The following is a 56,850-nucleotide window of genomic DNA, read 5'->3' as shown; positions in this document are numbered from 1 at the left end:
TGCCGCGTCGCCGCGGTCGAGCCATCGCTCCAAGCATCGCCCCGCTCCTACGCTTCGACGCGGTCCGCAGCCAGGATGGCCAGACGCTCCATCAGCTGGCGCAGGCTGTCGACTGCATTGGTCAGCTCCTTGTCGAACGAGACCAGGTTGCGGTCGAGCACAGCGACGGTCCTGTCGCCGAAGGTGCCGACGGCTTCCGCCATCTTGTCCGTGACGAGACCAGAGAACTGCTTGAACTCCTCGGCTGCTTCCCGGCTGCGCAGCATCGCCGCCTGTACCTCGCGCAGCGAGGCATCGCGGGCATCCGCCTCGGATGCCATCGACCCCGAGACGAGCTCGATCTGCGCCGATGCCTTGGCGAGCGAGCCGGACGAGGCGGCGACGGTGTCGCTGCTCCGGCGCAGCAGCTCGGACGCGTCGCGGATCTGCCCGACAAGCCCTGCCGCCTGCTGCTGGACTCCGGCGAGCGAACTGCCGGACTGCCCCAGCCGCGCCGCTGCCCCATCCAGGGCAGCCAGCATGTCCGCAATCCTCGCTGCGCCGGATTCCAACTGACCGATCGCGCCGAGCGTCGTCTCCCCCATCTCCGTCGCAAGCTGTACCGCCCGGGCAGCAGCCTGGTCGCTCGCGCGCTGCGCTTCGGCAGCGGCGGCGGAGATGCGGTCGGAGGCCTCGGCCGCCGCCGAATTGACGCGGCTGGACGTGCTCTCCTGTGCAGCCGCCATCTTTTCCGTGGCCGCCTGGATCTGCGCGAGCATCTGCACCTGGGCATTGCCGACAGCCTCGCTCTGCTGACGCTCATGGCTCGCCAGCGAGGTCATGAGTTCGGCCATCGCCGCCTGGACGCCTTCGGACGACGACTGCGATGCGCGCTGCATGTCCCCGACCAGCGTGCGCAGACTCGCCTCCACCTGGGTCACCGCTTCCGCGCTCTGCCGCATCATCGCGCTGAGCTCGCCCATCTGCCCGCCCATGGTGTCGCGCATCTGCGCCATGAAGGCCGTCATCAGGTTCTCGATCATGCGACCCGCCGATTCGGACTGATCGCGGCTCGCCACGTTGACGGTGTCGGCGATCTTCCTGAGCGGCTCCTGCAGGCTCGATTCAAGGTTCGAGCCGATGTCCATGGAGAGCTGGCGCGTCGCCTGGATCTGCTGCTCGGTGAGGTTGGTCAGGAGCGCCTTCAGGTCCTCGACCAGGCTTTCCTTGAGCTGCTTCGTCTGCGCCGTACCCTCCGTCGAGGAAGCGACCAGCCGCGAGAGGTATTCCTCGCCGACACCCGCCTTGAACAGCCCGTCCAGCTCAGCGGCGATGCCTGCCGTCTGGTGGAGCGTCGAGGCGTAGACCAGCTTCTCGATGATGGTGCAGATCATCGCCAGGGCGATGGCCACGGCGGACAGCATGAAGGCGTTCCACACATGTCCGAAGAGACCGCCAAGGCTCTGCTTGAGCGCCTCCGGATCGATGGCCGTGACGTCGAAGCTCTGCAGGCCCGCGATCAGGCCACTGAAGGTGGCGATGATGCCAAGGCCGGTGAAGATCCCGGGCAGGTGCTTGAAGAACTCGGTATGCAGGCGGGCGTCGACGATGAGTTCGCCGTTGAAGAAGGATTCCGCGGGCACGGTGGCCCGGACCGCCTGCACGGACCGCTCTATGTCCGTTTCGGACCTCTGCGCATGCAGGGTTTCCTCGTACTCGCGCCAGAGGCCGATGTAGCGGCGTCCAGCGAACACCTGCGCAAGTTGCGGCCGCGGATCCGGCTGGGGCTGTGCAGCGACCCGCTTCAGAGCGCCTCTCGCTCGTCGCAGCGAACACCACAGCCAGATGCCCTGCACCACGACGAACCACAGGAAGGCGAGAGACAACGCGGCAACCAGTGCCCCGATGCCCATGTGCAAGGCATCGCCCGTGAGAGCGGCCCAGAAAACATCCATGCTGAATCCCCTGTTCTACTTCTTGTCCTGCTCCGAGCACCCGCTGGCTTCCCAGCGCACGCCGGTCACGATGCCCCAGTTCCCCTGCGCGTTGGGACGGCGCCAGCGTGGAGCATCCATCCTGCGCAGTTCGGCCAGCGCATCCAGATAGTCGCGCACGACCACTTCCTCACCCTTTCGCCCGATGGTGAAGCCTCCAGCCCGACGGAGCGCAGGAATGAAGCGGCTGCCATCGCGGGCGACCGGCACCATCCGCAGGCGGTCGATGCCTTCCGTCGGAGTATCGGCAGGAGTCGGGCGCTTCTTTAGGCTCGCCGCCTGCGGATCGGTCGGTGGCGCAACCGTGGACCTTTGCGACGTGCCGTGAGCGACATCCATCCGTGCGACGACATCGTCGGACAGGGCCACCCAGACGACGGCGCCAGACGGATGTTCGTACGGAACCGGTTGGCGCAGGGCACGCACCGACTCCAGCACCCAGGCCACGTTCCAGCGCGATGCGTCCTTCTCGAGCTCCAGCGGAATTCTGTGCCTGGCGCGATGGGCCCGCCACGCGATGGCATCCAAAGGGCCGATCGAGTCCACGACATCGGCAATGCCCACGACCAGGCCTGTGCCCTTCCTGATAAGTCCGATGCGGCCGCGCATGGTCGTATGCCGCGACCGCATCTCCCAGGTCTTCTCGCCACGCAAAAGCAACGAGATCCATGGCTCATCGATGACGAGTCCCTTCAAATCTCCAACCCCCCTGATCCAGACAGCTCTTGCTTCATGGTGCGGCCCCACAGCTGGACCTCTGCGAGCGTCATGGCTCCCAGGTCCACGTCGTGGAAGGCGCCTGCGCATCCTCCTGGCGGCCGGACGCGCGTTTGCGGGTCTGCCGCTGTTGCCTGAGCTGGGCGACGGGACTCGCGGTAGGTTCGGGCACCAGCTGGTCGAGGCGATCCTGCAGCCCGAGCACCCGACAGACGCGAAGGAAGGTCGACAGCTGGCTGGCGGTGGCGCCGGCCTCGAGGCGCTCCACGGTCCGCTTGGACACCCCGGCCTGCTCGGCGACCTCGGCCTGGGTCAGGTTCTGTGCCAGGCGCAGCGCTGCGAGCCGGTCGCCCAGCTGGCGGAGGACTGTTGAGTCAGAGACGTATCGGCCGCCCATATTCGACTAATATGGCGAATAGAGGCCGTCCGGTCAAACAAATCGACAGTTGTGTCGATTTGTTGCGAACGTGCTTTGGCCTCCGGTTGGACAAGGCCCGGCACGCTACCGCTCCACTAAAGCGGGAGGCGTCACGCCGCAAGGGATCCGAACGCCCCGCATGCTCGCCCCGCATGCCGTTCGCGATTCGCGAACAGCGAATACCGCCTCCCCCTGGCGTGGCGCCAAGCGCGTTCCCCCTACTCCCACTCAATCGTCGCCGGCGGCTTCCCCGAGATGTCGTAGACCACCCGCGACACGCCGCGCAGTTCGTTGATGATGCGGTTCGACACCCGGCCGAGGAACTCGTACGGCAGGTGCGCCCAGTGGGCGGTCATGAAGTCGACGGTCTCCACCGCGCGCAGGGCGATCACCCACTCGTAGGCGCGGGCGTCGCCGACGACGCCGACGGACTTCACCGGCAGGAACACTGCGAACGCCTGGCTCACCTTGTCGTACAGGCCGGCGGTGCGCAGCTCGTTGATGAAGATGTCGTCGGCCTTGGCCAGCAGGTCGGCGTATTCGGGTTTCACCTCGCCGAGGATGCGCACGCCCAGGCCGGGGCCCGGGAACGGGTGGCGGTAGACCATGGCCGGCGGCAGGCCGAGCTCGACGCCGACGCGGCGCACCTCGTCCTTGAACAGCTCGCGCAGCGGCTCGACCAGGCCGAGCTTCATGTGCTCCGGCAGGCCGCCGACGTTGTGGTGGCTCTTGATGACGTGGGCCTTGCCGGTCTTGCTGCCGGCGGATTCGATCACGTCCGGGTAGATGGTGCCCTGGGCCAGCCACTTCACCTGCGGGCCGGCCTCGCCGGTGGCGAGCTTGCCGGCCTCCTCGTCGAAGATCTCCACGAACAGGCGGCCGATGATCTTGCGCTTGGCCTCGGGGTCGGCCTCGCCGGCGAGCGCGGTGAAGAAGCGCTCGCGCGCGTCGACGCGGATGACGGTGACGCCCAGGTGCTCGGCGAAGGTCGCCATGACCTGGTCGCCCTCCTTCCAGCGCAGCAGGCCGGTATCGACGAACACGCAGGTGAGCTGGTCGCCGATGGCCTGGTGCAGGAGCGCGGCGACGACGGAGGAATCCACGCCGCCGGAGAGGCCGAGCAGGACGTGGTCGCCGCCGACCTTCTCGCGCACCTGGCGGACCTGGTCCTCGATGATCTTGTCGGCGGTCCACAGGGTCTGGCAGCCGCAGATGTCGACGATGAAGCGGCGCAGCAGCGCCTGGCCCTGCTTCGTATGCGTGACCTCGGGATGGAACTGCACGCCGTACCAGCGGCGGGCGTCGTCGGCCATGGCGGCGATCGGCACGCGGTCGGTGCGAGCGGTGACGGTGAAGCCGGGCGGTGCCTTGGTGACGTGGTCGCCGTGGCTCATCCACACGTCCAGGCGCGGCGGCGAGCCGGGGTGGTCCTTCAGGCCCTCGAACAGGCGGTCTTGGGCGACGAGCTCGACCTCGGCGTGGCCGTACTCGCGGGCGTCGGCGGATTCGGTGTCGCCGCCGAGCTGCTTGGCGAGCGTCTGCATGCCGTAGCAGATGCCGAGGATCGGCAGGCCGGAATCGAACACCTGCTGCGGGGCCTGCGGCGCGCCGTGCTCGGTGGTGGATTCCGGGCCGCCGGAGAGGACGATGCCGCGCGGGGCGAACTTCGCGATCTCCTCGGGATCGTGGTCCCACGCCCAGATCTCGCAGTACACCCCGAGCTCGCGGATGCGGCGGGCGATCAGCTGCGTGTACTGCGCGCCGAAGTCGAGGATGAGGATCTTGTCGGAATGCAGGTCGGTCATGGGTGGGGTCGGTGGTGGTGTGTGGGGTGTGCCGGGCGGTGTTTCAGGTGTGGGTCGCGGTGGTCACGCGGATCGCGGGAGGTGCGCTGCGCGCCTCCCCCCATCCCAGCCTTCCCCCGCAAGGGGGGAAGGGGCGAAAGCGGAGCGAGCTCTTGTAGGAGCGGCTTCAGCCGCGATCGGCGGGTGTTCGGGGTGGAAGGCTGTCGGGGCTGAAGCCCCTCCTACAGGAGCCCGCGCTGCGCGCGTCGCCCCCATCCCAGCCTTCCCCCGCAGGCGGGGGAAGGAGCCAAAAGCGGCGTGCGCGTTTGTAGGAGCGGCTTCAGCCGCGATCGGCGGGCGTCCGGGGTGGAGGGCTGTCGGGGCTGAAGCCCCTCCTACAGGAGCCCGCGCTGCGCGCGTCGCCCCCATCCCAGCCTTTCCCCGCAGGCGGGGGAAGGAGCCAAAAGCGGCGTGCGCCGTTGTGGGAACGGCTTCAGCCGCGACCTGGACGGAACGTTGCCGGGGCGCGCTCACGGGGCCAGGCCCTGGTCGTCCTGCGCCGGCGGCAGGGTGAAGCTGGCGGCGAGCGTGGCGAGGAAGGCGTCGCGCTGCGCGACCTGCGTGGGATCGCCGCTGTTCCAGCGGATCGAGAGCAGGCCGTCGGGATAGGGCTGCCTGCCGCTCCCGGGGGCGTTGCCCAGCTCGTCGTGCCAGCGCGCCACTTCGCTCACCACGCCGTCGTCCGCGCCGGACTGGCGCAGGGCGATCATGCCCGGGCGCGATGCGGTGGCGTCGAGGACGGCGACGTACTCGAGCATGACGTCCCTGCCCTCGACCTCGCGCAGTTCGGCAGCGACCTCCGGAAGCTCATGGGTGCCGGTCGCCGGCGAGGCGTCCACGCAGCGAACGGCCACGCGGAACCCGCTGCCCTCGTCGCTGCCGGCGAGCAGCCAGCGGCCCCCGGCGGCGGGCCGCGGTGTCCAGTCCGCAGGCAGATCGAACCGCGCGCCGCAGGTCTCGAACCGGTTCTCCACGACGATGGCGGCCGCGGCCGAGGTCCCGTCGTCCGGCGTCGGCGGTATCGCGGGTGCGGAGCCGACCGGCGCGGAGCCGGCCGGCGCGCAGGCGGCCAGCGCCAGCGACGCCAGTAGCGGCGCGCTGGCCCGGCGCCTGCGGATGCGGGCCCGAAACGAGGGGCTCACGGTGCGGCGTCCGTGGCCAGCGTGCGCTCGAGCCGGGCGCGGAAGGCGTCGCGCGCGGCCACGTGCACCGGGCCGGGCGTGGTGAACAGCATCAGCATGGCGCCGCCACTGGTGCTGGGGAGATACCAGGCGTCGACCTCGTAGGGCTGGCCGGCGTCGGGCGTGGCGCGACGGCGCAGGCCGCGATAGCGGCCGCCGTGGGTGTCGAGCGTTGTTTCGGTGGCCGTATCGCTGCCGGCCAGCGCCTGCGTGTAGGCGCGCAGCGCGGCATCGGGGTCGGCGGGCGGCGACGCCAGGCAGGTGAGCACCGCGCCGACCTCGCCGTCGTCGACCTGGTCGAACAGGACGAAATCGTCGCCCTGCGCGTCGGGAAACTGGTCCGGCGCGAGGTCGAAGCGGATGCCGCAGGCGTCGAAGCGGCCGGGCGCGTGCGCGGCGGCGACCTCGCCCGCCGGCAGCGCGCGATAGGCGGGCGCGGACGCCTCGCCGCCATCGGTCGCGACGGCGGGTGCCGCGACGCCGAGGGCGAGGATCGCCGCCAGCGCCGACCATGCCACGACCGGCGCGCGTGGCGCCGGCGTGGTGGATGCGGTCGGTGCGTGCATCGCGGCGCCCCCTGCCCGCGCGCTCAGCGCACCTGGTAGTTCGGCGGTTCCTTGGTGATCTGCACGTCGTGGACGTGGCTCTCGCGGGCGCCGGCGCCGGTGATCTTCACGAACTCGGGCTTGGTCCGCATCTCCTCGACGCTGGCGGCGCCGACGTAGCCCATCGCCGCGCGCAGGCCGCCGGCGAGCTGGTGGACGATGCCGCGCAGCGAGCCGCGGTACGGCACCCGGCCCTCGATGCCTTCCGGCACCAGCTTGTCGGCGTCGGAGGCGTCCTGGAAGTAGCGGTCGGAGCTGCCCTTCTCCATCGCGCCGAGGCTGCCCATGCCGCGGTAGCTCTTGTAGCTGCGGCCCTGGAACAGCTCGACCTCGCCCGGCGCCTCCTCGGTGCCGGCGAACAGGCCGCCGATCATGATGGTGGACGCGCCGGCAGCCAGCGCCTTGGCGATGTCGCCGGAATAGCGGATGCCGCCGTCGGCGATCAGCGGGATCTGGTCCTTCAGCGCGCTGGCCACCATGTCGATCGCGGTGACCTGCGGTACGCCGACGCCCGCGACCACGCGCGTGGTGCAGATCGAACCCGGGCCGACGCCGACCTTGACCGCGTCGGCACCGGCGTCCATCAGCGCCAGCGCGGCGTCGCCGGTGACGATGTTGCCGCCGATGACCTGCAGCTCGGGGAAGGTCTTCTTGACCCAGGCGACGCGGTCGAGCACGCCCTGCGAATGGCCATGCGCGGTGTCGACCACGACCACGTCCACGCCCGCGGCGACCAGCGCCTCGATGCGCGCCTCGGTGTCGCCGCCGACGCCGACCGCCGCGCCCACGCGCAGGCGCTCGTGCGCGTCCTTGGCCGAATGCGGGTTGTCGCGCGCCTTCTGCACGTCCTTGACGGTGATCAGGCCGCGCAGCTGGAAGGCGTCGTTGACCACCAGCACCTTCTCGATGCGGTGCTGGTGCATCAGCGCGAGCACTTCCTCGTCGCTGGCGCCCTCGCCCACCGTGACCAGCTTGTCCTTGCGGGTCATGATGTGGCGGACCGGGTCGTCGAGCTTCTTCTCGAAGCGCATGTCGCGCCCGGTGACGATGCCGACCAGCTGCTCGCCGTCGACCACCGGCACGCCGGAGATGTTGCGCGCGCGGGTCAGCCTGAGGACCTCGCCGATGGTGGCGTCCGGGCCGACGGTGAAGGGCTCGCGGATGACGCCGGCCTCGAAGGTCTTGACCTGGCGGACCTCCTCGGCCTGGCGCTTGAGCGACATGTTCTTGTGGACGATGCCGATGCCGCCGAGCTGGGCCATGGTGACGGCGAGGCGGCCCTCGGTGACCGTGTCCATCGCCGCGGAGACGATCGGCAGGTTCAGCGTGATGCCCTTGGTGAGGCGCGCCGCGAGGCGAACGTCCTTCGGCAGGACCTTGGAATGCGCCGGGACCAGCGAGACGTCGTCGTAGGTCAGTGCTTCGGCCAGGATGCGCAGCATGGGCGGCTCCAAGAAGAAAGCCCGGCATTTTACGCCGAAGCGGAGGTCTTCTGCGCAGGTCCGCGCTGCAACGGTGTGCGCCGGGGGCGTTGGCGTTGGCGTGGGCGGGTGGCAGGTGGCCTGCGCCGTCGCAGGAGCGGCTCCAGCCGCATGTGGGAGGGCTTTCAGCGCGGTATGGGCTGCATCTTCGGGGAAGTGGCGGTCGCGGCTGAAGCCGCTCCTACGGGGAGCTCGGTGCCTTGCCTTGTAGGAGCGGCTTCAGCCGCGTGTGGGAGGGGCTTCAGCCCCGACTGCGCGCCACGTCGGGGCTGAAGCCCCTCCCACAGAAGCGGCATGGCGTTCCTGCGGGAGGGCTTCAGCGCGGTATGGGCTGCATCTTCGGGGAAGTGGCGGTCGCGGCTGAAGCCGCTCCTACGAAGGCATGGGCCTCTGCCTTGTGGGAGGGGCTTCAGCCCCGACGGGCCTGGGGTCACCGGCAGCGTTGGTCGCGGCTGAAGCCGCTCCTACGGGGGCGTCGCGGGCGGTCGCTCCTGGGGGTGGGGGGGCTCGTGGAGGCGGCCGTCCTGCAGGCGGTAGCGGCGCTCGACGATGCCGGGCGGCAGGAGGTCGTGGGTGATCATCACCAGGCTGCGGCCGTCGAGGGCGGCGACCAGGTCGTGCAGCAGCGCATGCGCGGTGTCCTGGTCGAGGCCCTCGGTCGGTTCGTCGAGCAGCAGGATCGGCGCCTCGCGCAGGAGCGCGCGCGCCAGGGCGAGGCGGCGCCCCTGCCCCGCCGACAGCGTGGCGCCGTTCTCGCCGACCCAGGCGTCGAGGCCGCCCAGCGCCTCGACCGCGCGGTCCAGGCGCACCGCCGCGAGCGCCCGCCACATCCGCGCATCGTCCGCATCGGGCGCGCCGAGCGCGAGGTTCTCGCGCACGCTGCCGGCGAACACCGGCGCGTTCTGCGGCAGCCAGGCGATGCGCGCGTGCCAGGCGTCCTGGGCGACGTCGCGCAGGTCGACGCCGCCGTAGCGGACGCGCCCGGCCTGCGGATCCCACAGGCGCAGGAGCAGGCTGGAGAAGGTCGACTTTCCGGCGCCGCTGTCGCCGCCGATGGCGATGCGCTCGCCGGGCCGCAGCACGAACGACACGCCGTCGAGCACCGGCCGCGCCGCCCCGGGCCACGCGAAGCGCACGTCCTCGAACGCCAGCGTCCCGAACTCGGGCACCGGGACCGGCGTCGCCGGGTCGGCAACGGTCGGCGCCCGCCCGGCGATGTCGCGCACCCGCCGCAGCGAGGCCAGGCCCGCGCCCAGCGCCTGCCAGGCGAGACCGGCGCCGGCTGCGACCTCGAGCAGGGCCACCGTCGCGAAGAACAGCGCGGCCGCGGCCGCCGCGCCCAGGCTTCCATCGGCGCTGGCGCGCAGCACCAGCCACAGCATCGCGACCAGCCCCGCGGCACCGATCAGGCCGTGCAGCAGGCTGCCGCCGGCGAGCCGGCGGCGACGCTGGCGCTCCAGCGCGGCGACCTCGGCCGCCGCGGCGTCAACGCGCGCGGCCCAGGCCGGGCCGGCATCGAGCGCAGCGAGATCCACCGCGCCCTCCAGCCCCTCGAAGGCGAGCGTGCGCAGCGCCGCGCGTGCCGCCGCACGGTCGCGCTCGACCCGCTGCCTGCCGACGGCGACCAGCAGCGGCACGCCCGCGCCGATCGCCACCGCCAGCGCCAGCAGCAGGACCGCGGCGGGCGGATGCACCAGGGCCACGGCGACGATGGCCAGCGCGCCGAGCGCCAGCAGCGCCAGCAACGGTCCGAGCGCGCGCACCAGCAGGCCGTCGACCGCCTCGATGTCGGAGACCAGCCGCGCCAGCAGGTCGCCGGTGCGCAGCGCGCCGAGCCGTCCCGGCGCCAGCGGCAGCGCGCGGCGGAAGAACCACAGCCTGAGGTCGCGCGCGATCCGCAGCGTGGCGTCGTGGCCGAGGAGCTTCTCGCCGTAGCGCGAGAGGATCCGCGCGAAGGTCAGCGCACGGATGCCGGCCGACGGCGCGAAGAAGTTGAAGCCGCCGGCGAGCCCGCCGGCCAGCGCCGCGGCGGTGAGGAAGCCGCCCGACAGGCCGAGCAGGCCGACGCCGGCCAGCATCGTCGCCAGCAGCAGGCAGACGGTGGCCAGGATCCGCCAGCCGTGCGCCGCGAAGATCCGCCGGATGCCCTCGCCACGTGCGTGATCGACGCGACTCATCGCGCCGTCTCCAGGTCGTCGGCGACGGCCGGCGCGTCGCACAGCAGGCGTCCCTCCGGCAGGCGCAGCACGCAGTCGGCCAGCCGCGTAGCGGCCGCGCTGTGGGTGGCCATGACCAGGGTGCGCCCGCGCAGGAACCGCGCCAGCGCGTCGAGCAGGTCGGCCTCGGTGGCGGGGTCGAGGAAGGCGGTCGGCTCGTCGAGCAGCACCAGCGCCGGGTCGCGCAGGAAGATCCGCGCCAGCCCGACCCGCCGCGCCTCGCCGCCGGACAGGCCGAAGCCGCGCTCGCCGATGACGGTGTCCAGGCCCTGCGGCAGGCGCGCGGCGAAGCGCATCACCTGCGCCGCCTCGGCGGCCGCCTCGAGCTCCGCGCGCGTCGCCTGCGGGCGCGCCAGGCGCAGGTTGTCGGCGATGCTGCCGGGAAAGAGATAGGGCCGCTGGCCGGCGTGGCCCACGCGCGCCTGCACCGGCAGCACCAGGCGCCCGCCCTCGGCCGGCAGCCAGCCCGCCAGCGCGTCCAGCAGGGTGCTCTTGCCGCAGCCGCTCGGGCCGATCAGGGCCAGGCGGCCGCCGGCGGGCAGCACGAAGTCGAGGCCCTCGAGCACCGGCCGCCTCGCGCCCTGCGGACGCAGGCACAGCGCCTCGGCGACCACCGCCGGGGCCTCGCCGCGCGGGCCTGCGCCCGCCACCGGCGCGGCGGTGGCGTCCGGATCGGGCAGCCCGCCCAGCCGCGCCTCGAGGGCGGCGGCGGCGGCCAGGGCGCCGGCGCGGTCGTGGTAGTGCGCGGCGAGCCGGCGCAGCGGCGCGAAGAACTCCGGCGCGAGCAGCAGGCAGAACACGCCGGTGCCGAGCGTGGGGACGGCATCGCGCAGGTGGACGAGGTCGAGGTAGCCGAGGCCGAAATAGAGCGCGACCACCGCCACGCTGACCGAGGCGAAGAACTCCAGCACCGCCGAGGACAGGAAGGCGATGCGCAGCACCTTCAGCGTGCGTACGCGCAGGCCCTCCACTGCGGTGGCGATGCCGGCGAGCTCCTCGCGGGCGCGGCCGTAGACCCGGATCAGGCCCAGGCCCTTGAGGCGGTCGGCGAAGTGGCCGCTCATCCGCCCGAGCTCGTCGAGCTGCTCGCGGCCGGCGGCCTCCGCGCCCCAGCCGACCAGCATCATGAACAGCGGCACCAGGGGCGCGGTCACCAGCAGCACCAGGCCGACGATCCAGTCGGCGAAGAACACCGCGGCGAGGATGCCCAGCGGCACCGCGACCACCTCGGTCCGCACCGGCAGGTAGCCGGCGTAGTAGGCGTCGAGCGCGTCGGTGTGGGTCAGCATCAGCTCGGCGAGTTCGCCGCCGCGCCGGCGCCGCAGCCACAGCGGCCCGGCCCGCAGCAGATGCCGGTAGACCTGGCCGCGCAGGCGCAGACGGATGCGCTCGGAGGCCGAGCCCGCCGCTTCCTGCGCCAGCCAGCCCAGCGCCGCACGCGCGAGCAGCACGACCGCGAGCGCCGCGAACGCCGGCAGCAGCGCCTCCGGCGCGCGGCCCTCGACGACGACCGCCTGCACCGCGACGGCGATGGCCGCCGCCTGCCCCACCAGCAGCCAGCCGGAGAGCGTGGCCGCGCCCGCCGCCAGCCGCAGGCGCCCGCGCTCGCCGCGGCCCAGCGCATCCAGCCACTGCTGGCGGCGCCGGCGCGCGTCGGCGTCGGTGGCGGGGTTGGGTTCGGGTTCGGTCATCGGCAGGAAACGGCGGCGCCGTGCGAGGCCGGCATTGTAGGTGGGGTCATCGCGGGACGGCGCCCGCCGCGGCAACGCGTCGCGGCGGACGCATCGTGGCGGCCGCGCCCCCGGGCGGCCTTGATCGAGATCAATGCCCGCGCGGGCCCCGCCGCGGAACATGCGCAGCGCACCTTCCTCCCGTCCATCGGGGCACTGCCATGATCGACACCACCGTCGTCGAACTCTCGCGGCTGCAGTTCGCGCTGACCGCGATGTACCACTTCCTCTTCGTGCCGCTGACCCTGGGCCTGTCGTTCCTGGTCGCGATCATGGAGAGCGTCTACGTCATGACCGGGCGCGAGGTCTGGCGCCGCATGACCTTCTTCTGGGGCGTGCTGTTCGGCATCAATTTCGCCATGGGCGTAGCGACCGGCATCGTCATGGAGTTCCAGTTCGGGATGAACTGGGCCTACTACAGCCACTACGTCGGCGACATCTTCGGCGCGCCGCTGGCGATCGAGGGGCTGATGGCCTTCTTCCTGGAGGCGACCTTCATCGGCCTGTTCTTCTTCGGCTGGAACCGGCTGTCGAAGGTCAAGCACCTGATGGTGACCTGGCTGGTGGCGCTGGGCGCGAACTTCTCCGCGCTGTGGATCCTGATCGCCAACGGCTGGATGCAGAACCCGACCGGCGCGGTGTTCAACCCCGACACCATGCGCATGGAGATCGTCGATTTCGCCGCGGTCATCCTGAACCCGGTGGCGCAGGCCAAGTTCGTGCACACCGTCAGCGCGGGCTACGTCACCGGCGCGGTGTTCGTGATGGCGATCAGCGCGGTGTACCTGCTGCGCGGCCGCCACCGCGACCTCGCCCGCCGCTCGATGGCGGTCGCGGCGAGCTTCGGCCTGGCCTCGGCGCTGAGCGTCGTGGTGCTCGGCGACGAGAGCGGCTACGCCGCCACCGAGCACCAGAAGATGAAGCTCGCCGCGATCGAGTCGATGTGGGAGAGCGAGCACGCGCCGGCCGGCTTCACCGTCTTCGGCGTTCCCGACCAGGACGGCCACGTCAACCACTACGAGGTCAAGGTGCCGTTCCTGCTCGGCCTGATCGCCACCCGCTCGCTCGACGGCGAGCTGCCCGGCATCCTCGAGCTGGTCGACCGCGCCGCCATGCGCATCGAGACCGGGCTCGAGGCCTACGCGGCGCTCGAGCGGCTGCAGGCCGACCGCGGCGACGCCGGGGCGCGGGCCGCGTTCGACGCGCACTGGCAGGACCTCGGCCACGCGCTGCTGCTCAAGCGCTACCGCGAGGACATCGGCAACGCGACGCCGGAGCAGATCGCCGCGGCCGCCTTCGACACCGTGCCGCGCGTGGCGCCGCTGTTCTGGAGCTTCCGGGCCATGGCCGCGATCGGCTTCTACCTGATCGCCTTCTTCGCCACCGCGTTCTGGCTGGCGACCCGCGGGCGGCTGGAGTCGAAGCGCTGGTTCCTGTGGGCGGCGGCCGCGAGCCTGCCGCTGCCGTGGATCGCCTCGGAATGCGGCTGGTTCGTCGCCGAGTACGGCCGCCAGCCCTGGAGCATCGAGGGCGTGCTGCCGACCTTCTACGCGGCCTCGGGCCTGCAGCTGCACGACATCCTGATCAGCCTCGTGGGCTTCGTCGTGATCTACACCGGCCTGGCCGTGGTCGAGGTGTTCCTGCTGCTGCGCGCGATCCGCAACGGCCCCGAGGCGCTGCTGCCCGGGCTGCGCCCCGACGCGCCTGCCGCCGTCGACGTCGCACTCGACCGCGCCCCCGCCACCGCCTGACGTCCCGGGAGACCGCCATGGACCTCATGATCCTCGACTACCCCACCCTGCGCCTGGTGTGGTGGCTGCTGCTGGGCGTGCTGCTGATCGGCTTCGCGATCATGGACGGCTTCGACCTGGGCGTCGGCGCGCTGCTGCCCTTCGTCGCCCGCAGCGACGCCGAGCGCCGGGTGGTGGTCAACACCATCGGCCCGGTGTGGGAGGGCAACCAGGTGTGGCTGATCCTGGGCGGCGGCGCGATCTTCGCCGCCTTCCCGCCGCTCTACGCGGTCAGCTTCTCCGGCTTCTACCTGGCGATGTTCCTGATCCTGTTCGCCCTGATCCTGCGCCCGGTGGGCTTCAAGTTCCGCGGCAAGGTCGCCGATCCGCGCTGGCGCGCGGCCTGGGACTGGGGCCTGTTCGTCGGCGGCGCGGTGCCGGCGCTGGTGTTCGGCGTGGCGATGGGCAACGTGCTGCTGGGCGTGCCGTTCCGCTTCGACGCGACGCTGCGCCCGTTCTACGAGGGCAACCTGTTCGGCCTGCTGACCCCGTTCGCCCTGCTGGCCGGGCTCACCAGCGTGGCCATGCTGGTGGCCCACGGCGCGGCGATGCTGGTGATGAAGACCGACGGCCCGGTGGCCGTGCGCGCCGCGCGCTACGGCTCGCTCGCCGCGCTCGCCGGCGCGGCCCTGTTCGCGCTGGGCGGCCTGTGCCTGATGACCGTGGTCGACGGCTTCCGCATCGTATCGGCGCTGGTCCCGGACGCCGCGTCCAACCCCCTCGCCAAGAGCGTGACCACGGCCGAGGGCGCCTGGCTGGCCAACTTCGCGGCGCATCCGTGGATGGCCGCGGCGCCCGCGCTGGGGCTGCTCGGCCTGGTCGGCAGCGCGCTGGCCCTGGCCGGCCGCCGCGGCGGGCTGGCCTTCTGCGCCTCGGCCGCGGCGATCGCCGGAATCATCCTGAGCGTGGGCTTCGCGACCTTTCCGTTCCTGCTGCCCTCGTCGCTGGACGCGACCTCCAGCCTGACCCTGTGGGACGCCTCGAGCAGCCAGATGACCCTGCTGGTGATGCTGGTGGCGACGGTGGTGTTCCTGCCGCTGATCCTCGCCTACACCGCCTGGGTCTATCGGGTGATGCGCGGCAAGGTCACCCACGGCGCACTCGGCGACAACCCCAACGCCTATTGACCCCCGGCGACGGCGGGCGCCGGCTTCCCCCGCCATGGAGAACATCGACCATGTGGTATTTCGCCTGGATCCTCGGTGTCGGCCTCGCCGCCACCTTCGCCATCCTCAACGGGATGTGGTTCGAAATGCGCGAGCAGCAGGACCATGGCCGCGATCGCTGAGGACGTGGCGAGCGACGCCGGCATCGCCCTGCCGCCCACCCTGCTGGCCCGCTACGCGCGGCCGGTGCCGCGCTACACGAGCTACCCCACCGCGGCGCAGTTCAGCGCGCTCCACGAGGCGACCTACGCCCGCTGGCTGGCCGCGGTGCCCCCCGGCGAGGCGATCTCGCTCTACCTGCACGTGCCCTACTGCGCCGCGCTGTGCTGGTACTGCGGCTGCCGCACCCAGGCCACCCGCCACCACCGCGAGCGGGTGTCGGCCTATGTCGACCTGCTGCTGCGCGAGATCGACCTGGTCGCCGAGCGCCTCGGCCGCCGCCAGCCGGTGAGCGCGATCCACTTCGGCGGCGGTACGCCCAACCTGATGTCGCAGACCGAACTCGGGCGCGTGCTCGGCCGCCTCGCCGGCCGCTTCGATGTGCGCGCCGACGCCGAGCTGGCGATGGAGATCGATCCGCGCTCGCTGACCGCGGAGTTCGCGCTGGCGCTCGGCATCGCCGGCTTTACCCGGATCAGCCTCGGTATCCAGGACTTCGACCCCGAGGTGCAGGCGCTGATCCATCGCGAGCAGCCCTATGCCCTGGTCGAGCAGGCGGTGCGCTGGCTGCGCGACGCCGGCATCGCCGGCATCAACTTCGACCTGATCCATGGCCTGCCGGGGCAGACCGAGACGAGCATCCGCCGCACGGTGGCGCTGGCCGCGGCGCTGCGGCCGGAGCGGATCGCGGTGTACGGCTATGCGCATCTTCCGCAGCGCCAGCGCCACCAGCGCCTGATCCCGGCCGACCGCCTCCCGGACACCCTCCTGCGCCATCGCCTGCGCGAGGCGGCGCATGCCGACCTTCTCGACGCCGGCTACCTGGCCGTCGGGATGGACCACTACGCCCTGCCGGGCGACGCGCTGGCGACGCAGCCGCTGGCGCGCAACTTCCAGGGCTACAGCAGCGACCGGGCCGCGACGCTGATCGGGCTCGGCGCCTCGGCGATCGGCCAGTTCGCCCAGGGCTATGCGCAGAACGTGGCGGCCACCCCGCTCTGGCGCGAGGCCCTGGAGCACGGGCGGCTGCCGGTCGCCCGCGGGCACGCGCTCGACGACGACGACCGCCTGCGGCGCACGCTGATCGAACGCCTGATGTGCGACTTCAGCGCGCCGCTAGGCGCACTGGCGGCCGCGGCCGGACGCAGCGCCGACGAGCTGGTGGTGGATCCGGCGATGCTCGACCAGTTGATCGCGGATGGACTCGCCTGGCGCAGCGGCGACTGGGTCGGGGCCACGCCGCGCGGGCGGCCGCTGGTGCGCAGCCTGTGCGCGGTGTTCGACAGCCGCACCGGCGGCTCGACCCGCCATGCGCCGGGGGTCTGAGCGCGCGCCGCCGATCGCGCACGGGATGCTTGCCGGGAATGGCCCTGCCCGCGTATCATGCGCGGCTCACGAATCGGGGTGTAGCTCAGCCTGGTAGAGCGCTACGTTCGGGACGTAGAAGTCGCAGGTTCAAATCCTGTCTCCCCGACCAAGATTCGACGACGAAGCCGGCCTCGCGCCGGCTTTTTCGTGCCCGCACGCCGGCCTGCCGGACTCAATGCACCATAGGCGGCGGTGCCGACGCCTCCCGCGGCGGTATCGGCGGAGGCGCCGCGCGCTCGGCCTCCTGCAACTGCGCCTGGCCGCGCTGCAGCCAGGCCTGGCCTTCCGCACTTGCGGCATGGTCGAGGGTGAGCCGCTCGACCTTCGCGATGTCGCCCTCGCGCGCCGCCTCGAGCAGGCGGCCGACCATCGACACATGGGGGAGCGCCTCGATCTGCGCCGCGATGCCGGGCGGCACGGGACCGATCTCCACCGGCCGCCACGTCAGCCCTGCCGCCATCGCTTCGTTGCGCGGCTCCGCGTCGCGGCAGTCGATCCGGCACAGCGCCGGCGGGGCGAGCAGGTCCACATGGCCACGTTCGCCGGTGCGGTCGTGGATCGAGGTGCGGTAGATGAAGAGGTGTTCCTCGGAGCGGTGGATCACGTTGCGTCGTGGGTCCGTCGGCTCCTCGGCCTTCTGCAGGAAGGGCTGCTCGCTGAGCGAATTGAGGTAGTCGATCATCAGGTTGCCGCTGCGGATGCCCAGCCCGTCGAGCGCATAGCCGCTGCCGATGTCGCTGTGGGCGCCGGCGACGCGGACGCTGAGGAAGCGGCCGTCGGCGGTCGCCCCGGGATCGAGGATGTGGGTGAGCAGGAAGAGATTGCGGATCTCGTCGTCGGCGGTGATCTGGAAGCCCGAGACCACCGAGGGCGGCAGCCGGCGGTCGTGGTCGCGCGGTTCCCCGGTGCCGACGGGGTCGAACAGGCCAACCGCCTGCACCACGCTGCCGGGCGCGCGCAGCGGTGGGCCGGGATAGGTGGCGCTGGTGATGAGGCCGTGGCGGTCGCGCTCGATCACCGCGCCTAGCGGGCTCTGGATGCCGCGCTCCTCGACCAGGCGGGTGAATCCGGCGGCCTGCTCGCCGCCGCGGCTGAAGCCGATGGTGGCGAGGCGGATGTCGGCGTCCGGGTTCTCCGCGATCCATTCGGCCGCCTGGGTGGCGAACTGGAGGTACATCTCTTCCAGGCGCGCGTCGTAGGTGTGGCCGGTCATCTGGTCCCACCTGCCCGACCACCCGCCTTGCGTGCCGACGCCTTCGACATAGCCGCCGCGGATGGTGTCGATGCCTTCGTCGCGCAGGTCGTAAACCTGCCTATAGATGCGGGCGACGTTCGTGTGCTTCTCCGGCGCGTCGCGCAGCATGCTGTTGCCGGTGCCGTCGAAGGCGGCGAGGTAGAGCCTTTCGTTCGGCCGCGCAGCGCCGACCAGCGCGGGCGACTGGAACGCCCCCAGCTCGCGACTCGCGCGCGCATACGTCTCCAGGTCCTCCGCTGTCGCGGAAACCGTGGACACGCCATCGGGATGGTTCTCTCCGCCCATGTCGACAGTCCCTGTCGTTGTGGATCAGTAGGTCCGGCTCCAGACCAGGACCGGTTCGTACCTGAAGCCGCTGTGGGGATTGCCCGGCTTCTGCAGCGACTTCGTGGGAATCAAGGAACGCATCCAGACGTTGATCGTGCGGTCGTTGACCTCGAGCACGATCTCCGGATTGCCGATCGACACGCCCTCGCGGACGTCCTCGCGCGGCACCTCGTGCCGGATCAGCTGGTCCGGGAAGACCGCCGCCATGTCGACCTCCGCTTCGTGCGCCACCCCGTCCTGGGAACGCCAGCGGACCTGCGCCGGCGGCGGGAAGTTGAAGATCCCGAGCCAGCCGCCGCCGAGGTTCTTCGGATATTTGTCACCCAGCGACGCAGACGAACGCTTCAACCTGTCATCCGGATCGTCCTTCACCAGATGCCCGGCGTAGGTGATGTGGCAGCCGTAAGTGGAGTAGCAGGCCGCCCCGAAACTGTGCTGCACGAACTTCAGCGGCCAGTCCGCCACCGTGTTGTCCGGCCGGATCGTCCGTCCGTCGTCTGTCTTCGCGGTCACGCCCTGGCATCCCGTCGTCGTGGTGAGCGCCGCCAGCAGGGCGATCGTGAGCGCGCGGGCACGCCGACGTGGCGTCGGCCGCAGGTGATGTCGATCGTCCATGAGTGGCAGTCCCTGGCTCCCGCCGCGGGCGGGAGTGCGGATCGACTGTAGCGGCCGCACGCAAGGGGCGGCAAGCGCGGCGGACCGCACGGCGTCGAGGACGCCGGTGCGGGCGATGCTGCACGGCAGCACACATCGCTTTGACGCGAACTCCGTCACGGTTCCGCCCGTTTTCCGAGACGGCCGGACGCTGTGTCGGCCGAAGGCGCCCCCACCCGGCGCTCCGTTCAAGGTTTCGTGCGGACTCGACACAGCTCCCAGACCCTCGCCCTTTCCTCCCTCCTTTTCCTCGCCCTTCTTCCCCCGTCCGCGCCCGGCGCGGCGCAGGAAGCGGCCGTGCCGGGCTCCGGCCGCGAGGCGGGACTTGCGCTTGCGCAGGCGTTGCGCGACGAAGGCGATACCGTCGCCGCGTTGGCTGTCTACCAGCGCCTGCTGACGGCCGATCCCGAAGACGACGCCGCCTACCGCGGGCGCGCGCTGGTGCTGGCGGAGATCGGTGCGGCCACGCTCGCCGCCGGGCAAGCCAGGGCCTGGCCGCAGGCGTTCGCCGACCACCAGCGCGAGGCCATCGAGGGCGACGCCATCGCTGCGCGCGTGCGCTGGGGTGCGACCTATCCGCGGCGCGAGAGCGCCCGCTTCGAGGCGATGGAGGACGCGCTGGCGCATGCGGACGCGCTGGCCGCCGACGCGCCACGCCGCACCGACTGGCAGGCCACGCGGCTGCGTGTCGACCGCCTCGTCGCGCTCAACGGCCTGGCCCGGCACGCCGAGGTCGTCGCCGGTTATCGTGCGCTGCACGACGACGGCGTGGCAGTGCCAGCCTGGGCGCTGCCGACGGTTGCAGACTCGATGCTCGCGCTGCGCCAGCCGCAGGCCGCGCTGCCGGTACTGGTAGCCGCGCTGGAGGCCATGCCCGCTCACGTCGACGCGCGCATCCTGCTCGGCTTCGCCCTGATCGAGACCGAGCGCTTCGACGCAGCGCTGCCGGTGTTCGAGCGTCTCGCCGCCGGGCAGCCGGCATGGCCACGGCGCCTCGGCGCCGGCTTCGGCTACGAGAACTGGGACCGCTACAAGGCCGACAGCAACCTGGCGCTGGCGCGCAGCCTCGCCGGCGACACCGCGGGCGCCGAGGCCAGCCTGCGCGCGCTCGCGCGCATCGCGCCTTCCAATGCCTCGCTGCAGGCGGCGCTCGGCGGCGTCCTGCAGCAGCGCGGCCGCGCTGCCGCGGCGCTGGAGCGTTACGACGGCGCGCTGACCCTCGACCCGCGCACCCGCGGCGCACGGCTGGGGCGCGTCGGCGCGCTCACCGCGCTGCAGCGCCACGCCGAGGCGCGCAGGGCGCTGGCGGAGGTGACCGCACGCTATCGGCGCGACCCGCAGGTGGCGCGCGCAGAACGCGAATTCGCGCGCAGCCGCGGCTGGCAGTTCGAGCTCGGCGCCAGCGGCGGGCGCAGCGATGCCCGCGACGGCGGCACCTCGGCTTCGCCGCTGGGCGCGGAAGACGCTGCGCTGCAGGTCGAGCTCGCCTCGCCGCTGCTCGCGGACCGCTGGCGGGTGACGGCGTCCGCGCTCGCGCGCCGCGCCGACTTCGACGGCGCGCGCACGCGCTATCGCAGCGCCGGGGTCGGCATCGACTACGTCCATGATCGCCTGCACGTGGCCGCGTCCGCCGCGCACGTGCTCGACGCCGACGGCGGCGGCCCGGCGCTGCGGGTCGCCGCCGACTGGCGCGTCTCCGATGCCTGGCTCGGCTACGCGGAGGCGAGGACGCGGGATCCGGATGGGTCGATGCAGGCGCGTCGCCTGGGCATCGGCGCCGACAGCGTCCGTGCAGGGCTGCGCTTCAGCCGCGACGACACGCTGGTGGTCGACGCGCGCCTGGGCCAGCTGCGCTACGAAGACGGCAACCGCCGCGAGCAGTTCGGGCTCGACGCGTCCGCCCTGGTCGCGCGTCGGCCGCACCTGCGCATCGACCTCCTCGGTGCCGGCTACGCCAGTCGTGGCCGGGATCGGGACGTGTCCTATTTCAACCCGCGGCGCGACGCCTCGGCGCAGCTCGGCCTGCGCATCGACCATCTCGGCTGGCGCCGCTACGAACGCGAGTTCCGCCAGCGCCTGGAGATCGGCGCCGGTCCCTATTGGCAGGAGGGCCACGGCACGCACTGGGTGCCCACCGTCGCCTACCGGCACGCGTGGCGGCTCGGCCTAGGCCGCGTGCTCGACTACGGGGCGGCCTGGTCGCGCCCGGTCTACGACGGCGCCCGCGAGCAGCGGATCATGTTCGACCTCGGCTATCGCTGGGGGCAGCCGTGAGCGCGCGCACCCTCGTCCTCGGCCTCCTGTGCCTGTGGGCGGCGCTGCTGCCGGCACCGGCACGCGCCCTGCTGGTGCTGAGCTACCACGACATTCGCGACGACGTGGCGCCCAGCGGCGATCCGGACCGCTATGCGGTCTCCACCGCGAACTTCGCCGCGCACCTGGACTGGCTGCACGCGCACGGTTACACGCCGGTCGACGTCCAGGCCGTCCTCGACGCGCGCGCGGGCACCGCGCCACTGCCGGACAAGGCCGTGCTGCTGACCTTCGACGACGGCCTGCGCAGCACCTACACCAGGGCGTTCCCGCTGCTGCGCGCCTACGGGTATCCGGCGCTGGTCGCGGTGGTCTCGGGGTGGGTCGACCTGGCGCCGGGACGGGTCGTGCCCTACGGCCCGCGCGACTTCGACCGCGCCGACTTCCTCACCTGGGCGCAGTTGCGCGAGATGCGCGCCTCGGGGCTGGTCGAGATCGCCTCGCACTCGCACGACCTGCACCGCGGCGTGCCGGGCAATCCGCAGGGCAACCTGACCCCGGCGGCGATCACGCGCATCCACGACGCCGACGCCGGCTACGAGTCCGAGGCCGACTACCGCGCCCGCATCGATGCCGACCTGCGCGCCAGCGTCGCCGCCATCGAGGCCGGCGCCGGAGCGCGGCCGCGGGTGATGGTGTGGCCGTACGCGGCCTATAGCGACGTCACCAACGGCATTGCCACCGCGCTCGGGATGCCGCTTTCGTTCGACCTGGAGGGACGCAGCGCCGAGGCCGACCTCGGCGAGCGCAACCGCGGCAGCGCCGAGAGCTCCGACCTCGGCAGCCTCGCGCGCCTGCTCATGTACGACAACCCGAGCGTGAGCGACCTGGTCCACGAGCTGCACCGCGACCTCGCCCGCGAGGGCATGCGCGCGATCCAGGTCGACCTCGACTACGTCTACGATCCCGACCCGGCGCAGACCGAGCGCAACCTCGACGTGCTGGTCGAGCGCATCCGCCGCATCGGCCCGAGCCACGTCTTCCTGCAGGCCTTCGCCGACCCCGACGGCGACGGCGCTGCCGAGGCGCTGTACTACCCGAACCGGCACATGCCGATGCGGGCCGACCTGTTCAACCGCGTGGCCTGGCAGCTGCGCACGCGCGCGCGGGTGCGGGTGTTCGCGTGGATGCCGGTGCTCGGCTTCGAGCTGCCCGACCCGGTGCTGCAGCGTGCGCTGGCCATCGCCGCGCCGGATCCGGCCGACATCCCGCGCCTGGATCCGCGCGATGTACGTACCCGTCGCATCGTCGCCGAGCTCTACGAGGACCTCGCCGTCGGCAGCTACTTCGAAGGCCTGCTGTTCCACGACGACGCCTACCTGCGCGACGACGAACTAGGCGACTTCCATCCGCGCGATCCGGCGGCGCGCACGCGGGCGCTCATCGACTTCACCCTCGGCCTGAAGCAGGCCGCGGAGCGCTGGCGACCGCGGCTGGTGACGGTGCGCAACCTGTTCGCGAGGCCGGTGCTGGAACCGGCGAGCGAGGCCTGGTTCGCGCAGGACCTCGAGGCCTTCAACACCGCCTACGACTTCACCGCACTGATGGCGATGCCGTGGCTGGAAGAGGCCGAGGATCCGCGTGCATGGATGCGCGCCCTGGCGGCGGCGGCGGCTGCGCGCCCGGAGGGCCTGCGGCGCACGGTGTTCGAACTGCAGACGGTCGACTGGCGCCGCGGCAGGCCGGTCCCCGGCGCCACGCTCGAGGCGCAGGCGCGCCGGCTGCGGGCCGCCGGTGTGCGCCACCTCGCCTACTACCCCGACGACTTCCTGCGCGACCACCCGCCGCTGCCCGACGCGCGCGCCGCGATGTCCGCGCGCGAATTCCCCTATCCCGAGCACTGAGCATGGATCCAACGTTCCCGCCGCTGACCCTGCTCTTCCGCTTCGCATTCTTCTATCCCATCGTGATGGCCTTCTTCTGGATGGCGGGGGGCGTCTACTACTACCTGCGCCGGGAGCGCGGCGCGCCGCCGCCGGACCGGCCGCCGCCCATGGCGCACATGCCGCCGGTGTCCATCCTCGTGCCCTGCTTCAACGAGGCCGGGACGATCGAGGAAACCATCGCCGCCCTCGACGGACAGGCATGGCCGGACTTCGAGATCATCGTCGTCGACGACGGCAGCACCGACGACACGCCGACGCGCCTTGACGCGATGCTCGCGCGGCACCCGCGGCTGCGGGTGATCCATCTCGAGAGCAACCAGGGCAAGGCCAACGCGTTGCGCATGGGCGCATTGGCGGCGCGCTCGGAGTACCTGGTGTGCATCGACGCCGACGCCATCCTCGACGAACACGCCGTGCGCTGGATGATCGGCCACCTGCTCGACGGTCCGCGCGTTGGCGCGGTCACCGGCAACCCGCGCATCCGCAACCGCACCACCCTGCTGGGCCGCACCCAGGTGGGCGAATACTCGGCGATCATCGGCCTGATCAAGCGCGCCCAGCGCGTCTACGGCCGGCTGTTCACCCTGTCCGGGGTGATCTGCGCGTTCCGCCGCACCGCGCTGCACCGGATCGGCTACTGGAACGACCACATGGTCACCGAGGACATCGATATCTCCTGGCGCCTGCAGATGGACCACTGGGACATCCGCTACGAGCCCAACGCCCTGTGCTGGATCCTGATGCCGGAGACCTTCCGCGGGCTGTGGTCGCAGCGCCTGCGCTGGGCGCGCGGCGGCATCGAGGTGCTGCTCAGCCACGGCCTCGGTGTGCTCAGCTGGCGCAAGCGGCGGATGTGGGGCGTACTCGCCGAATACGTACTCAGCGTGGGCTGGGCCTACACCATGCTCTTGATCATCGTGCTGTGGGCGCTGGGACTGCTGGTGCCGATGCCGCCGGCGCTGCATGTCGACACCATCCTGCCGCGCTGGCACGGCGTGGTGCTGGCCGTGGTATGCCTGCTGCAGTTCGCGGTCAGCCTGCTGATCGAGCGCCGCTACGAACCGAAGCTGGCGCGGCACTTCTACTGGGTGATCTGGTATCCGTTCGCGTTCTGGGCGCTGGGCATGCTGACCGCGGTGGTGGCGCTGCCGACCACCCTGCTCAGCCCGCGTGCGCGGCGCGCGATCTGGACCAGTCCCGACCGGGGCGTGCGATGACGCCGCCGCTGATCGAGCGCCCCCGCCACCTCGACCGCGGCCGTCGCGCCCTGCTCGGGCTGCTGACCGCGCTGGCCTGGGCGGTCTACGTCTACCTGTGGCTGCCGTTGCTGACCTTGCTTGCCTGGCTGCTCGGCGTCCGCACCGTCTATACGCGGCTTTACCTGGAGCAGTCGCAGCTCGACGCCTTCCTCCTCCTCGCCCTGCCCGTGATCGCGGGGCTCTGCGCGCTGGTGCTGATCGTGTGGGCCGAATACAACCGGGTCCGCTTCGGCGGAGCGGAGCGACGGCGGCATCGCGCCGACGTCGACGACGCGGCCGTGGCAGCCACACTGGGCGCCACGCCGGCCCTGGCCTCCGGCCTGCGTGGGGCGCGCGTGAGCGTGCTGCGCCTTGACGACCACGGCCGCCCGGTGCGGCGCAGCGACCGCTGATCGCGCCCCCGCCCGCCGCTCATCCCTGCGGCGGGGGGAACGGCCGTTCGGCGACCAGGACCAGGTCGTCGCGGTGGACCAGGTTGCCGCCGTAGCTGTAGCCGAGGAGGCCGGCGATCGCGCTGCTGTGCGCGCCGGCGATGCGGCGGGCGTCGTCGGCACCGTACTGCGCCAGGCCGCGGGCCAGCGGGCGGTCGTCGCCGACTGCAAGGATGTCGACCGCCTCGCCGCGTCCGAACTCGCCCTCGACCGCGACGAGACCGCCCGGCAGCAGCGACGCCCCGCGTCCGACCAGCGCCGCGGCGGCGCCGGCGTCGATCCGCAGCCGGCCCTGGGCCGGCACGCTCGCCAGCCAGTGCTTGCGCGCGGTGCGTCGATTCCCGGGGCTGGCGACGCGGGTGCCGTGCAGCCGGCCCTGCGCCAGTTCGCGGAGCACGGCCGGATCGGTCCCGTCGAACAGCAGCGTGCCGATGCCCGCCCCGCGCGCGCGCTGCGCCGCCTCGAGCTTGGTGCGCATGCCGCCGGTGCCGACCGCGCTGCCCGCCGCGCCGGCCATGGCCAAGGTGGCCCCGTCGATGGCCGCGAGCAGCGGTACCGGGACGGCCGCAGGGTCGAGGCGCGGATCGGCGCTGTACAGGCCGGCGATGTCGCTGGCGATGAACAGCAGGTCGGCATCGACCAGGGCGGCGACGATGGCGGCGAGGTTGTCGTTGTCGCCGAGCTTGAGTTCGTCGACGCAGACGGTGTCGTTCTCGTTCACCACCGGCAGCGCGCCCATGCGCAGCAGCTCCAGCAGGGTGGCGCGGGCGTTGAGGTAGCGGCGGCGGTTGCGCAGGTCGTCGTGGGTCAGCAGCACCTGCGCGACGGGCACCTCGAAGAAGCGCTGCCACAACTCGACCAGGCGCGCCTGCCCGAGCGCGGCGAGCGCCTGCCGTGCGGCCAGCGGCGCACCGCCCGAGCGCGGTCCCGGCAGCAGGGCGCGGCCGGCGGCGACCGCGCCGGACGAGACGATCACCATCTCCCGCCCGGCCGCGCGCTGCGCGGCGACGAACTGCGCCAGCCCCAGCGCATGCCGCGGCGACAGGCCGCCGCCGTCGGCGGCAAGCAGACTGCTGCCGACCTTGAGCACGCCGCGGCGCCAGGCCGGCAGCGCCTGTGCCGGAAAGGCGGCAAGCGCGCGGCTCATGACCCTGCCGGCGGACAGGTGGGAGCCCGACCGGCCATCCGCGCCCCCATGCCGGCGCCGGGCGCGGCCATGTCAGCCTTCCAGCTCCGCGAGACGCGCACGCAGCAGGTCGAGCCGGAGGTCGCCCGCGGCGCCGGGCGAGGTGCGTGCGGCGAGGCTGTCCTCCGGCGTGCGGCCCTGCCCCGCTTCGGCGGCGCTGTCGGCCGCGGCGCGATAGGCGTCGCGGAAGGGGATGCCGGCCACGGCCGCCTCGATGGCCACGTCGGTGGCGTACATCGACGGCTCGATCGATGCGCGCATGGCGGTCTCGTTCCAGCGCAGCTTCGCCAGCAGGTCGGGCAGCAGCGCGAGCGCGTCCAGGCCATGGCGGAAGCCGTGCAGCAGCGAGCCCTTGGACAGCTGCAGGTCGCGCTGGTAACCCGAAGGCAGCGACAGCAGCTGTTCGATCTCGGTGCGCGCGGCGGCGATGGGCGCGTAGCTGGCGCGCATCAGTTCCACCACGTCGGGGTTGCGCTTGTTCGGCATGATCGAGCTGCCGGTGGTGAACTCCGGCGGCAGGCTGACGAAACCGAACTCGGCGGTGGTGAACAGCGACAGGTCCCAGGCGATGCGACGCAGGTCCAGCACCGCCGCGCCCAGCGCGTCGAGTGCGGCGATCTCGAACTTGCCGCGCGAGAGCTGCGCATAGATCGGCGAGACCTGCATGCGGCCGAAGCCGAGCGTGCGCGTGGTGTGCTCGCGGTCCAGCGCCAGGTTGACGCCGTAGCCGGCCGCGGTGCCGAGCGGGTTGGCGTCGATCAGCGCCAGCGTCTGCTCGGCGCGCAGCGCGTTGTCGATGAAGGACTCGGCGAAGCCTGCGAACCACATCGCCGTCGACGACACCACCGCACGCTGGATATGGGTGTAGCCCGGCATCGGCAGCGCCTCGCGACCGGCCCGGTCCAGGCAGACCCCCGCGACGGCGCGGTCGAGATCGGCCAGCTCGCGCAGGCGCGCCTTGAGCCACAGGCGGCTGGCGACCAGGACCTGGTCGTTGCGGCTGCGCCCGGTGTGCACGCGGCGGCCGGCATCGCCGAGGCGCTCGGTCAGCCGCGCCTCGATCGCCGAATGCCCGTCTTCGAACCGTTCGTCGAGGACGAAGGCGCCGCTGCGGAAGTCGTCGGCGAGCGTCGCCAGCTCGCGCCGGATCGCGACGGCGTCGTCCGCGGACACGATGCCGATGTTGGCCAGCCCGCCGACGTGGGCCGCGCTGGCCTCGATGTCGTAGAGGAACAGCTCGCGGTCGAGGACCACGTCGTCGCCGGCGAGGAAACGCATGATCCGCGCGTCGGTGGCGACGCCGGATTTCTGCCAGAGGAGATCGGTCATGGGCGAGGAGTGAGTGGAGAGGAGTGAGGAAGGAGAGGAGCGGGTGAAGAGGAGCGGGACGTGGCTCGGGACGGAACCGTCCGTTTCCCACTCCCCGTCACTCACTCCCCGATCGCGGTGAACTCGTCGAGGCCCAGCGCCAGGTTGACGTTCTGCAGCGCCTGGGTGGCGGCGCCCTTGAGCAGGTTGTCGAGCGTGGCCACCACGACCACGCGCCGGCCGTCCGGCGCCACCGCGAAGCCGCCGATCTCGACGCCGTGCCGGCCGGCGATGCGGCTGACCCAGGGCGCCTCGTCGACGACCGTCACCAGCTTCTCGCCGGCATAGCGCTGCACGTACTTCGCGTGGATGAACCCGCGCTTCAGCGGCGCCCTCAGCCACAGGTTGACGGTCATGGTGATGCCGCGGAAATGCGACGCCACGTGCGGCATGAACTCCACCGGCACGCCGAGCTGGCGGCTCACCTCGCGCTCGTGCACGTGGTCGACCAGCGCATAGGGCATCAGGTTGTCGCGCAGCAGCTCGGGATTGTTGCGGTCCGACGGCGTCGTCCCGGCGCCGGAGTAGCCGGACACGCCGAAGCACTGCGGCGGCCCGGCGAGTTCCTCGAGCAGCGGCGCGATCGCCAGCTGCATCGCCGTCGCGTAGCAGCCCGGGTTGCTGATCCGGCGCTGCCCCGCATAGCGGCCGCGGGTCAGTTCGGGCAGGCCGTAGTACCAGGCGGAATCGAAGCGGTAGTCGGCGGAGAGATCGACCACGAGGGTCTGCGGCGCGACCGCGTCGAGCGCCTCCACGTAGGGCGCCGCCTTGCCGTTGGGCAGGGCCAGCACGACCACGTCGGCCCCGCGCGCGGCCACCGCGGCGGCATCCAGGCTCTCGAAGCGCAGCGCGCCGCGGTAGGCGTCGTTGTGGTCGGCGACCGGCTGGCCGTCGAGCTCGCGCGAGGAGACGAAGGCGAGCTCGAGCCCCGGATGGCGGGCGACGAGGCGGATCAGCTCGGCGCCGGTATGGCCGCGTGCGCCGACGATGCCGAGGGTGAAGGTGCGTTGACTCATGGGCTCTGGTCCAGCCGGAACTGCAGGTGGCGCTGCACCGCCGGCCATTCGGTGTCGAGGATGGAGAAGACCACGGTATCGCGGGGCGTGCCGTCGGCGTGGCGCTTGTGGTTGCGCAGCACGCCCTCCTGCTTCGCGCCGAGGCGGGCGATGGCGGCGCGCGAGGCGTGGTTGAACCAGCTCGTCTCGAAGCCGACGCCGATGCAGCGCAGCGTTCCGAAGGCATGCCCGAGCAGCATCAGCTTGGCCTCGGTGTTGATCCCGGTCCGCTGCGCCGCCGGCGCGTACCAGGTGTAGCCGATGCACAGCCGCGGTACCTCGGGCTCCAGCGCATACAGGCGGGTGCTGCCGACGACGGCTCCCTGCCCGTCGCGCACGACGAAGGGCAGCGCCCTGCCCTGCGCCTGCGCCTCGAGCGCCGCGTCGACGTAGGCGGCGGCGCGCTCCGGCGCAGGCACGTTGGTGTACCACAGGCGCGACAGCGCGCCGTCGCCCAGCGCCGCGCACAGGCCGTCGGCGTGCGCCGCCTGCAGCGGTTCGAGCGTCGCGTGGCGGCCGCGCAGGGTCGGCACGCTGCGCCAGGCCGATGCGATATCGGCGTCGTCCATGCTCATCCCAGCAGCGTCGCCGGGCGCGTGGCGCAGTGCTCGACGCAGGCACGGATCTCGTCGAAGCCGTCCAGGCCGTACCAGAACACCTTCCACTTCTCCTGCTTGATGCAGCCGTCGGACTCGGCGTAATAGAAGATATTGACCTGGTTGTTGTGGCGCGAGCGCCAGAACAGCTTCGGCGTCTCCTCGTGCATCACGTTCCACACCGCCCGGCCCAGGCCCTCGCCCTGCGCCTCGTCGAGCACCGCGAACTTGTCGAGGTAGGTGAACCCGCCCTCGCGGGTCAGCAGGATCGCCGCGCGGTAGTTCTCGCTGACGTAGGCGCGCTCCAGCGTGGTGCGCTCGAAGTAGTCGTCGACCAGGGTGCGGCCGAAGCTGGACTCGATCAGGCCGCGCAGGCGCGGCAGATCGAGTTCGTCCCAGGAGGTCACCCGCAGCACACGCTCGCCGCGCCGCACCAGCGTGCCCGAGCCCTTGTGGGTGAACAGCTCCTTGGCGAGGTCCGCTGGTCGCGTGATCGACACCGAGGAGGTCAGCGGCAGGCGTCCGAGCAGCTCGCGGATCTGCTCGATCTTGACCTTCATGCCACCGTGCAGCCAGGGCTGTGCGATCAGGTGCTCGTATTCGGTGGAGAGGTTGATCGAATCGATCACCCTGCCCTGCGCGTCGAGCAGGCCGCCGGTGCCGGTGAGGAAGATGATCTTGTAGGGCTGCAGCACCTGCACCAGCTCGTTGGCGGCGAAGTCGGCGTTGACGTTGAGGATCTGCCCGCCCGCCGTCTCGCCGAGGCTGGCGATGACCGGGATCGAACCGGCCTGCAGGCTGGCCTCGATCGGCGCGAGGTTGACGTCGCGCACCTGGCCGACCAGGCCGTAGGTGTCGCGGTCGAGATAGTCGGCCTCGAACACCCCGGAGATGATCGAGGTCGCGCGCGAGCCTTCCGCCTGCAGCGCCTCGACCAGGCGCAGGTTGGAGGCCTGGAACACGCGGCGCACGATCGCCAGCGCCTCCGGCGAGGTCACGCGCAGGCCGTCGACGGTGCGCTTCTCGATGCCGGCGGCGGCGAGCTCGGCGTCGAGCTGCGGCCCGGCGCCGTGCAGCACGATCGGGGTCAGGCCCACGTCCTGCAGGAAGGACAGCGACGACGTCAGCGCGTCGAGGTCGTCGCGCAGCACCGCGCCGCCGACCTTGACCACGGCGAAGCGCTTGGCGTCGATCTGCGAGAAGCGCTTGAGGTACTGCGAGATCTCCTTGGCGCTGGCCATGCTCGAGAGCAGGCGGACGATGGTCTGGCGGGTCTGGGCGTTGGAGTGCATGGGATTCGCGGATCTGGTGGCGGTTCGCGCCTTCGGCGCGTGCTCTGGCGTTCTTCTGTGGGAGGGGCTTCAGCCCCGACGGATGCCTCGTCGGGGCTGAAGCCTCTCCCACACCCGTGGCACCGGGACCCTCACCGCTGCCCTCCGATGATCCGGACGATCGATTCGGCGTAGCGCTCGAGCTGCTCCAGCGCGACCCACTCGTCGGCGGTGTGTGCCTGGGCGATGTCGCCGGGGCCGTAGACGAAGCTGGTGTAGCCGCCCTGCGAGAACAGCGAGGACTCGGTCCAGAAGTCCACGGCGTTGCCGATCGGCAGCCCCAGCGCGTCGGCGACGTCGCGCGCGGCCAGGCGCTTGTCCTCGGCGTCGGCGATGTCGCCGGCCGGCAGGCTGGGGCCGCGGAAGGTCTCGGCGAACTCGGCCGCGGCAGGTTCGGCGAGGCCGGCGAAGGTCGCCAGCAGCGCGTCGATGTCCATCGACGGCAGCGGCCGGAATCCGAAGCGCAGCTCGGCGGTCGGCGCGATCATGTTCGCCTTGATCCCGCCCTCGACCCGGCCGATGTTGAAGCGCAGCCCGGTCAGCCCGCCGAAGCGGGCATGGGCGAGCGATTCGACATGGTCGAGCGCGCGGTTGCCCCAGCGCATCGCCTGGTGCAGGGCGCTGGCCGCCGGGTCCTGCCGGCCCGAGGCGTGACCGGCGCGGCCGGCGAAGCGCATCAGCACCGAACTGATGCCGCGATGCGCCAGCACCGCCTCGGCCTGGGTCGGCTCGGCCACGATCACCGCCTCGAACGGCAGCCTGCGCTCGAGGAACGCCGCGACGCAGCGTGGATCGTTGGCCTCCTCGTCGCTGGTGAACAGGAACGCGGCGTCGCCGTCGGTGACGTTGGCCGCGGCCAGCAGCGCCGCCGCCGCACCCTTGATGTCGCAGGCGCCCAGGCCCACCGCGCGCTCGCCGTCCACGCGCAGCACGTGCGGATCCGCCGACCAGTGCGGCGAGTCCGGCACCGTGTCCAGGTGCACGTTGAACAGCACCGTCGGCCGCCCGCGCACGGCGAGGCAGCTCACCGCGCCAGCGCCGTGGTCGATGACCTCGACCGCGAAGCCCGGCAGCGCGGCGCGGATCACATCGAAGATCCCGCGTGTCCCGATCGCCCGCGGCGGATTGCGGGTATCGCAGGCGACGAGGGCGCGGAGGTGGTCGAGGGTGGGGGCCAGGAGGGGCATGGTTCTTGAGGAAGTGGCGGGAAGCGGAAATGGGGAACCGGGAATGCTCAGGCTGCGGAGGCGTGGTGGCGGGAGATGGGGCCGGGGGCGGCGGGTAGAGGTCGCACGATCAGCTCGACCTCCAGGTCCCGATTCCCCTTTCCCGCCTCACCCCTCCCCCTTCACCCGATCAGCGATTCACCTCCGCCCACAGCGTCGAGCTCATCCCGAACAGCTTGATGAAGCCCTCGGCCTCCTCCACGCCCCAGTCGGCCGACTGCGCGTAGACGGCGCCCTTGGCGTTGAGGATGTGCGGCGAGCGGATCTCGACGGCGTCCACCCGCGCACCGCTGGTCTCCAGCACCACCTCGCCGTTGACGGTGGCCTGGCTGGAGGCGAGGAAGGCCTCGAGGTCGGTCTTGACCGGGTCGTGGAAGAAGCCCTCGTAGACCACCTCCACCCACTTGCGCGCGACCTCGGGCTTGAAGCGGTTCTGCTGCTTGCTCAGCACCGCCTCCTCCAGCGCGCGGTGCGCGGTCAGCAGGGCCACGATGCCGGGGGCTTCGTAGACGATGCGGCCCTTGAGGCCGATCGTGGTGTCGCCGGTGTACATGCCGCGGCCGACGCCATAGGCGGCGAACAGGCCGTTGAGCCGGGCCAGGATCTCCGCGCCCGGCAGGCGCTCGCCATCGAGCGCGACCGCCTCGCCCTTCTCGAACGCGACGGTGACCTTGAGCGGCTCCGCCGGCCACTCCGCGCGCGGACGGCACCAGCCGCGCGCGCCCTCGCCCGGCGCCTTCCAGTGGTCGATCTCGCCGCCGGACAGGGTGACGCCGAGCAGGTTCTCGTTGATGGTGTAGCTCTTCTGCTTGGCCCGCACCTCGAAGCCGCGCTCCTCCAGGAAGGCCTGCTCGTAGGCGCGGGTCTGGGTGTGCTCCTTCTGGATCTCGCGGATCGGCGCCACGATGCGGTAGCTGCCCTGCGCCTTCACCGCCAGGTCGAAGCGCACCTGGTCGTTGCCCATGCCGGTGCAGCCGTGCGCGATGGCGTCGGTGCCGAGCTCGGCGGCGCGCGCCAGCGCGGCGTCGACGATCAGGTAGCGGTCGGAGACCAGCAGCGGGTACTGCCCCTGGTAGCCCTCGCCCGCCCACACGAAGGGCTTGACGAAGCCGTCCCAGATCGCCGGCCCGCCGTCGACGGTGACGTGGCTGGCGGCGCCCAGTTCCTGCGCCCGCTGCTCGATGTAGGCGCGCTCCTCGGCATCGACGCCGCCGGTGTCGGCGAACACGGTGTGCACCTCCCACCCGCGCTCGCGCAGGTAGGGAACGCAGAAGCTGGTGTCGAGGCCGCCGGAGAAGGCGAGGACGATGGCGTTGGAGTCGCTGGAGGCGCTGGGCATGGTCGGTCCGGGATGCGGGAATGGGGAATGGGAATCGGGAATCGGGAATGGATCGGGTGCGCGATCATGAGGCGCGCAGGCAGAGCGCAGCGGGACGAGAGGAACCGGTCGGAGGAACGGCAGCCTCGCCCCTCCCCATTCCCGAGTCCCGATTCCCGCTTCACCCCATCAGCGCCGCCATCACCGCCTTCTGCACGTGCAGGCGGTTCTCGGCTTCCTCGATGGCGATGCAGGCGGGCGAATCCATGACTGCGTCGGTGGCCTTGACGTTGCGGCGCAGCGGCAGGCAGTGGCTGAAGACGCCGTTGTTGGTCAGCGCCATCTTCCGTTCGTCGACGATGAAGTGCTTGTACCGGTCGCGGATCGGCTTCTCGGGCGCCCAGTTGCCGAAGTACGGCAGCGCGCCCCAGCTCTTGGCGTAGACCACGTCGGCGCCCGCGTAGGCGCTGTCGATGTCGTGGCTGACCGCGAAGGAACCGCCGGACTCGGCCACGTTCCGCTCGGCCCAGCCCATGTAGCGCGCGTCGAGCACGTACTCGGGCGTCGGGCACAGCAGGGTCACGTCCATGCCCAGGCGCGTGGCGATGGTGAGCGCGGAGTTCGCCACCGCGGTGTTGAGCGGCTTGGGGTGGTAGGTCCAGGTCAGCACGTACTTCCTGCCGCGCAGGTCGCTGGTGCCGAAATGCTCCTGCAGGGCGAGGGCGTGGGCGAGTTCCTGGCAGGGATGGGTGATCGTCTCCATGTTGATCACCGGCACCGTCGAGTACTTCGCGAAGCTCTCCAGCACGCGGTCCTCGCGGTCCACCGACCAGTCGACGAACTTGGGGAAGGCGCGCACGCCGATCAGGTCGACATAGCGCGCCAGCACCCGCGCCACCTCGGCGATGTGCTCCTCGGTATCGCCGTCCATCACCGTGCCCAGGTCGAACTCGATCGGCCAAGCGTCCTTGCCGGGCTGCAGCACGATGGCGTGGCCGCCGAGCTGGAAGGCGCCGAGTTCGAAGCTGGTGCGGGTGCGCATCGACGGATTGAAGAACACCAGGGCGATGGAGCGACCCTTCAGTGCGTCGCCGAGCTTCTCGCGCTTGAAGCGCGCGGCATCGGCCAGCAGTGCGTCGAGCTCGGGGCGGGACCAGTCCTGGGTGTTGAGGAAGTGCTTCATCCGGCGGTGTCCGTGGTTGGTGGGTGGCGGGGCGAGGCCAGAAACGAAAAAACCCAGCGCGCCGGCTGGGTTTCTCATGCAACAAGAACGACGGGTGCGGCCGTCTACCCAGCGGATTGGCGGGGGAACGGTCGGCGCGCGCGCGAGGTCATCCCCGCCGCCATGCGGGCGGAGGTGAGGATGTCGGCGTCGGCGTGGAGGTGGGTCATGAGCGGCGCATCATGGCAGCGGCTGCTGCACCGCGCAAGCATCCGGAACGAGAACGGGCCGGCATCGCTGCCGGCCCGTCGCGACCCGCATCGCGATGCAGGCGCTCAGTAGGAGGTGACGCCGTCGTCCTCGGCCGGCGCGACCGTGGTGCGCACGCGCAGACGCTGGCCCGGGTCGTAGCCCAGGCGCGAACCGTAGACATCGCCCTTGTAGCTGTACTCGACGTCGTAGGCGGTGATCCGGCGCTCGCTGTGCTCGACGTTCACCGTGCGACAGCCGCTGTCGTAGGTCACGTCGGTCTGCGCGCGCTCGATGTTGCGCCCGATCACGCCGCCGGCCACGGCACCGCCGATGGTCGCGGCATCGCGACCGTGGCCGTCGCCGACCTGGCGCCCGGCCACCGCGCCCAGCAGCGCACCGATCGCCGCGCCGGCGACGCCGCTGCGGTTCTCGACCCGCTGGTAGGGCTCGCCCTCGCAGCGCTGCTCCGGCTCCATCCAGCGCACGTCCTCGTAGACCGGATTCACCCGCAGCACCTGGGCATAGCCGTAGTTGACATTCTCGACCTGCGGCTGGTCGTAGCCCAGGTCCTGCGCATAGGACGGTGGCGGAGGCGGAGCGAGCGGCGAGGTCTGCGCGGCCGCGGTGCCGGCGAGGATGGCGCCGGCGAGGGTCAGGCTGGTCACGAGGGAAACAGGGACGGACATCGGAACTCTCCCGGAGTCGGCAGCGCGGCGCATCGGTCGGGGGGCGCATCGCGTCGAAGGGCGATTGCAGCATCGGGCGGCTGAATACGTGCTTTAGATTTCGTTAAACCCCGGCTGTGCGGTTGCTAGACTGGCCAGCCGTTCATGCGTCGTCCGCCCCGCCAATGCAGCTGCGACTCCACAACACCCTGACCCGGCGCCTCGAGGCGTTCGCGCCCGCCGATCCGGCGCGGGTGACCATGTACGTCTGCGGACCCACCGTCTACAACTACGTGCACATCGGCAACGCGCGCGGCCCGGTGGTCTTCGGCGTCCTGGCCGACCTCCTGCGCCGGCACTACGGCGGCCTCGCCTACGCCCGCAACATCACCGACGTCGACGACAAGATCAACGCCGCCGCGAGCGAGCAGGGCGTGCCGATCGCCGCCATCACCGACCGTTTCGCCGCGGCCTACCGCGAGGACATGGCCGCCCTCGGCGTGGCGCCGCCGGACATCGAGCCGCACGCCACCGCGCATATCGCCGCGATCGTCGCGATGATCGAGCGCCTGATCGCCAGCGGCAACGCCTACGCGGCCGAGGGGCACGTGCTGTTCTCGGTGGGCAGCTATGCCGACTACGGCGCCCTCTCCCGCCGCGATCCCGAGGAGATGCTGGCCGGCGCGCGCGTGGACGTCGCGCCGTACAAGCGCGATCCGGGCGACTTCGTGCTGTGGAAGCCGTCCAGCGACGACCTGCCCGGCTGGGACTCGCCCTGGGGGCGCGGTCGACCCGGCTGGCACATCGAATGCTCGGCGATGGCCGCGGCCCACCTCGGCGAGACCATCGACATCCACGCCGGCGGCATCGACCTGCAGTTCCCACACCACGAGAACGAGATCGCCCAGAGCACCTGCGCCCACGGCGGCGCACCCTTCGCACGGGTCTGGCTGCACAACGGCATGCTCAACTTCGGCGGCGCCAAGATGTCGAAGTCGCTCGGCAACATCGAGCGTGTCCACGACCTGGTCCGTCGCCACCCGCCCGAGGCGCTGCGCTACGCCCTGCTCTCGGCGCACTACCGGCAGCCGCTGGACTGGTCCGATGCCCTGATCGAGCAGTCGGTCAGGACGCTCGACCGTCTCTACGGTACCCTGCGCGACGTCGGCGAGGCGGTGGTCGCGGGCGCGGACGATCTTCCGGAGGTGGTCGAGGCCGCCCTCTGCGACGACCTCAACACGCCGGCCGCGCTGGCCGAGATCGCGCGCATCGCCGGCGACGTGCGACGTGCGGAGGATGCGGACGTCCGGCGTACGCTGGCGCGCGCCCTGGTCGCTTCCGGCGCCGTGCTCGGCCTGCTCCAGCAGCAGCCGGAGCAGTGGTTCGCCCGCGGCGGCGGGGACGACGACGCCCGCATCCAGGCCCTGATCGACCGCCGCATCGAAGCCAAGAAGTCGCGCGACTTCGCCACCGCCGACGCCATCCGCGCGCAGCTCGCCGCCGAAGGCGTGCTGCTCGAGGACACGCCGCAGGGCGTGCGCTGGCGCCGCGCAGGATGACCGCATGAACGACACCACGCACTTCCCCACCGAAGCCACCGCCGCCGAGGCGCAGCGCACGATCGCCGAGGAATTCGGCTTCTTCGGCGACTGGTCGGAGCGCTACCAGTACCTGATCGACCTGGGCCGCAAGCTGCCGGACTTTCCCGAGGACGCGCGCGACGAGGCGCACCGCCTGCACGGCTGCCAGTCGATGGTGTGGATCCTGAGCGACGGCGACGCCGGGCGGCTGGAGTTCCGCGCCGTCAGCGACTCGGCGATCGTCTCCGGCCTCATCTATCTCGCCCTGCGCGTGTACTCGGGGCGGCCGGCGCAGGAGATCGTCGACACCGAGCCGACCTTCGTCGCCGACATCGGGTTGGCCCGGCACCTGTCGCCGACCCGCAGCAACGGCCTGGCGGCGATCCTGGCGCGCATCAAGGACACGGCGCGCGCGCAGCTCGCCTGATCCGGGCCGCGGCTGCCGACCGAGGGCGCGCGTCCGCCCTTGCCCGACGCGCCGTCGCCGGCGACGGCCCGTGCGCCAGGCAAGCTCCACTGATCGGGCCGCTCGGCAGCACGCCCGTTCCGCTGTCACACTTTCGCAACGCTGTCCCCCTCGGATTCCGTACATGCCGCGACTCACCCCAATCGCCGGCGCGTTGCTCCTCGTCGCGACGCCCGCCTTCTCTCAGCAGCCCGTCACCGATCCCGAGACACCGGAAGCCTGCACCGCCGTCGAGAGCGACGCGGAGCGGCTGGCCTGCTACGACCAGGCGCTCGGACGTCCCGACCCGCGCGTGCAGGACGGCACCTCGCGGGTGGCGCCGCCCATCGACCGCAGCACGATCTTCGCCGTGCGCCCCCGCCAGGAGGTGGAGGCGGCGGCCAAGGGCTCGCGCCTCGACTCCCGCTGGGAGCTCGAGCCCGAATCCAAGCTGGGCATCTTCAACTTCCGCGCCTACAAGCCGGTGTACGTGCTGCCGGTGTTCTGGACCTCGGACACCAATCCCGCGCCCTCGAGCCCGAACCCCAACAACACCATCACCGAGCCGCAGTCGCTGGATGCCACCGAGGCGAAGTTCCAGATCAGCTTCAAGACCAAGGCCTGGCAGGGCGTGTTCGGCGATGTCGGCGACCTGTGGCTCGGCTACACCCAGAGCTCGCGCTGGCAGGTCTACAACAACGAGGAATCGCGGCCTTTCCGCGAGACCAACTACGAGCCCGAGGCGATCCTCGCCTTCCGCACCAACTACAACCTGTTCGGCTGGCACGGGCAGATGCTCGGCATCAGCCTGAACCACCAGTCCAACGGCCGCTCGGATCCCTACTCCCGCAGCTGGAACCGGGCGATCCTGCAGGCCGGCTTCGAGCGCGGCGACTGGACGATCACGCCGCGGGTGTGGGCGCGGATCAGCGAGACCGACGACGAGTCCGACAACAATCCCGACATCGTCGACTACGTCGGCCAGGGCGACCTGCAGATCGTGCGCCAGATCGGCGAGCAGGAGCTGGCGCTGATGCTGCGCCACAGCCTGCGCGGCGGCGACGACTCCCGCGGCGCGGTGCAGCTGGAATGGACCTATCCCATCGCCGGTTCGCTGCATGGCTACCTGCAGGTCTTCCACGGCTACGGCGAGAGCCTCATCGACTACAACCACAAGGCCACCTACATCGGCGCCGGCGTGTCCCTGCTGGAGTGGTACTGATCGCGCCGCCGGCGAGCCCGTGGAAACGAAGAGGCCCCGCATCCGCGGGGCCTCTTCGTCGGTGCCGCTCCGGGAGGAGCGCTCAGTCGCCCATCTGCTTCTGCAGGTGCTCCCAGCGCTCCTGGGCGTCGATGGTGCGCTCCGCGGTCAGGCGCGCCTCGAGACGCTCCAGGCCGATCTCCTCGCCGGTGTCGACGCAGTAGCCGTAGCTGCCGTCGTCGACGCGCCGCAGGGTGCTGTCGATCTTGTTGATCAGCTTGCGGTAGCGGTCGCGGGTGCGCAGCTCGAGCGAGTTCTCGGTCTCGCGGGTGGCGCGCTCGGCCTCGTCGCCGACGTCGCGGACCTCGTCCTTGAGATTCTCGATGGTCTGCTTCGACTCCTCGACGAGGTCGTCGCGCCACTTCAGCAGGCGCTGGCGGAAGTACTCGAGCTGCATCGGGCTCATGTACTCCTCGCCGGCCTTCGGCTTGTAGCCCGCCGGAAGCGTCACGCGCTTGCCCGTTTCCGGGGCCGGCTTGATGGTCACGTCGCGCTGCGCGGAGGGCGCCGAGGCGCGGGCACGGGCGCCGCCACGCGCGGCGGTGCGCTGGCCCTCCGCGGCCTGCGGAGCGGAGGTGGGGGCGGCGGCCTTCTTCGCCGTCTTGGTAGCTGTGGTCTTGCTCACTGCGGACTTGCTCACTGATGTCTTCGGGGGGGCTTTTGCGACGCTGCCCTTGGCGGCGGTCCTGCCGGCTGGCGCTGTGGCCTTGGCGGCGACCTGCTTTTTCGGCGCCGCCTTCGCCGTTGCGCCGCTGGCGGCGGCCTTGGCGGGCGCCTTGGCCGCCGTCGTCTTCACGGTCCTGGTCGCGGCTGGGCTTGCGGGCTTCTTGGCACTCTTCTTGACGGCCACGGGGGCATCCTTCGAAAAGATGAGGTGGGCGCTCCGGCCCGGATCGGGTGTGCGTCGCCCGGTATGGTGGCTCGCCCGCGCCACATCAATCCCTGCATCCGGCCGTACGCCGCGTGTCGCCTTGAGGCGCAGCGGCCGCGTGTTATAGCCTAGCGGCTTGCCTGCGGCAACAGCTCGGCAGGCCCCGCGACCCACGCAGCCACCCGTCCGGTGAAGCTCCTCCTCATCGCATTGCTTCGCGGCTACAAGCTGCTGATCAGTCCGCTGCTCGGCCCGCGCTGCCGTTTCCATCCGAGCTGCTCCGACTACGCCCGCGAAGCCATCGAGCGGCACGGTGCCATGCGCGGCGTCATGCTGGCGGCAACGCGCCTGGCCCGCTGCCATCCCTTCCACCCCGGCGGCTACGATCCGGTGCCCGGCAGCGGGCCCGGACCCGCCTGCGACCACCGCGACGCCTGACACCGGCGCCGCCCACGGACGAGGACCCCGATGAACCGACTGATCGTCAACGCCCGCATCGTCAACGAAGGCCGCACCTTCGACGGCGACCTCCGCATCCGCAACGGACGGATCGACGCGATCGGCAGCGGACTCACGCCGCGCGACGGCGAGAGTGTCACCGACGCCGCCGGCAGATGGCTGCTGCCCGGCATGATCGACGACCAGGTGCACTTCCGCGAGCCGGGCCTGACGGCCAAGGGCGACGTCGCCAGCGAATCGGCCGCGGCCGTGGCCGGCGGACTGACCAGTTTCATGGACATGCCGAACACGCGGCCGCCCACGCTCGACGCGCAGGCACTGGCCGACAAGTACGCCATGGCCGCCGGCCGCGCCTGGGGCAACTACGGCTTCTACCTCGGCGCCAGCAACGACAACCTCGAGGCCGTGCGCACGCTCGACCCGAAGACGGCGCCGGGCATCAAGGTGTTCATGGGCGCCTCGACCGGCAACATGCTGGTCGACGATCCGGAGGTGCTCGGCGGGATCTTCCGCCACGCGCCGACGCCGATCATCACCCACTGCGAGGACACGCCGACGATCGACGCCCTGCAGCGCGAGTACGTTGCGCGCTACGGCGAGGACATCCCGGCCGAGTGCCATCCCGACATCCGCTCGCGCGAGGCCTGCCTGAAGTCGACCGAGCTGGCGGTGGGCCTGGCCAGGAAGCACGGCACGCGCCTGCACGTGCTGCACATCTCCACCGCCGACGAGCTGCGCTTCTTCGATGCCGGCCCGATCCAGGGCAAGCGCATCACCGCCGAGACCTGCGTGCACTTCCTGCACTTTGCCCGCGCCGACTACGCGCGCCTGGGCCACCTGATCAAGTGCAACCCGGCGATCAAGGATGCCTCCGACCGCGACGCGCTGATCCGCGCGGTCGCCGACGACGTCATCGACGTCCTGGCGACCGACCATGCGCCGCACACCTGGGAGGAGAAGCAGAACCCCTACACGAAGGCGCCGTCGGGCCTGCCGCTGGTGCAGTACGCGCTGGTCTCCGCGCTCGAGCACGTGCATGCGGGTCGGTTCGACATCGCCCGCGTGGTGCAGAAGTTCGCGCACGCGCCCGCCCTGCTCTTCGACGTCGCCGAGCGCGGCTTCCTGCGCGAGGGCTACTGGGCCGACCTGGTCCTGGTCGATGCCGACGCGCCGTTCACCGTGCGCCGTGAGGACGTGCTGTCGAAGTGCGGCTGGTCGCCGTTCGAGGGGACCACCTTCCGGTCGCAGGTGGCGGCGACCTTCGTCAACGGCGAGCAGGTGTGGGACGGCAGCAGGCTCCTGGGCGAGCCCGCCGGACGCCGGCTGGAGTTCGCACGTTGAGGCGCTGGCGCCGGCCGCTGCCGGCACTGCTGCTGGCGCTGGCCGCGTCCGCCGTCCTCGCGCGACAGGACGACGACGCGGCGGACGCCGGGCGGATCGTATTCCCGGCGGAGGCGTCCCAGGGCGCGCTGGTGTTCGGCCGCGTGCCTCCCGGCAGCGAGGTCCGCTACGGAGCGCGTTCTCTGCGGGTCAGCGGCTGGGGCACCGTGGTGTTCGGGCTGGGCCGCAACGAGGCGGGGCCGGTCGAGGTCACCGTCGTCCCGCCGGAAGGTGCGCCGGTCACCGAGCGCATCAGGGTGGCTGCGCGCGACTGGCCGGTCGAGCGGGTCGACGGCGTGCCGCCGAAGACCGTGTCGCCGCCGCCGGAGATCGCGGCCAGGATCCAGCGCGAGCAGGCGCGCGTCACCGCGGCGCGCGAGCGCGACGACGACCGCACCGATTTCGCCCGGCAGTTCGTCTGGCCGGTCGAGGGCCGCATCAGCGGGCGCTTCGGCAGCGGCCGCGTCTACAACGGCCAGGCCGCCCCGTCCGGTCATTCCGGCATGGACATCGCGGTGCCGACCGGAACGCCGGTCAAGGCACCTGCCGCGGGCACGGTGACCTTCGCCGAGCCCGACCTCTACCTCACCGGCGGAACGGTCGTCATCGACCACGGCTTCGGCGTCAGTTCCAATTTCCTGCACCTCTCGCGCATCGACGTGCAGGTCGGCGACCGGGTCGAACAGGGCCAGGCATTCGCCGCGGTCGGTGCCACCGGGCGCGCGACCGGGCCGCACCTGCACTGGGGCATGAACTGGTTCGACGTGCGCGTCGATCCGCTGCTGGTGCTCGAGCGCGGCGACTGAGGGTGCGGACGCCGCACCGAGCGGGCATTCAGCCGGCGCGGGCGGCGCGCCAGCTGCGCAACAGGCTGCCCAGCGCCGGGGGCGCCGCATCGGGCCTGCCGGCGCGGGCGCGGGCCAGGCGGGCGCGGTCGGCTGCAAGACGCTGCCGGCGATAGAGCGGTGCGGCAGGCAGGGCGCGCGGTAGCGCCTCGGCGAGTTCGGCGGCCCAGTCCCGCCGCGCCGACGCCCCCGCCGGCTCCACGAGCTGGCCGCTGGTCAGGCCATGCCGCGCCTGCAGGTGCATCGGTACGCGACCGCGGTCGTCGCCGCCCATGCCGACCAGCAGGCGCTGCGCCAGCAGATGGGCCGCGACGGCACGCGCTGCGTCCGGATCCGGCGCGGCACGGCCGAACAGCTCCGCCTCCACCGCGGCCAGCGCCGCCGCCAGCGGCGCGACGTCGGCGAACGCGGCATCGCGCCCGGCCGGACGCGCCTCGCCCTGCACCGCCTCGATCAGCACCCCGGCGAGCGGCGTCCACCGCGCCGGCGGCGCGTCGGCGAGCGCCTGCGTCACCGGGTGGCGCGCCCTGCCCTGCTCCAGCGCGACCAGTTCCTCCGCCCACCACCCGGTCTTGCCCATCGCCACCCGTGGATCGCTGAGCTCGAACACTGCCTCGCGCAGCTCGAACAGCAGCGCGCCCCAGGCGCGGTAGCGCTCGCGCAGCGGCGGCGGGCAGAACACTTCGGCGATCGCCATCTCCGGCTCCCGCGCATGCCACTTGGCGACGAAGCCGGTCAGCGCCTCGGCCTGGGCGCCGCTCACGCGAGGCTCCGCGCGGACGCCAGCATCCCCGGCTCCAGCAGCGCGCGCCCGTCGGCGGCCGCGCGCTCGGCGCCCCAGGCGCGCGGATCCTCGTGGTCCTCGTGGTAGCCCCACATCGCGGCGACCGCCGGCATGCCCGCGGCCTGCGCCGCCAGCACGTCGCGCGCATCGTCGCCGACGTAGACGCAGTCGGCTGCGGGCACGCCCACGCGTTCGCAGGCCAGCAGCAGCGGCGCCGGATCGGGCTTGCGCACCGGCAGCGTGTCGCCGCCGACCAGCGCGCTGCAGCGCGTGCCCCAGCCGATGCCGGCGACCACGCCGCGGGCGAGCGCCTCGGGCTTGTTGGTGACCACGCCCCAGCGGCTGCCGGCGGCCTCGATCGCGGCCAGCGCCGCCTCGATGCCCGGGTACGGACGCGTGCCCACGACCAGCGCCGCGCCGTAGTGGCGCAGGAACGCCGGCAGCAGGGCGTCGCGCGAGGCGTCATCCAGTTCGGGGAACGCCACCGCCAGCATGGCGCGCGCGCCCTTGGACACGAACGGCCGCAGCGTCGATTCCGGCAGCGCCGCGCGCCCCTCCTCCGCCAGGACCCGGTTGGCGGCCGCGGCGAGGTCGGGAGCGGTGTCGAGCAAGGTGCCGTCGAGGTCGAACAGCACCAGCGGCGCGATGGCGCCAGCGGTCACGGCGCTCACTCCGGCTTGCGCGCGGCGGCCATGTAGTTGACCGCGTTGAGCGAGGACAGCCGCGCGCGCCGGCGCAGCGGGTCGTAGAGCACGCCGCTGACGTCCTGCATCGACAGCCCCGCCTCGCGCATCCACGCGCCGAGCTCGGCCGGGCGCACGAACTGCGCGTAGCGGTGCGTGCCGCGCGGCAGCAGGCGGGCGACGTACTCGGCGCCGACGATCGCGAAGGCGAAGGCCGCCGGCGTACGGTTGAGCGTGGACACGAACAGCTGCCCGCCCGGCTTCAGCAGGCGCGCGCAGGCGGCGATGACCGCGGCCGGGTCCGGCACGTGCTCGATCATCTCCATGCAGCAGACCACGTCGAAGCCGGCCGGACGCTCCGCCGCGAGCTGCTCGACCGCGGTGAGCAGGTACTCGACCTCGAGGCCGGGCGTCGCCAGGCGCGCCTCCAGCAGGTGCAGCCGGGCGACCTCGATCAGCTCCGGGGCGAGGTCGAGCGCGGTGACTTTCGCGCCGGCGCGGGCGAGCGCCTCGCTCAGCAGGCCGCCACCGCAGCCGACGTCGAGCACCGTCCGCCCCTCGAGCGGGGCGCGGTTGCGGATGTAGTCCAGGCGCACCGGGTTGAGGTCGTGCAGCGGGCGCTGCGGCCCGTTCTCGTCCCACCACTGGCTCGCCAGCGCGCCGAAGCGGTCGAGTTCGTCCTGGCTGGCGTTCATCCCCTGCCCCTGCTGCGTCGCATTCATGCCGCCTCCGTCCTGCCGCCGCGCATGGCGCCGATGCGCTCGGCCCATTCGCGGGCGCGGGCGCCGACGGCGCCGACGTCGATCCCCTCGCAGGCGCGGTCGCGCAGGTGGCGCCGGCCGTCGATCCAGACGTCGCTGACCTGTCCGCGCCCGCTCGCGTACACCAGCTGCGAGACCACGTGGTAGAGCGGCTGCATCTCGATCGGGTCCATGTCGACCAGCACCAGGTCGGCGCGCTTGCCCGGCTCGATCGAGCCGATGCGGTCGTCGAGCCCCATCGCGCGCGCGCCGCCCAGGGTCGCCATGCGCAGCACGCTGGCCGCATCGAGCGCGGCGGCGTCGCCGGCGACGGCCTTGGCCAGCAGCGCGGCAGTGCGCATCTCGCCGATCATGTCGAGGTCGTTGTTGCTCGCCGCCCCGTCCGTGCCCAACGCCAAGTTGACGCCGGCGCGGCGCAGCTTCTCCACCGGGCAGAAGCCCGAGGCGAGCTTGAGGTTGGATTCCGGGCAGTGCACCACCGACACCCCGCGCTCGGCGGTCAGCGCGATCTCGGCATCGGTGAGCTGGGTCATGTGCACCGCGATCAGGCGGTCGTTGTAGAGGCCGAGGCGGTCCAGGCGCGCGATCTCGCGGCTGCCGTGCCTGGCCAGCGCGTCCTCGACCTCCTGCGCGGTCTCGTGCACGTGCAGGTGGACCGGGATGTCGAGCTGGTCGGCCAGCACGCGGATGCGTTCGAAGGCGGAATCGGCCACGGTGTACGGCGCGTGCGGCACGAAGGCGCTGGTCACCAGCGCATCGGCGCGGATCCCGTCGTGCACCTCCAGGGCCTTGGCGAAGTACTCGTCCTGGGAAGCGGCCCACGGCGTCGGGAAGTCGATCACCGGCAGCCCGACCACGGCGCGGAAGCCGTGCCGGGCATAGGTCGCGGCGGCGGCGTCGGGAAAGAAGTAGTTCTCGTTGCAGCAGGTGGTGCCGCCGCGGACCATCTCGGCGATGGCCAGCTCGATGCCGTCGGCGACGAAGGCCGGCCCCAGCACCTTGCCCTCGATCGGCCAGATGTGCTCGCGCAGCCAGACCATCAGCGGCAGGTCGTCGGCGACGCCGCGCAGCAGGGTCATCGGGTTGTGCACGTGTGCGTTGACCAGGCCCGGCAGCAGCACCGAATGCGGCTTGCGCACGTGCTCGCGCGGGGCGTAACGCGCCGCTGCGTCCGCGGCCGGCAGCACCGCCAGGATCGCGCCGTCGCGGACCGCCACCGCGTGGCCTTCCAGCACCACGCCATGCGGCTCGACCGGGACCACCCAGCCGGCTTCGATCAGGAGATCGCAGGGTTCGGGAAGGGTGTCGGTCATGGGCTCTCCTGGAAAACGTGGCGGCGGCATGCTGCGGGCCGACACCATGCCGGTGCCGGGATGACGGCCGCGACCTCGGTCATCCTGCCGTCGTGGCCCGGCCGGGCCGGAGCCGCCCGCCGCGCCTGCGGACCCGTGCCGCAGGCGCGCGCCGGATCACTTGACGCGGCTGACGTACTCGCCGCTGCGGGTATCGACGCGGATGACCTCTTCCTGGCCGACGAACAGCGGCACGCGGACCACCGCACCGGTCTCGAGCTTGGCCGGCTTGCCGCCGCCGCCCGAGGTGTCGCCACGCACGCCCGGATCGGTCTCGACGATCTTGAGTTCGACGAAATTCGGCGGCTGCACCGTGATCGGGCTGCCGTTGAACAGGGTCACCACGCAGTCCTCCTCGCCCTTGAGCCACTTCTTCGCGTCGCCGACGCCGGCCTCGTCGGCCTGCACCTGCTCGAAGCTCTCGGGGTTCATGAAGTGCCAGAACTCGCCGTCGGCGTAGAGGAACTGCATGTCGGTGTCGACGACGTCCGCCGCCTCGAGAGAATCCGTCGCCTTCATGGTCAGCTCGACCACGCGGCCCGACTTGATGAAGCGATACTTCACGCGCGTGAAGGCCTGGCCCTTGCCCGGCTTGACGTACTCGGTGTCGGTGATGACGCAGGGCTCGTTGTTGACGAGGATCTTCATCCCGTTCTTGACGTCGTTCATGCCGTAACTGGCCATGCCTTGCTCGCTCCGTATCGTTGGTCGGCCATGCGCGGCCGTAGACTATGCGGCCGCCCCGGTGGGCGGCCTTTCGCAAACCTCCATGATAACCGTGATGCCGATGCCGTGCCCGTTCCACGCCCCGTTCCATCCCGCCGGTCCGGCGCCGTGAGCCACGCCCGCTCCCTCGGCTCGGCGGTGGGCTGGCAGGCGCTGTGGCGGCAGTCGCTGCGCGACCCGCGCGACCTGCTGCGCGAGCTCGGCCTGCCCGACCTGGCCGCACGCGTCTCCGACGCCGCCGCCCGCCAGTTCCCGCTGCGCGCGCCGCCCGGCTTCGTCGCGCGGATGCGGCGCGGCGACCCCACCGACCCGCTGTTGCGCCAGGTGCTGCCGGTGATCGAGGAGGATGCGCTGGTGCCTGGCTACGGCATCGACGCGGTCGGCGACATGGCCGCGCGCGGCGCCACGGGCGTGCTGCACAAGTACCGGGGCCGCGCGCTGCTGGTGGCCACCGGCAGCTGCGCGGTGCACTGCCGCTACTGCTTCCGGCGCCATTTCGACTACGCGCAGGACACCGCCGCGGCCGGCGACTGGCAGGAGGCCGTGGCCTACATCGCAGCGGACCCGAGCATCGAGGAAGTGCTGCTGTCGGGCGGCGACCCACTCTCGCTGGCGACCCACAAGCTCGCGGGCCTGACCACCCGGCTCAGGGCGATCCCGCACCTGCGCCGCCTGCGCATCCACACCCGGTTGCCCGTGGTGCTTCCCGAGCGGGTCGACGACGATCTGCTCGCCTGGCTCGGCGGCCTGCCCTGGCCGGTCGCGGTGGTCATCCACGCCAACCACGCCAACGAGCTGGACGCCTCGGTCGCAGGCGCCATCGCGGCGCTGCGCGGCACCGGCGCGACGGTGCTGAACCAGGCGGTGCTCCTGCGCGGGATCAACGACGACATCGAGGCGCTCGCGCGGCTGAGCGAGCGGTCGTTCGAGATCGGCGTCCTGCCCTACTACCTGCACCAGCTCGACCGGGTCGCCGGCGCCGCGCATTTCGAGGTCGACGACGCGACCGCGCGTGCCCTGCACGAGGCGCTGGCCGCGCGCCTGCCGGGCTACCTGGTCCCGCGCCTGGTCCGCGAGGTCGCCGGCGATCCGGGCAAGCGTCCGCTCTGAGGCGGCCCAAGGCCCGCCGCCTCGACTATGCTTTGCGCTGTCCGCCCGACGATGCGGCAGGACGCCATCCAGGTTGCGGCGAAAGGGGCGCCGCGACCGCACCGACGAACGAGTTGCCCGGAGACGGCATGCCGCAGTCCGACACCGTGATACGCCTGCTGCTGGTCGAGGACCGCCTCGACGACGCAGAACGCTTCATCAGCCTGCTCCGCAACGGCGGCATGGCGATCCGCCCGCTGCGCGCCGAATCCAGCGACGAACTCGCGCGCCTGCTGCTCGAGCACCCGGTCGACCTGGTGCTCGCGGCCTGGGCCGGGACGCAGATCCCGTTCCCGCTGCTCATGCAGGTCACCGACGCCTCGGGCAAGGACCTGCCGGTGATCGCCGGCATGGAGTCGCTCGACGAGAACGCGGTGCTCGAGGCGCTGTCGCTCGGTGCGAGGGACGTCGCGCTGCGCGGTCGTCCGGAGCACCTGCGCGCGGTGGTGCGGCGTGCGTTCGAGGGGCTGGCGCGGCGCCGCGACCTGCGTCGGCTGGCGATCGCCCTGCGCGAGAGCGAGCGCCGCTGCGATGCGCTCATCGCCTCCTCGCGCGACCCGATCGCCTACGTCCACGAGGGCATGCACATCCGCGCCAACGACGCCTACCTCGAGATGTTCGGCTACGCCGACTTCGACGAGGTCGAGGGGCTGCCGCTGCTGGACATGGTCGCCCCCTCGCACGCCGGCGAGTTCAAGCAGCTCCTGCGCGGGCTGTCCCGCGGCGAGCCGCCGCCGCGCAGCCTGGAACTGGCCGCGCAGCGTGCCGACGGCTCGAGTTTCGACGCGGTCATGGAGTTCGCCCAGGCGACCTACGAGGGCGAGTCCTGCCTGCAGATCGTGTTCCGCCAGCAGGCGGTCGATGCCGACGTCGCGCGCGAGCTCGACGCGCTGCGCCAGCGCGACCAGGTGACCGGCCTGTACAACCGCGCGCACTTCCTGGCGCTGCTGGAGGATTCGGTGGCCGCCGCCGCCGGCGGCCGTGGCGACCAGGCCCTGCTGCTGATCGAGCCCGACCACTACAGCAACGTGCTCGCCGACATCGGCCTCGCCCATGCCGACGCGCTGCTCGGGGCGCTGGCCGAACGCCTGCGCGGCGCGCTCGACGGGCACAGCCACGCCGCCCGCTTCAGCGACCATGGCTTCGCCGTGCTGTGCACCGAGTGCGACCACCGCCGCAGCGCGGAGGTCGCCGAGCAGCTGCGCCGCGCCTTCGACGGCCACATCGTCGAGGCCGACGACCGTTCGCTGTCGCTGACCGTGAGCATCGGTGGCGTCCAGATCGGCGAGAAGATCGCCACGGTGCAGCAGGTGCTGTCGCGTGCCACGCAGTCGCTGCAGTCGGCCATGCAGGTCGGCGGCAACCGCGCCGAGATCTACGATCCCGGCGCGGTGGACCGCGCCGAGGAGGAGCGCGTGCTGGGCTGGGTCGAGCGCATCCGCCGCGCGCTCGACAACGAAGGCTTCGTGCTGCACTACCAGCCGATCATCAGCCTGCAGGGCGAGCCGGGCGAGCAGTACGAGGTCCTGATCCGCCTGCGCGGCAGCGAGGGCGAGGTGGTCCTGCCCGGCGCGTTCTTCGACATCGCCGAGGAGCACGGCCTGCTCGACGACCTCGACCGCTGGGTCATCTCCCACGCCATCGCCGCCTGCGCCGAGGCCAGGACCCGGCGCCACAGCCCGACCCTGTTCGTGAAGATCACCCAGGCCTCGCTGACCAGGGGCACGCTCCAGGACTTCGTCGCCTCGCAGCTGTCGAAGTACGGCGTCGACGGCGCCCAGCTGGTGTTCGAGATCGCGGAGGCCAAGGCCTTCACCGCGCTCAGGGCGACGCAGGAGTTCCAGACCGCCGTCGCCGCGCTCGGCTGCCGGCTCGCGCTGGAGCAGTTCGGTTCCGGGCTCAATCCGTTCCACCTGCTGACCAACCTCGACCCGGCCTTCCTCAAGATCGACCGCGCGCTGATGCAGGACCTGCCGCGCAACGCCGAATCGCAGCAGCGCCTGCGCACGCTCGCCGAGCAGGCGCGCGAGCACGACAAGAAGGTCATGGCCGAGTTCGTGCAGGACGCGGCGAGCATGTCGGTGCTGTTCGCAGCCGGCGTCGACTACGTCGAGGGCCATTTCCTCGCGGCGGCGGGCCCCCTGATGAACTACGACTTCGGCTGATCCCGGGAAAGTGGCGACACCAGAAAAAAGGCCCGCCGGGAGGCGGGCCTCGTTGCTGCTGGCGGACCGGGAGAAGCGCTAGGACACCACGCCCTGCCGGACCGCGTGTTCGTCCAGCGGCGCGTCGCGCAGGGCCTGGATCCGCTCCGCCAGCGGCGGATGGCTCAGCAGCAGCCGACGCATGCCGTGGGCCACGGCGCCGGAGATGCCGAAGGCCTGGATCTGGTTCGGCAGCGTGCTCTGGCCCTGGTTCTGCGCGAGCCGCTCGAGCGCCGCGATCATCTTGTGGCGTCCCGCCAGGCGCGCGCCGCCGGCGTCGGCACGGAACTCGCGGTGGCGGCTGAACCACATCGCGATCATCGAGGCGAACAGGCCGAACACCATGTCCAGCACGAACACGATCACGTAGTAGAAGAAGCTCGGCCCCGCGTGCTCGCCGTCGCGGCTGCCGCTCAGGAACCCGTCGATGACGCGGCCGACGACCCGTGCCAGGAAGATCACGAACGTGTTGAGCACGCCCTGGACCAGGGCCATGGTGACCATGTCGCCATTGGCGACGTGGCTCACCTCATGCCCCAGCACCGCCTCGGCCTCGTCGCGGCTCATCGAGCGCAGCAGGCCGGTCGACACCGCCACCAGCGCATTGTTGCGGCTGGCGCCGGTCGCGAAGGCGTTGATCTCCGGCGCGTCGTAGACGGCGACCTCGGGCATGCCGATGCCCGCGGCATCCGCCTGCCGGCGCACCGTCTCCACCAGCCACCGTTCCGCCTCGTTGCGCGGCTGCTCGATGACCCTGGCACCGGTCGCCATCTTGGCTGACCACTTCGACATCATCAGCGAGATCAGCGAACCGCCGAACCCGAACACCGCCGCGAACACCAGCAGCCCCGCGCCGCCGTCCAGGCGCACGCCGAAGACGCCCTGCAGCACCGACATCACGATACCCAGCAGCACCAACACCGCGAGGTTGGTGGCCAGGAACAAGGTAATCCGCTTGAACATGTCTCGTACTCTCCCGAGGGACGAACCGGCGATCCGGTCGCCAGCCGAAGATTGGCCGCGATCGGTTAATTTCAAGATCATGCCTGCCGTCCAGCACGCCACGGCCGCGACCGTTCAGACTTCCGCCGGATCCGATGGCTGAGCGCTACCGCGGGCGCTTCGCGCCCTCCCCGACCGGTCCCCTGCACTTCGGATCCCTCGTCGCCGCGCTCGGCAGCTGGGCGCATGCGCGGGCGCACGAGGGCGAGTGGCTGGTCCGCATCGAGGACATCGACCGGCCACGCGAGGTCGCCGGCGCCGCGGACGGGCAGCTGCGCACGCTCGCCGCCTTCGGCCTGGATCCCGACGCGGCGGTGATCCGGCAGAGCCAGCGGCATGCGCTTTATGCGCAGGCGCTCGCGCGCCTCGAGGCGCAGGGCGACGTCTTCGCCTGCCGCTGCAGCCGCAGCGAGCTCGGCGCCAGCGACGGCCTGCACCGCGCCTGCGTCGCGGACGCGCATGCCGAGCGGCCGCCGGCAACGAGGATGCGCGCACCCGCACGCACCATCGGCTTCGTCGATGCGGTACAGGGCGCGGTCGCGCGCCACCTCGCGGAGGAGGACGGCGACTTCGTCGTGCGCCGTGCCGACGGCCACTGGGCCTACCAGCTGGCGGTGGTGGTGGACGACGCTGAGCAGGGCGTGACCCACGTCGTGCGCGGCGCCGACCTCCTCGACTCGACGCCGCGCCAGATCCTGCTGCAGCAGCGCCTGGGCCTGCCGACGCCGCGCTACGCGCACCTGCCGCTGGTCGTCGATGCAGCGGGACGCAAGCTCGGCAAGTCGTTGGCGGCACTGCCCGTCGACCCCGCGGATCCGCGGCCGGCGCTGGCGGCGGCATGGCGGGTGCTGGGCCAGGATCCCGCGGTCTGGGCGCGGCCCGGGCCGTTGCGCGACCTGCTGCGCACGGCGGCGGCGAGGTTCGACATGGCCAGGGTGCCGCCGGGCCCGGTCGCGGCGACGGGAACGGCACCGGCTCCCGCCGGTTCCCCGCCCGGCCCCGGCCTTGGCTAGGATGGCGAGCTTCCCGCAGTCATTCCCGGAGTCGCTCCATGCAGCCTCGCATCGCCCTGGTCACCGGCGGAACCGGCGGAATCGGTACCGCCATCTGCCAGAAGCTGGCGTCGATGGGGCATCGGGTGGTGAGCAATTACCGCGACGAGGCGCGCGCTCGGGCATGGCAGGCCCAGCGCCGGGCCGAGGGGATCGAGGTGGAACTGGTCGAGGGCGACGTCAGCGAAGCGGACGCGTCGGCGGAGATGGTGCGCGAGATCGAGGCGCGCGTCGGGCCGGTGGAGATCCTGGTCAACAATGCCGGCATCACCCGCGACACCACCTTCCACCGCATGCAGGCGCGACAGTGGCAGGAGGTCATCGACACCAACCTCGGCTCGTGCTTCAACGTCACCCGTCCGGTGATCGAGGGCATGCGCGCGCGCGGCTGGGGCCGGATCGTGCAGATCAGCTCGATCAACGGCCAGAAGGGGCAGTACGGCCAGGCCAACTACGCCGCCGCGAAGGCCGGCATGCACGGCTTCACCATCTCCCTGGCACAGGAGAACGCGCGCTTCGGCATCACCGTGAACACGGTCTCGCCCGGCTATATCGCCACCGACATGGTGATGGCGGTGCCCGAGGAAGTGCGGGCGAAGATCGTCGCCCAGATCCCGACCGGGCGGCTGGGTCGGCCGGAGGAGATCGCCTACGCCGTGGCGTTCCTGGTGGCCGAGGAGGCCGCCTGGATCACCGGCACCAACCTGTCGGCCAACGGCGGGCACTACATGGGCTGGTGAGCCGTTTCGCGCAGTTGGCCCGATTCGGGCCCGCCGCGGCCGCCCGGCCGCCGTCGGTGACCGAACGGCCCGCCGCGGCGCAGCATCGGTGCCGACTTCGTAATTACGCCGCAGCGCACCAGGGATGCCCCCGACAGCGCCAGTAGATGGCCCCTAGGTCGTATTGCCCTGCAAAAACAAGGGGTCCATGCTGCGCAGCATTACCCCGACTGCAGAGATGCCGCATGGCACCAAAGTCAGACATCCGAATCATCAAGAAGTACCCCAACCGCCGGCTTTACGACACCGAGATCTCGAGCTACATTACGCTCGAGGACGTGCGCCAGCTGATCGTGGATGGCGAAGCCTTCGAGGTCCGCGATGCCCGCTCCGGCGAGGACCTGACCCGTCCGGTGCTGCTGCAGATCATCGCCGAGCACGAGCAGGACGGGCAGCCGATGCTGAGCACCCAGGTCCTGAGCCAGATCATCCGCTTCTACGGCGACTCGCTGCAGGGCTTCATGGGCAGCTATCTGGAGCGCAGCATGGAACTGTTCCTCGAGCAGCAGCAGCAGTTCCGCAGCCAGCTCAACGCGCTGATGGGGCAGACTCCGTGGAGCATGCTCAACCAGATCACCGAGCGGAACATGGACCTGTGGAAGAACTTCCAGCAGGGCCTGCTCGGCAGCATGAATCCCGGTGCGCAGGCGCGTCCGTCGTCGCATGCGGGCGCCCGGTCCCGGGAGACCGCGGGAACGGCCGGAGGCGACAAGACGCGCGTCCGCTGACATCCGTCGCCACGCGCTACGACGACCGCCCCGCGGCTCCGGCCGCGGGGCGTTTTCGTGCCGGGGAGGCGCGCGTGCCGGCGGCGGATCAGATCCCGCGGACCAGGCGGATGCCCAGGCGCGCGCTGGTCGTGTCCACCGGCACGCCCAGCCGGAACGCCGAACGCGCCTGGTCCGGGCCGCTCGCCCACGAGGCGCCGCGGATCACCCGGCGCGCGCAGCCCGGATTGACCCAGGCGCTGCCGTCGCGCGGCGCGCGCCGGTAGCTGTCGTGCCAGCAGTCCTCGGTCCAGGCCGAGACGTTGCCGATCATGTCGTGCAGGCCGAACGGGTTCGGCGCGAACGTGCGCACGGGCGACGGGCCCCAATAGCCATCGTCGTAGCCGGGCACCGCATTGCCCCAGCCGCGCCGCGAGCTCGACGCATCCCCGTCGCCGGCCAGGTTGCCGAGCACGCGCTGCGGCATGCCCTCGCCCCAGGGATAGGTCGTGGCCGTACCGGCGCGCAGGATGTATTCGTACTCCGCCTCGCTGGGCAGGCGCCAGGTCTCGCCGGTCTGCTGCGACAGCCAGGTGGCGTAGGCCGAGGCGTCGTACCAGGACACGTGCAGCACGGGATCGTCGGCGTCCGCGCGGCGACCGTCGTAGCCGTCGCGCGTGGTGACGCCGCGGCGCTCGGCCATGGCCCCGCCGCGTTCGGTGTAGACCATCGATCGCCCGCTGGACTGCGCGGTGCCGATGTAGCCGGTCGCCTCGGTGAAGCGCCTGAACTCGGCCACGGTGATCGGTGCCGTGGTGACCGCGAAGCCGCGCTCGAAGGCCACGCGGTGGCGGGGTCGCTCGGTGTCGCTGGAGCCCGCCTCGCCTTCGGCGGCGCCCATCATGAAGCTGCCATGGGGCACCACGGTGAGCTCCGGCGCGGTGCCGCCGATCTCCAGCGCGTCCCGGAAGGTCTGTCCTGCGTCGAAGTGGCCGTAGCGCCGCGCCGTCTCGATCCGGCGGCGCAGCGTCTCCACGCCCTGCGCGCGCGTGCTCGCGCGGGCGTAGGCGTCGGCGAGGCGGGCGGCGCGGTCGAGATCGAGCTCCGCGATGGCGGCATCGGCCTGCTCGGAAAGGTCCCGCGCCCGCCGCTGCCGCGCAGCCACCAGGCGCACGCTCGCGTCCTGCACCCGGTTCGAGCCGGGATCGGCGCGATCGGCCTCGGCGAGCAGGCGCTCGGCCAACGGGAAGTCGCCGTCGGCTGCGGCCGCGTTCGCGGCGGCGATCCTGCCCTCGCGGATCCGCTCCACCCCGGCCCGGGCGCCGGCATGCTGCGGCGTACGCGCGAGCACCGCCCGGAACGCGTCGAGGGCGCTGCTCCCGGCGGGCTCGAGGATCCGGCCGGCCTGCAGACGCGCCACGCCGGCGGCGACGCCGCGGGCATCCTCGCGGGCGCGCTCGCGGGCGGCGGCCACGGCGGCCTGCACGCTGCTTCCGACGATACCTCCGGGAATCGCGGCCACCGCGCTGGCCAGATGCTCGACCTCGCGCAGCCCACCGCGCGCCGCCGCGGTCTCGATCCTGGCCTCCAGCTCCTCGGCGATGCGCGCCGCCAGCGCCTGCGCCTCCTCATCGTCCGGCTGGCGCGCGAGCACGGCGAGCACGAGGTCCAACGCCGGCCGGCGTGGCGTCTCCGCTGCGGAAGCGGCGGCCGGTTCGACAGCCGGCGAGGCGTCGGCCGCGGCATCGGCATCGGTACCGGCGGCGTCTTCGCCGGCCGGGTCGGATTCGGATGCGGGTTCGGCCCGGGCATCCGCCGCCGCGTCCGCGGCGGCAGCATCGCCGTCGAGCAGGATCCCCGCGTCGAGCGCCGCCTGTGCATCAGCGAGCGTCTGCTCGATCTCCGTCTCATCGAGGTCGAGCGGCGCCGGCGTCCATCCCGGACCCACCGCGATCCCGGCGGACGGCAGCGGTGCAGCGATCGCTGGCCCGTCCCCGTCGCCGCCTCCCACATCACCGCCTGGAGCGGAATCGCGCGCCGCAGGGGCACGCCCGCCATCGGCAGCATCGCGGTCGCCGCAGCCGGCGACTGCGACCAGCGCGATCAGCAGGCAGAGGAGTCGAAGGCGGGAAATGGCGCGCACACGTGGAGTCGGGAAAGGGCCGCGCCGACGGCGCGGCCTGCCATTGCGGCGGGACGTTAGGCTATCGTCCGGGCCCCCGCAACCAGAAATCTGCCCGTGCATCATTGGATCGACCGACCCGAACTCCTCCAGGACCGCCTCGCCGACTGGCAGGGCCGCGGCCCGGTGGCGCTGGATACCGAATTCGTGCGCGAGCGGACGTGGTATCCGCAGCTGGCCCTGGTCCAGCTCGCGCTGGACGGGGAGATCCTGCTGGTCGATCCGCTCGTGCCCGGCATGACCGGTGTCCTGCGCGACTGGCTGGCCGACACGCGTGCGGCCAAGCTGATGCACAGCGCCAGCGAGGACCTGCAGGCCCTCGCCCACGCCTGCGGCGTGCCGCCGCGTCCGCTGTTCGACACCCAGATCGCCGCGGCGATGACGGGCTTCGGCGCCGGTCTCGGCTACCAGAAGCTGGTCGAGACGATCACCGGCACCGTCCTGGCCAAGGGCGAGACGCGTTCGGACTGGCTCAGGCGCCCGCTTTCGGCGAGCCAGCAGGACTACGCCAGCGACGACGTGCGCTACCTGCATGCCCTGCATGCCGAACTCGCGCAGCGCCTGGATGCGCTCGGTCGCCGGGACTGGCTCGAGCAGGACTGCGGGCGTCTGGTGGCCCAGGCCGAGCAGGACGAGCCCGAGCGCTGGCCGCACCTCGCGGTGCGCAGCGCCCAGGTCCTGGACGTGGAGGCACAGCGCCGCCTGTACCGCCTGCTGCGGTGGCGCGAGGTGCAGGCACGCGCGCTGGACCGGCCGAAGAACTGGATCCTGGACGCCGAACTCGCCGTCACCCTCGCCCGCCGCGCGCCGGCCGACGCGGCGGCGCTGGCGGCGATCCTCGATGCGCATCCCAAGGCGCCGCGGCGCCAGCGCGCTGAGCTGCTGCAGGCGCTCGCGACGCCGCTTGCCGACGAGCAGAGCGAACTCCCGCGCGCGCGCGCGCCCGGCGATCGCGAACGCGCCCGGATGCGCGCCCTGCAGGACGCGGTCGCCGCGGAGGCGCGGCGTCTCGACCTGCCGGAGGGCCTGCTAGCGTCGCGACGCCTGTTGCAGAAGCTCCTGGACGGACGAGGCTGGACCGGTGCGCTCGCCGGCTGGCGCAGGCAGGCGCTCGAACCGCGCCTGGCTCCGCTCCTCGAGGCGCCCTGATCGCCGGAACGGCGCGACACCCGGCGAAGGTCTAGCCAGCTCCGGTCGAAGGTGCGTATACTTCCGCGCCTGCGTGGGGCGGTAGCTCAGCTGGGAGAGCGTCGCGTTCGCAATGCGAAGGTCGGGAGTTCGATCCTCCTCCGCTCCACCACGCTTCGAGGAAAAGGCCAGGGCCGTCGCCCTGGCCTTTTTCGTTCCCGACCGACCCGCCGCAACCGTCCGTCGGAGCGCCACAGCGGCGCATGGTCTGCGCGGCACGCCAGTCCTAAGCTCGCGGGGAGGCTGGAGCCGTGCCGCGCACCGGTCTCGGGGAACCACGCGCCGAACGCGCCGGTGTCCGCATCCAGCGATGCGAGCGACCGGCTGCTGGCACTGACAGGTACCATCGGACGGTGCACGCCCAGCGAGGTCTGCTCCAATGCTGCAATCCTCACCCTCCACCGCTCCCGCGCCGGCCCGGCGCTGGCAGCCGGGTGGCAGCCGCAACCTGGTCCTGGCCCGCGTCGGCGACAAGTCGCTCCATGCCACCTGGCTCAAGCCCGCCCAT

Annotated in this window: 49 protein-coding genes, 2 tRNA genes and 1 pseudogene (2 of these 52 only partly in view); 23 read left to right on the top strand and 29 right to left on the bottom strand. The window is 71.9% G+C overall.

The features are described from left to right. From KB893_RS00965 to cydD, 10 genes are all read right to left on the bottom strand, one after another. A protein-coding gene (locus KB893_RS00965; RefSeq protein WP_246505152.1) for a flagellar motor protein MotB crosses the window boundary here: on the bottom strand, positions 1–25 show its 5' end (the start). Its footprint begins 680 nt before the window's first position; 25 of the gene's 705 nt are visible here — the first part of the coding sequence; its start codon is at positions 23–25; its stop codon lies off the left edge, out of view. Between the two features lie 22 nt (positions 26–47). Beyond that, positions 48–1,934, bottom strand: coding sequence for an anti-phage ZorAB system protein ZorA (zorA, locus tag KB893_RS00960; protein ID WP_213173320.1), 1,887 nt, complete (start codon positions 1,932–1,934; stop codon positions 48–50). Positions 1,935–1,949: 15 nt separating this feature from the next. Then, positions 1,950–2,669, bottom strand: coding sequence for an ASCH domain-containing protein (locus KB893_RS00955; RefSeq protein ID WP_211927332.1), 720 nt, complete (start codon positions 2,667–2,669; stop codon positions 1,950–1,952). Positions 2,670–2,739: 70 nt separating this feature from the next. Then, positions 2,740–3,087 (bottom strand): helix-turn-helix transcriptional regulator, encoded by a 348-nt coding sequence (locus KB893_RS00950; protein ID WP_211927331.1) that lies wholly within the window; start codon positions 3,085–3,087, stop codon positions 2,740–2,742. 239 nt (positions 3,088–3,326) lie between these two features. Continuing rightward, the gene (gene guaA, locus KB893_RS00945; protein ID WP_211927330.1) at positions 3,327–4,913 is read right to left on the bottom strand and encodes a glutamine-hydrolyzing GMP synthase; all 1,587 of its coding nucleotides are present in this window, start codon (positions 4,911–4,913) and stop codon (positions 3,327–3,329) included. A 509-nt stretch (positions 4,914–5,422) separates the two neighbouring features. Further along, complete coding sequence (locus KB893_RS00940) at positions 5,423–6,094, bottom strand: hypothetical protein (protein ID WP_211927329.1); 672 nt, start codon at positions 6,092–6,094, stop codon at positions 5,423–5,425. Further along, the gene (locus KB893_RS00935; protein ID WP_211927328.1) at positions 6,091–6,699 is read right to left on the bottom strand and encodes a hypothetical protein; all 609 of its coding nucleotides are present in this window, start codon (positions 6,697–6,699) and stop codon (positions 6,091–6,093) included. The genes KB893_RS00940 and KB893_RS00935 overlap by 4 nt, the downstream gene beginning before the upstream one ends. Before the next feature lie 23 nt (positions 6,700–6,722). Next, positions 6,723–8,180, bottom strand: coding sequence for an IMP dehydrogenase (guaB, locus tag KB893_RS00930; protein ID WP_211927327.1), 1,458 nt, complete (start codon positions 8,178–8,180; stop codon positions 6,723–6,725). A gap of 503 nt (positions 8,181–8,683) precedes the next feature. Further along, positions 8,684–10,396 (bottom strand): thiol reductant ABC exporter subunit CydC, encoded by a 1,713-nt coding sequence (gene cydC, locus KB893_RS00925; RefSeq protein WP_211927513.1) that lies wholly within the window; start codon positions 10,394–10,396, stop codon positions 8,684–8,686. Continuing rightward, entirely contained in the window at positions 10,393–12,126 is a 1,734-nt protein-coding gene (cydD, locus tag KB893_RS00920; protein WP_211927514.1) for a thiol reductant ABC exporter subunit CydD, read from the bottom strand. The genes cydC and cydD overlap by 4 nt, the downstream gene beginning before the upstream one ends. Before the next feature lie 200 nt (positions 12,127–12,326). Here cydD and KB893_RS00915 point away from each other — a divergent pair, with 200 nt between their 5' ends. The 5 genes from KB893_RS00915 (at position 12,327) to KB893_RS00895 (ending at position 16,757) form a co-directional block, all read left to right on the top strand. Next, the gene (locus KB893_RS00915; RefSeq protein ID WP_211927515.1) at positions 12,327–13,916 is read left to right on the top strand and encodes a cytochrome ubiquinol oxidase subunit I; all 1,590 of its coding nucleotides are present in this window, start codon (positions 12,327–12,329) and stop codon (positions 13,914–13,916) included. Positions 13,917–13,933: 17 nt separating this feature from the next. Further along, positions 13,934–15,082 (top strand): cytochrome d ubiquinol oxidase subunit II, encoded by a 1,149-nt coding sequence (gene cydB, locus KB893_RS00910; protein WP_211927516.1) that lies wholly within the window; start codon positions 13,934–13,936, stop codon positions 15,080–15,082. A 50-nt stretch (positions 15,083–15,132) separates the two neighbouring features. Further along, the gene (cydX, locus tag KB893_RS00905; protein WP_211927517.1) at positions 15,133–15,243 is read left to right on the top strand and encodes a cytochrome bd-I oxidase subunit CydX; all 111 of its coding nucleotides are present in this window, start codon (positions 15,133–15,135) and stop codon (positions 15,241–15,243) included. After that, positions 15,227–16,606: an oxygen-independent coproporphyrinogen III oxidase gene (gene hemN / locus KB893_RS00900; RefSeq protein WP_211927518.1), complete on the top strand. Its 1,380-nt coding sequence runs from the start codon at positions 15,227–15,229 to the stop codon at positions 16,604–16,606. The genes cydX and hemN overlap by 17 nt, the downstream gene beginning before the upstream one ends. A 74-nt stretch (positions 16,607–16,680) precedes the next feature. Continuing rightward, positions 16,681–16,757 (top strand) — tRNA-Pro (locus KB893_RS00895). Positions 16,758–16,820: 63 nt separating this feature from the next. Here KB893_RS00895 and KB893_RS00890 read toward each other — a convergent pair. Both KB893_RS00890 and KB893_RS00885 read right to left on the bottom strand, forming a co-directional pair. Then, positions 16,821–18,161 carry a T6SS phospholipase effector Tle1-like catalytic domain-containing protein gene (locus KB893_RS00890; RefSeq protein ID WP_213173319.1) on the bottom strand — a complete coding sequence of 447 codons (1,341 nt, stop codon included), beginning with the start codon at positions 18,159–18,161 and terminating at the stop codon, positions 16,821–16,823. A gap of 51 nt (positions 18,162–18,212) precedes the next feature. After that, on the bottom strand, positions 18,213–18,845 hold the full coding sequence (locus KB893_RS00885) for a hypothetical protein (protein WP_211928185.1): 633 nt from the start codon (positions 18,843–18,845) through the stop codon (positions 18,213–18,215). A 336-nt stretch (positions 18,846–19,181) separates the two neighbouring features. On the opposite strand from KB893_RS00885, the gene pgaA reads away from it, so the two are divergent. The 4 genes from pgaA to pgaD are packed head-to-tail and all read left to right on the top strand — an operon-like array spanning position 19,182 to position 24,734. Next, positions 19,182–21,158: a poly-beta-1,6 N-acetyl-D-glucosamine export porin PgaA gene (pgaA, locus tag KB893_RS00880; RefSeq protein ID WP_213173318.1), complete on the top strand. Its 1,977-nt coding sequence runs from the start codon at positions 19,182–19,184 to the stop codon at positions 21,156–21,158. Further along, complete coding sequence (pgaB, locus tag KB893_RS00875; protein ID WP_213173317.1) at positions 21,155–23,041, top strand: poly-beta-1,6-N-acetyl-D-glucosamine N-deacetylase PgaB; 1,887 nt, start codon at positions 21,155–21,157, stop codon at positions 23,039–23,041. Before pgaA ends, pgaB begins: the two co-directional genes overlap by 4 nt. Positions 23,042–23,043: 2 nt before the next feature. Next, positions 23,044–24,300 carry a poly-beta-1,6-N-acetyl-D-glucosamine synthase gene (pgaC, locus tag KB893_RS00870; RefSeq protein ID WP_211927062.1) on the top strand — a complete coding sequence of 419 codons (1,257 nt, stop codon included), beginning with the start codon at positions 23,044–23,046 and terminating at the stop codon, positions 24,298–24,300. Beyond that, complete coding sequence (pgaD, locus tag KB893_RS00865) at positions 24,297–24,734, top strand: poly-beta-1,6-N-acetyl-D-glucosamine biosynthesis protein PgaD (protein WP_211927063.1); 438 nt, start codon at positions 24,297–24,299, stop codon at positions 24,732–24,734. Before pgaC ends, pgaD begins: the two co-directional genes overlap by 4 nt. 19 nt (positions 24,735–24,753) lie before the next feature. Here the strand turns inward: pgaD and proB are convergent, their stop codons facing one another. The 9 genes from proB to KB893_RS00820 form a co-directional block, all read right to left on the bottom strand. Further along, complete coding sequence (gene proB, locus KB893_RS00860) at positions 24,754–25,920, bottom strand: glutamate 5-kinase (protein WP_211927064.1); 1,167 nt, start codon at positions 25,918–25,920, stop codon at positions 24,754–24,756. A 72-nt stretch (positions 25,921–25,992) separates the two neighbouring features. Beyond that, positions 25,993–27,288, bottom strand: coding sequence for an argininosuccinate lyase (locus tag KB893_RS00855; RefSeq protein ID WP_211927065.1), 1,296 nt, complete (start codon positions 27,286–27,288; stop codon positions 25,993–25,995). 101 nt (positions 27,289–27,389) lie between these two features. After that, complete coding sequence (gene argC / locus KB893_RS00850) at positions 27,390–28,343, bottom strand: N-acetyl-gamma-glutamyl-phosphate reductase (protein WP_213173316.1); 954 nt, start codon at positions 28,341–28,343, stop codon at positions 27,390–27,392. Continuing rightward, positions 28,340–28,951, bottom strand: a complete 612-nt coding sequence (locus KB893_RS00845) for a GNAT family N-acetyltransferase (protein WP_246505150.1) — start codon at positions 28,949–28,951, stop codon at positions 28,340–28,342. The genes argC and KB893_RS00845 overlap by 4 nt, the downstream gene beginning before the upstream one ends. Positions 28,952–28,953: 2 nt before the next feature. Beyond that, entirely contained in the window at positions 28,954–30,270 is a 1,317-nt protein-coding gene (locus KB893_RS00840; RefSeq protein WP_213173315.1) for an acetylglutamate kinase, read from the bottom strand. Positions 30,271–30,401: 131 nt separating this feature from the next. Further along, positions 30,402–31,496: an acetylornithine deacetylase gene (locus KB893_RS00835; protein WP_213173314.1), complete on the bottom strand. Its 1,095-nt coding sequence runs from the start codon at positions 31,494–31,496 to the stop codon at positions 30,402–30,404. Positions 31,497–31,665: 169 nt separating this feature from the next. Beyond that, positions 31,666–32,874: an argininosuccinate synthase gene (locus KB893_RS00830; RefSeq protein ID WP_211927070.1), complete on the bottom strand. Its 1,209-nt coding sequence runs from the start codon at positions 32,872–32,874 to the stop codon at positions 31,666–31,668. A 160-nt stretch (positions 32,875–33,034) separates the two neighbouring features. Then, on the bottom strand, positions 33,035–34,036 hold the full coding sequence (locus tag KB893_RS00825) for an N-acetylornithine carbamoyltransferase (protein WP_213173313.1): 1,002 nt from the start codon (positions 34,034–34,036) through the stop codon (positions 33,035–33,037). Positions 34,037–34,350: 314 nt separating this feature from the next. Beyond that, complete coding sequence (locus tag KB893_RS00820; RefSeq protein WP_213173312.1) at positions 34,351–34,953, bottom strand: glycine zipper 2TM domain-containing protein; 603 nt, start codon at positions 34,951–34,953, stop codon at positions 34,351–34,353. A gap of 164 nt (positions 34,954–35,117) precedes the next feature. On the opposite strand from KB893_RS00820, the gene cysS reads away from it, so the two are divergent. The 3 genes from cysS to KB893_RS00805 all read left to right on the top strand — a co-directional run bounded on the left by cysS (position 35,118) and on the right by KB893_RS00805 (position 38,179). Beyond that, on the top strand, positions 35,118–36,491 hold the full coding sequence (cysS, locus tag KB893_RS00815) for a cysteine--tRNA ligase (protein ID WP_211927497.1): 1,374 nt from the start codon (positions 35,118–35,120) through the stop codon (positions 36,489–36,491). 4 nt (positions 36,492–36,495) lie between these two features. Beyond that, positions 36,496–36,939: a SufE family protein gene (locus KB893_RS00810; protein WP_211927498.1), complete on the top strand. Its 444-nt coding sequence runs from the start codon at positions 36,496–36,498 to the stop codon at positions 36,937–36,939. 163 nt (positions 36,940–37,102) lie between these two features. Beyond that, positions 37,103–38,179 (top strand): phospholipase A, encoded by a 1,077-nt coding sequence (locus KB893_RS00805; protein WP_211927499.1) that lies wholly within the window; start codon positions 37,103–37,105, stop codon positions 38,177–38,179. 82 nt (positions 38,180–38,261) lie between these two features. On the opposite strand, the gene dksA is transcribed toward KB893_RS00805, so the two are convergent. Continuing rightward, the gene (dksA, locus tag KB893_RS00800) at positions 38,262–39,263 is read right to left on the bottom strand and encodes an RNA polymerase-binding protein DksA (protein ID WP_425491084.1); all 1,002 of its coding nucleotides are present in this window, start codon (positions 39,261–39,263) and stop codon (positions 38,262–38,264) included. Between the two features lie 15 nt (positions 39,264–39,278). Here dksA and yidD point away from each other — a divergent pair, with 15 nt between their 5' ends. The 3 genes from yidD to KB893_RS00785 are packed head-to-tail and all read left to right on the top strand — an operon-like array spanning position 39,279 to position 41,734. Then, entirely contained in the window at positions 39,279–39,527 is a 249-nt protein-coding gene (gene yidD, locus KB893_RS00795) for a membrane protein insertion efficiency factor YidD (protein WP_211927501.1), read from the top strand. 30 nt (positions 39,528–39,557) lie between these two features. Beyond that, the gene (locus KB893_RS00790) at positions 39,558–40,889 is read left to right on the top strand and encodes a dihydroorotase (RefSeq protein WP_211927502.1); all 1,332 of its coding nucleotides are present in this window, start codon (positions 39,558–39,560) and stop codon (positions 40,887–40,889) included. Beyond that, positions 40,886–41,734: a M23 family metallopeptidase gene (locus KB893_RS00785; RefSeq protein WP_377730604.1), complete on the top strand. Its 849-nt coding sequence runs from the start codon at positions 40,886–40,888 to the stop codon at positions 41,732–41,734. The genes KB893_RS00790 and KB893_RS00785 overlap by 4 nt, the downstream gene beginning before the upstream one ends. A 28-nt stretch (positions 41,735–41,762) precedes the next feature. Here KB893_RS00785 and KB893_RS00780 read toward each other — a convergent pair whose 3' ends face one another. From KB893_RS00780 to efp, 5 genes are all read right to left on the bottom strand, one after another. After that, the gene (locus KB893_RS00780) at positions 41,763–42,536 is read right to left on the bottom strand and encodes an isoprenoid biosynthesis enzyme family protein (RefSeq protein WP_213173311.1); all 774 of its coding nucleotides are present in this window, start codon (positions 42,534–42,536) and stop codon (positions 41,763–41,765) included. Then, a complete protein-coding gene (gene gph, locus KB893_RS00775; RefSeq protein ID WP_377730605.1) occupies positions 42,533–43,228 on the bottom strand; it encodes a phosphoglycolate phosphatase in 696 nt (231 codons plus the stop codon). The genes KB893_RS00780 and gph overlap by 4 nt, the downstream gene beginning before the upstream one ends. After that, on the bottom strand, positions 43,225–43,962 hold the full coding sequence (gene ubiG / locus KB893_RS00770; protein ID WP_213173310.1) for a bifunctional 2-polyprenyl-6-hydroxyphenol methylase/3-demethylubiquinol 3-O-methyltransferase UbiG: 738 nt from the start codon (positions 43,960–43,962) through the stop codon (positions 43,225–43,227). Before ubiG ends, gph begins: the two co-directional genes overlap by 4 nt. Next, positions 43,959–45,314, bottom strand: a complete 1,356-nt coding sequence (locus tag KB893_RS00765) for a TRZ/ATZ family hydrolase (protein WP_211927654.1) — start codon at positions 45,312–45,314, stop codon at positions 43,959–43,961. The genes ubiG and KB893_RS00765 overlap by 4 nt, the downstream gene beginning before the upstream one ends. A gap of 156 nt (positions 45,315–45,470) precedes the next feature. Further along, positions 45,471–46,037, bottom strand: coding sequence for an elongation factor P (gene efp, locus KB893_RS00760; RefSeq protein ID WP_211927655.1), 567 nt, complete (start codon positions 46,035–46,037; stop codon positions 45,471–45,473). Between the two features lie 150 nt (positions 46,038–46,187). Between efp and epmB the strand changes: the two genes are divergently transcribed. Then, a complete protein-coding gene (gene epmB, locus KB893_RS00755; protein ID WP_338026823.1) occupies positions 46,188–47,189 on the top strand; it encodes an EF-P beta-lysylation protein EpmB in 1,002 nt (333 codons plus the stop codon). Between the two features lie 128 nt (positions 47,190–47,317). After that, entirely contained in the window at positions 47,318–49,393 is a 2,076-nt protein-coding gene (locus tag KB893_RS00750) for a GGDEF/EAL domain-containing response regulator (RefSeq protein ID WP_211927657.1), read from the top strand. A gap of 78 nt (positions 49,394–49,471) precedes the next feature. On the opposite strand, the gene htpX is transcribed toward KB893_RS00750, so the two are convergent. Then, on the bottom strand, positions 49,472–50,395 hold the full coding sequence (gene htpX, locus KB893_RS00745; protein ID WP_211927658.1) for a protease HtpX: 924 nt from the start codon (positions 50,393–50,395) through the stop codon (positions 49,472–49,474). A gap of 134 nt (positions 50,396–50,529) precedes the next feature. Between htpX and gluQRS the strand changes: the two genes are divergently transcribed. From gluQRS to phaR, 3 genes and pseudogenes are all read left to right on the top strand, one after another. Further along, complete coding sequence (gluQRS, locus tag KB893_RS00740) at positions 50,530–51,447, top strand: tRNA glutamyl-Q(34) synthetase GluQRS (protein WP_213173309.1); 918 nt, start codon at positions 50,530–50,532, stop codon at positions 51,445–51,447. A 38-nt stretch (positions 51,448–51,485) separates the two neighbouring features. Next, the gene (gene phbB / locus KB893_RS00735) at positions 51,486–52,226 is read left to right on the top strand and encodes an acetoacetyl-CoA reductase (protein WP_211928099.1); all 741 of its coding nucleotides are present in this window, start codon (positions 51,486–51,488) and stop codon (positions 52,224–52,226) included. A gap of 224 nt (positions 52,227–52,450) precedes the next feature. Beyond that, positions 52,451–52,877 (top strand): annotated as a pseudogene (gene phaR, locus KB893_RS00730) (polyhydroxyalkanoate synthesis repressor PhaR); the annotation flags it as partial. A 204-nt stretch (positions 52,878–53,081) separates the two neighbouring features. Here the strand turns inward: phaR and KB893_RS18510 are convergent. Continuing rightward, positions 53,082–54,920: an SUMF1/EgtB/PvdO family nonheme iron enzyme gene (locus KB893_RS18510; RefSeq protein WP_213173308.1), complete on the bottom strand. Its 1,839-nt coding sequence runs from the start codon at positions 54,918–54,920 to the stop codon at positions 53,082–53,084. Positions 54,921–55,211: 291 nt separating this feature from the next. Between KB893_RS18510 and rnd the strand changes: the two genes are divergently transcribed. The 3 genes from rnd to KB893_RS00710 form a co-directional block, all read left to right on the top strand. Next, positions 55,212–56,303 carry a ribonuclease D gene (gene rnd, locus KB893_RS00720; protein WP_211928078.1) on the top strand — a complete coding sequence of 364 codons (1,092 nt, stop codon included), beginning with the start codon at positions 55,212–55,214 and terminating at the stop codon, positions 56,301–56,303. Positions 56,304–56,378: 75 nt separating this feature from the next. After that, positions 56,379–56,454 (top strand) — tRNA-Ala (locus tag KB893_RS00715). 267 nt (positions 56,455–56,721) lie between these two features. Continuing rightward, positions 56,722–56,850, top strand: partial view of a hypothetical protein gene (locus KB893_RS00710; RefSeq protein WP_211928079.1) — the 5' portion only. The gene runs 879 nt beyond the window's last position; the window shows 129 of its 1,008 coding nt (coding positions 1–129); its start codon is at positions 56,722–56,724; its stop codon lies beyond the right edge, outside the window.

The organism is Coralloluteibacterium stylophorae, from assembly GCF_018122625.2.
Taxonomy (GTDB): Bacteria; Pseudomonadota; Gammaproteobacteria; order Xanthomonadales; family Xanthomonadaceae; genus Coralloluteibacterium; species Coralloluteibacterium stylophorae.
This window is presented reverse-complemented; position numbering and strand designations above follow the sequence as displayed.

Excerpts from the sequence above, each read along its gene's own strand:
- zorA (WP_213173320.1), bottom strand. The coding sequence starts at position 1,934 with ATGGATGTTTTCTGGGCCGCTCTCACGGGCGATGCCTTGCACATGGGC.
- KB893_RS00950 (WP_211927331.1), bottom strand. The coding sequence starts at position 3,087 with ATGGGCGGCCGATACGTCTCTGACTCAACAGTCCTCCGCCAGCTGGGC.
- guaA (WP_211927330.1), bottom strand. The coding sequence starts at position 4,913 with ATGACCGACCTGCATTCCGACAAGATCCTCATCCTCGACTTCGGCGCG.
- KB893_RS00935 (WP_211927328.1), bottom strand. The coding sequence starts at position 6,699 with ATGCACGCACCGACCGCATCCACCACGCCGGCGCCACGCGCGCCGGTC.
- guaB (WP_211927327.1), bottom strand. The coding sequence starts at position 8,180 with ATGCTGCGCATCCTGGCCGAAGCACTGACCTACGACGACGTCTCGCTG.
- cydC (WP_211927513.1), bottom strand. The coding sequence starts at position 10,396 with ATGAGTCGCGTCGATCACGCACGTGGCGAGGGCATCCGGCGGATCTTC.
- cydD (WP_211927514.1), bottom strand. The coding sequence starts at position 12,126 with ATGACCGAACCCGAACCCAACCCCGCCACCGACGCCGACGCGCGCCGG.
- KB893_RS00915 (WP_211927515.1), top strand. The coding sequence starts at position 12,327 with ATGATCGACACCACCGTCGTCGAACTCTCGCGGCTGCAGTTCGCGCTG.
- cydB (WP_211927516.1), top strand. The coding sequence starts at position 13,934 with ATGGACCTCATGATCCTCGACTACCCCACCCTGCGCCTGGTGTGGTGG.
- cydX (WP_211927517.1), top strand. The coding sequence starts at position 15,133 with ATGTGGTATTTCGCCTGGATCCTCGGTGTCGGCCTCGCCGCCACCTTC.
- hemN (WP_211927518.1), top strand. The coding sequence starts at position 15,227 with ATGGCCGCGATCGCTGAGGACGTGGCGAGCGACGCCGGCATCGCCCTG.
- KB893_RS00885 (WP_211928185.1), bottom strand. The coding sequence starts at position 18,845 with ATGGACGATCGACATCACCTGCGGCCGACGCCACGTCGGCGTGCCCGC.
- pgaC (WP_211927062.1), top strand. The coding sequence starts at position 23,044 with ATGGATCCAACGTTCCCGCCGCTGACCCTGCTCTTCCGCTTCGCATTC.
- pgaD (WP_211927063.1), top strand. The coding sequence starts at position 24,297 with ATGACGCCGCCGCTGATCGAGCGCCCCCGCCACCTCGACCGCGGCCGT.
- proB (WP_211927064.1), bottom strand. The coding sequence starts at position 25,920 with ATGAGCCGCGCGCTTGCCGCCTTTCCGGCACAGGCGCTGCCGGCCTGG.
- KB893_RS00855 (WP_211927065.1), bottom strand. The coding sequence starts at position 27,288 with ATGACCGATCTCCTCTGGCAGAAATCCGGCGTCGCCACCGACGCGCGG.
- argC (WP_213173316.1), bottom strand. The coding sequence starts at position 28,343 with ATGAGTCAACGCACCTTCACCCTCGGCATCGTCGGCGCACGCGGCCAT.
- KB893_RS00845 (WP_246505150.1), bottom strand. The coding sequence starts at position 28,951 with ATGGACGACGCCGATATCGCATCGGCCTGGCGCAGCGTGCCGACCCTG.
- KB893_RS00840 (WP_213173315.1), bottom strand. The coding sequence starts at position 30,270 with ATGCACTCCAACGCCCAGACCCGCCAGACCATCGTCCGCCTGCTCTCG.
- KB893_RS00835 (WP_213173314.1), bottom strand. The coding sequence starts at position 31,496 with ATGCCCCTCCTGGCCCCCACCCTCGACCACCTCCGCGCCCTCGTCGCC.
- KB893_RS00830 (WP_211927070.1), bottom strand. The coding sequence starts at position 32,874 with ATGCCCAGCGCCTCCAGCGACTCCAACGCCATCGTCCTCGCCTTCTCC.
- KB893_RS00825 (WP_213173313.1), bottom strand. The coding sequence starts at position 34,036 with ATGAAGCACTTCCTCAACACCCAGGACTGGTCCCGCCCCGAGCTCGAC.
- KB893_RS00820 (WP_213173312.1), bottom strand. The coding sequence starts at position 34,953 with ATGTCCGTCCCTGTTTCCCTCGTGACCAGCCTGACCCTCGCCGGCGCC.
- cysS (WP_211927497.1), top strand. The coding sequence starts at position 35,118 with ATGCAGCTGCGACTCCACAACACCCTGACCCGGCGCCTCGAGGCGTTC.
- KB893_RS00810 (WP_211927498.1), top strand. The coding sequence starts at position 36,496 with ATGAACGACACCACGCACTTCCCCACCGAAGCCACCGCCGCCGAGGCG.
- KB893_RS00805 (WP_211927499.1), top strand. The coding sequence starts at position 37,103 with ATGCCGCGACTCACCCCAATCGCCGGCGCGTTGCTCCTCGTCGCGACG.
- KB893_RS00790 (WP_211927502.1), top strand. The coding sequence starts at position 39,558 with ATGAACCGACTGATCGTCAACGCCCGCATCGTCAACGAAGGCCGCACC.
- ubiG (WP_213173310.1), bottom strand. The coding sequence starts at position 43,962 with ATGAATGCGACGCAGCAGGGGCAGGGGATGAACGCCAGCCAGGACGAA.
- KB893_RS00765 (WP_211927654.1), bottom strand. The coding sequence starts at position 45,314 with ATGACCGACACCCTTCCCGAACCCTGCGATCTCCTGATCGAAGCCGGC.
- efp (WP_211927655.1), bottom strand. The coding sequence starts at position 46,037 with ATGGCCAGTTACGGCATGAACGACGTCAAGAACGGGATGAAGATCCTC.
- KB893_RS00750 (WP_211927657.1), top strand. The coding sequence starts at position 47,318 with ATGCCGCAGTCCGACACCGTGATACGCCTGCTGCTGGTCGAGGACCGC.
- htpX (WP_211927658.1), bottom strand. The coding sequence starts at position 50,395 with ATGTTCAAGCGGATTACCTTGTTCCTGGCCACCAACCTCGCGGTGTTG.
- gluQRS (WP_213173309.1), top strand. The coding sequence starts at position 50,530 with ATGGCTGAGCGCTACCGCGGGCGCTTCGCGCCCTCCCCGACCGGTCCC.
- phbB (WP_211928099.1), top strand. The coding sequence starts at position 51,486 with ATGCAGCCTCGCATCGCCCTGGTCACCGGCGGAACCGGCGGAATCGGT.